Below are 57,671 nucleotides of genomic sequence, written 5' to 3'. Positions count from 1 at the left end.
TACCAAACTTGATTAGTGCAATTATATTATTAATTGTTGCATGGCTTATCGCAGTCATAGTTAAAACAGTTATTGTGAAAGGTTTAAGTGCACTTGGTGTAGAAAAATGGCTAGAGAAAAAGGGGTTAACTGAATCAGGAAGTGGTAAATCAGAGTCTGAAGGATTAATTCAGACATTTGGTAAATTAGCTTACTTCATTATATTCTTGTTATTCTTACCATCAGTGTTTGATGCATTAAACATGACATCTGTATCAACACCTATTAAGAACATGATGGGCAGTGTATTAGACTTCTTACCTAGAATTATTGTTGCGATTGTAATATTAGTAATAGGTTTATTTATCGCAAAAGTATTAGGTACATTAGTTAAAAACTTACTAACTAATTTAAATGTTAGTAAATACAACCACTATGTAAACTTTGGTGAGAACAAAGAAAGTATTGATATTCCTTCAGCTGCAGGCTGGGTGATTTCAGCAATTATTGGATTATTCTTCGTTGTTGAATCATTAAATACAGTTAATTTAGAAGTATTAAATACAATTGGTGAAGCAATTATCGGTTACTTACCATTAGTAATTTCAGCAGCAATCATTTTACTAATTGGTTTTGTTGGTGGTAACTTATTATCTAAATTAATTAAGAAATCAACAGGTAACACATTCGTTTCAGAAATTGTTAAGTATTTAGTAATCATCGTTTCAGTATTTATGACTTTAGATCAATTAAACTTTGCTCAAAGTATTGTTAATGTAGCATTCTTACTTATTTTAGGTGCAGTAGCAGTAGCATTTGCTATCTCATTCGGTATCGGTGGTAAGTCATTTGCAGAAAAAACATTATCAAAAATTGAACGTAAAGCTGAATCAAAAGATAAATAATTAGCGTACAAAGTTAATATGTAAAATGATAAGAGGCTGAGACAATTAATTTGTCTCAGCCTCTATGTCTGGGTAGGACGATGAAAATAAAGTTTTTTGAAAAAATGAGATGAGTTGTAGATTAATAGAGTAGTTAATCTAAGAAATTGGGTATGTTGTAGATTAAATGAGTAGTTAATCTAAGAGATTGAGTATGTTGTAGATTAATTCGATAGTTAATCTAAGAAATCCTCTAAATTAACATTAACACAATACAATAAGAGAGCTTGGGACACAAAAGTCTCAACCTCTCTCATATTGTAATGTCTATTTATGTCTATCAACTAAGTGACAAATCTATATTGTAACGATACCCATTAGTATTGCTATAAATAGCAACAGGATTGAGAAACCCCAAACCCAGAAGAATGCGTATTTAATATATTTACCCATACTTATTTCAGCAAGTCCAACGGCTAACCATACGGCTGGTGCGAATGGACTTACGAATGTTCCAATTACGTTACCAATCATTAATGAGAATGCAGTTGATTGTGATGGAACTCCGAATTGACTTGCTGTTGATTCTACTATAGGTAAAATCGCAAAGTAATAAGCATCTGTACTTGTTAATAAGTCTAATGGTACACCTAGCACACCAATTATAATGTGTAAGTACGGTCCAACGACTGTTGGAAGTACAGCGATTAATGATAAGGCGATTGAATCTAACATGCCTGTTTCATTTAATATTCCTAAGAATACACCTGCAGCTAATATTACTGCTGCCATCATCAATGCGTTAGGTGCGTGTGCACGAATTCTTTCCATTTGTTCATCTACATTATGGAAGTTCAATGGTAATGCAATAGCCACACCAAGCATAAATGCAAATTCAGGTGGAACGATATCTAGTAACATCATAGTAACGATGATAACTGTAAGTATTAAGTTTAACCAAAGTATGTAAGTATGTTTAGTCGCTTCACCTTTAACTGAAGCATTTTCTTCTTGGTCTTTTTCATAGTTTGCAATAATTTTATCCATATCAACTTTTATGTTTTCTTCATCAGGAAATTCTTTTGAAATACGTTTTTTCTCACGTAATCCTAGATAAATTGAGAATAATATTGCTAGTACGATACCAATTAGTTGTAGTGGAATGACTTGATACCATAAATCATTAATATTATCGACTTTTAATACGGAAGCAGTTCTTGCCATTGGTCCGCCCCAAGGTACCATATTAATAATAGCGGCACTCAATGCCAATAGAAGAACTAATAAATAAGGACTCATTTTTAAAGCTCTATATAATGGTAATAAAGCAGGAATAGCTAATAAAAATGTTGTAGCACCAGCACCATCTAATTGTGCACATGTACCAATAATTGTCGTTACAATGGCAACGATGATGATATTTCCTCGAGTTAGTTTGATCATACCTCTAACGAATGGTCTAAATAAACCACTGTCTGAGATAATACCAAAGTAAATAATAGCAAAAATAAACATGATTGCTACGTTGAAAACTTGATCAATACCGGAATCTACGTATTTACGTATGTCTCCAAAACCATGGCCAATCACTAATGCTCCAATGACAGGTATTAAAATCATACCTACAACTGGACTAATCTTTTTCATAATTAACATTGCAACGATTGAAATAATAATAACTAATCCAACTATCGTCAGCAGTGTATTTGGTTCTTCCATATACATCCCCCTTGTAATATAGCGCTTACATATAACGTAATTTAAAAAGTTTTCTAAATCACATTTAAGTGAAATAGAAAACTTAATACATATTATATCATTTGAGATAATAAAAGAATATAATAATTCTTAAATTTACAGAATATTTTAACAATCAATTTCGAATCCTAAATCTTGTATCATATCGTAGTCTAATTGATTAGGTTGACCACCGGTAATTAAGTAATCACCCACAAAAATAGAGTTTGCGACCATGAGAGATAAAGATTGAAGACTTCTTAAATTAACTTCACGACCACCAGCGATTCGAATTTCTTTAGTAGGGTTAATCAATCTGAACATACACAAAATTCTAATGCATTTCATAGGTGTTAAGTCATCCATACTTCCGAATTTCGTTCCTTTAATAGGATGTAAAAAATTCATAGGGATACTATCGGCGTCTAAGTCATTAAGTGTAAAAGCCATATCAATAATATCTTCATCAGATTCACCCATACCACAAATTACACCAGAACAAGGTGAAATGTTTTTGTCTTTCATTATATTTATCGTATTTACACGATCATCAAAACTATGCGTTGTTACGACTTCATCATGATAGTTAGCACTTGTATTAATATTATGGTTATAACGATCCACACCACAATTTTTTAGAGATTCAGCTTGTTCTTCATTAGTTAAACCAAGACAAGCACAAATTTTTAACTGAGGATGGTTTCTTTTAATTTCTTCTACAGAACTTGTAATATGAGATATTTCTTTATCACTAGGTCCACGACCACTCATCACAATGCAATATGTACCTATTTTATTGTCAGAAGCAACTTTAGCACCATCAACAATTTGGTTTTCTGGAATAAGCGCATAACGTTGAGACTTCTGTTTAACATCTCTTGATTGCCCACAATAACCACAGTCTTCAGGACAAATACCACTTTTAGCATTTAAAATCATATTTAATTTTACCTTCTTACCATAATAATGGTGACGCACTTTATAAGCCTCATTCACAAGTGTTAAAGTATCGATTTCAGGATCTTGATATATATTTAACGCCTCATTAAAAGTTAAGAACTGTCCATTTATTATATTTGTACCTAAATTCATTATGTTGTCCCCCTTTATGATTATTAATAGAATACTAATAATTACCACTATTGTAAACCATATTTTAAATTAGGTTTACAATAGTGGTATAAATTACAAATAATGGTAAAAGTGGTGTATAATACTATATGTTGAAAGTAGGTAAGATACTATGAATAAATTGATGAAAAATCGCGAGTTGTTAGTTTTAATATTTGTGTTTTTAATTGTAGGGCTTGGTATAGGTTTAAGTGCAATATTTACATTCGAGAAAGCATTATATTTTATCGTTCCTATATTTATAGCGTTTGCTATATTTTTTAGTTGGCTAAGAGGACAAGAGGAAGCAAAGAATCTTAAATATTTCATGATATTTAAGATAAGTGAATTGAGCATCATTTCATTGATTTCTTTAATATATTTAACTCGTAGTGAACAAGTTAAAAGTAAATATGTGATAGTTATTATCTTGATATGGTCCGTTATAGGACTTATATCAGATTATATTGAAAAAAGATATTTTCTCAAAAAGAAAAATACTGAGAACGAATAACCTTTCTACCATCACCACGTTTTACTTGAGTTAGTAGTCCATACTATGAAGTAGTTATTATGATAAAAAGCATTTGCCTCTTATGGCAAATGCTTTTTTGTATATAGTCATTAATATTTAGTTTTCAAGTTTTCTTTTTCTGCATCTGTTATAAATGCGTGGTCTATGGCTTTAATATTTAGCTGTTTAATTTCATCTGTTGATATTAAATTATGATTATATAATAGGGTATATTCATAATTTAAATTGGTGCTTGAAACGGTTCTATTATCTGTATTGATATTAAATGGAATGTTCTGTTCTATAAGTTTTCTTATGTTGAGTTCATCCAATGTCTGTATGGCTTTTGTTTGTAAGTTACTTGTAGGACAGATTTCTAGTAATACATTGTGATTTTTAATATATTCTAGTGCGGTATTGTCACTCGTAGCAGCTACGCCATGACCGATTCTTCTAGCGCCGAGTTCAATTCCTTCTATTATATTATGTATACATCCGCATTCACCTGCATGCAATGTTAAATGATTTTCTGACTTTATAGTATGCTGAATGGCTTCTTGAATGGTATTAGTAGGGAATGCTTCTTCTGGGCCAGCGAAGTCATAACCGATAACATGACTATTGTCTTTATTTAGTTGATTAACTTCTGTAAAGAGATCAATATTTGTTTTATTTTCGTGATGCCTCATTCCACATACAAGCATGTTCACTTTGATTGGATAAAGAGACTCTGCTTTTGTTGCGCCAATATTAACGGAGTCTAGTATTTCTTTAACGCTTAGTCCTTTATCTGTATGGAATAATGGAGCAAATCTGATTTCTATATATTTAATGTTGTCGTTATGTGCTTGTTGAGCTACATCTATAACAGCTTTTTCAATACTATCTTTTGTTTGTAATACTTTTAAAATTGTATCGAAAGATTTTAAGTATTCATCAAGACTGTCACATGTTTGATCAACTTGAATATCTTCTATATTAATATGTATTTGCTGTTCTTGTGCTAATTGTTGGATAAGTTCTATGCTCACAGATCCATCTAGATGGCAGTGTAATTCAGTCTTGGGGATATTATTTATTGGAGTCATTGATAATTATCCTTTCTATTTTTATTTGTATTAATGTTTAATTGTAAACATAGTAGTATATTATAAACAAATTCAGATAAAACTGATAGTATTTAGAGAAATTGTGTAAATTTTGTGATTAAACTAATAAATTTATTTGTTATTTGATTAAGAATAGTTGGAATGTAGATATTAAAAATGCTATATTAATAAAATATTTAAAAAAATGTTTATTGAAAATTCAATATATACATATTAAGAAGGCGCAAAAATGAATAATAACTTAAAAAGAGAATTAACATCAAGACAAATGCAGATGATTGCTATTGGAGGAACAATTGGCGTAGGTTTATTTATGGGTGCTTCTAGTACAATTAAATGGACAGGCCCTTCAGTTCTACTTGCATATGCAATTGCAGGTGTATTTGTATTCCTCATTATGAGAGCCTTAGGTGAAATGGTCTATGTTTACCCAGATACTGGTTCTTTTGCTAAATTTGCTAATGATTACATACATCCTTCATTTTCATTTGTAACAGCTGGAAGTAGTATATTCAACTGGATTATTGTCGGTATGAGTGAAGTAATTGCAGTTGGGTCATATTTTAAATTTTGGTGGCCGAATTTACCAGAATGGATACCTGGTTTAGCTGTAGTTGTTATTTTACTATCAGCAAACTTAGTTTCTGTTAAATGGTTTGGAGAATTTGAATTTTGGTTTGCAGCTATAAAAGTCGTCACTATTATTTTAATGATTATTGCAGGATTAGGATTGATACTATTCGGTATCGGTAATAACTTTAATCCAATTGGAATTAGTCATTTATGGGATCATGGTGGGTTCTTTACCGGTGGAATAAGTGGTTTCTTCTTTGCATTATCTATCGTATTCGGATCATACATAGGAATCGAGTTAATTGGTATTACTGCAGGCGAAACGAAAGATCCTCAAAAAAATATCGTTAAAGCAATTAATGGTGTTGTTTGGAGAATATTAATATTCTATATCGGTTCAATCTTTATTATCGTAACAGTATATCCTTGGGACGAAGTGAATCATATTGGTTCACCATTCGTTGCGACATTTGCAAAAGTAGGTATTACTGCTGCAGCTACTATTATTAATTTCGTCGTAATTACAGCAGCAATGTCAGGTTGTAACTCGGGTATATTTAGTACAAGTCGTATGCTTTATACGTTATCAAAACAAAAACAAATATCCCAAATATTTTATAAGACAAATAAAAATGGTGTCCCACATATCGCAGTTATTGCTGTTTCAATAGGTATTTTCTTAGGTATTATACTAAATGTTGTCTTACCTTTAATATTAGGAAAAGATACTGACATATTCGTCTATGTATTCAGTGCAGGTGTCTTACCAGGCATGGTACCTTGGTTTGCAATATTAATTAGTCATATCAATTTTAGAAAAAGAGAACAAATCAAAGACCATCCCTTTAAAATGCCATTCGCACCAGTAAGTAATATTATAACGATTATCATGCTAATTGCCGTTGTCATTGGGATGTTATTTAATTCAGAAACAAGAGTTTCCGTGATTATTGGTATAATATTTATCTTTAGTATTAGTTTATACGCATTTATCAAAAAACCTTAATAAAATTATAAATAGGGGCAGAGACAAACTAATTGTCTCTGCCTTATTTTTATATTGTAAAATTTAATGTAATCAATCTTTAAAAGGTACTGGTAAGTCTTCGGGTTGTCTGAAGTCAGACAGAAAGGTGTCTGTATTTTAATAGAAAATAGCTAATGATTGTATATAATAACTACAAAATGTATAATAAAAATATAATATTCAATTTGAAAGGAGTGAGGTCTTAATGGAATGGCTCATAGGTTTATTAGGCGAGGATATTTTAATAAATTATGTTGCATTTAGCATATATTACTTTGTTCCATTATTATTGACACTCTTGTATGTTTACTTGCAAATGCAAGCAAGCATCAAGCTCCATAAAAATTGGATAGTAAGGTCTTCAACTGAAGTAGAGGATCAATACATTTTTGTATGGATTGTACCTATACTAAGGTGGAGAATACGTTGCTTATCCATGACCGTCGATGAAGAAGACGCTTGTCCAATATATTAATTCATATTTAATATATTGGAGGAGAAATTTTGAAAAAATTATATACAGTATTAGCATTTTTAGCAATAACACTACTATTAGGTGGTTGTGCACCTCAAGAAGGTGGCATGTTCCATTCAACATTTGTTGAACCATTTGTGTATCTTATTAAATACTTTGCTTCATTCTTTAACAATAGTTATGGCATAGGCATTATCATTGTTACTTTATGCGTAAGACTTATTGTAATGCCATTTATGTTGCGTTCTTTTAAAGGACAAAAGAAAATGCAATTTAAAATGAAACAGTTAAAGCCTGAAATTGATGAAATTAATAAGAAAATGAAAGCTGCTAAAGATGATCAAGAACGTACACAATATAGCCAAGAAATGTTAGCTTTATATAAAGATAATGATGTTAATCCATTAAAAATGGGATGCTTACCAATGCTTATTCAAACCCCAATTCTAATGGCATTGTATTTTGCAATATCACGAAACGAAGCATTCGCAAGTCATAGTTTTGCATGGTTTAATCTAGGTACACCAGACATATTTATGGCACTTATAGCAGGGGTATTATATTTATTACAAGCATATTTTTCTACAAAATATTTACCAGAAGAATCAAACGGACAAATGAAATATATCATGTATTTAAGTCCAATAATGATATTGATCATAAGTATGAATATGCCCGCAGCACTACCACTGTATTGGAGTGCGAGTGCGATCGTACTTATTATTCAACAATATATTTCTAACAAGTATTTTAATTATCATGAAGAAGAACTTAATACAGAAGTAAGTCATTAATTTAAAAAGACGCTCAGTCAATGAGCGTCTTTTTCTTTCGTGATTTTTACTCTTTATCCAAGATTATTCTAAAATGTACACCTTTTTTTGTAGGCATTATTTTGAATGATCCATTATGGAATGTTATGCAATCCATTATTATGGTACAGCCTATACCGTGTCCTTCTTTGTTATCTTTAGTTGAATAGTTTGAATATAGCATATTTTTTTCTGTTGATTTGCTTATTCCTTTACCGTCATCTTTGTAATCTATTATTAACCCGTTTGATTGATTGTAAATCGTAATTTGAATGTTAGGATTTTGTTTGTTGTGATCAATGCTATTGTCTATTAGGTTCATTATCATGCGTTCGAAGTATAGTTTATTCCCATAAAATTCTTTTTCTTGTAGATGATTTGTTACTTTAAGTTTTTCGTATTGTATGGTCATAATGAGTTGCTCTAATGTTTCTGATACGTTGAATGATTCTTTATGAATAGACATTTGATCTGTTTCTTCTTTAAAGTTCTTATTTAAACTGTCTATAAGCTTGGTCATATATGCTGCCTTATCAGATATTAATATGGCATATTTTTTTGTATCTATTGTTTCAGTTGATAGTAACCTTGAGTACCCATAAATTGATGTTAATGGAGACTTTAAATCGTGCGATATTTGATTTAGCCATTTTTCTCTATAATAGCTTATTTGATTTTGGTAAATTTTATCTTTTGTTAGTTGTAAATTAAGGGTTTCAACTGAATCATTGAGTTCTTTAAAAAGCTTTTTACTTCTTTTGTTATAGTGTTTAGAACTAGGTTTAAATAATTTTCCTTTAGAAAGATTTTCTATCCAATCAGTGTAAAAGAATAATGGTTTAGATAATCGTTTTGAGATAATAAATGCAAAAATAATAACTAAAATAAAATTGAATAATAGTAGAGAAAGATATGATATAGCTAAAAATAAAAAGCTTTTATTCTCGATTTCTGTAAATTCATTAGCAAGTACGAATTCTCTGTGATCTGGATTATTTATGAAAGATAATTGGTTATTCTTCTCTATATATTGATATTCATTGTAATTATTCATGTACATACTATTAATAAGTTTCTCTATATCAATATTGTCAGTGTTATTTAAGTGATGTGTATAATTTTTGGGATATATAATTGCTGCATTTAAATTTCTTTTATTAAAAGGAATTGTTTTAGTGTTATAAAGATTATCTATAAGTTTGTTTTTTATATTTTTATGTTGTTTAGGGTATAAAACATTTGCTTGATCATCAATAACATATAATTGAGCGTTTTCTTTTTTTAACTTTTCTTTTAAATCGTCACTTAAGATATATTCATTTTTTTCTTTAGAAATGGAGGAATCCATGTAAAAATCATCAACTTCACTTAAGCTCGTATAAGATATTTTAATAGCATTTGTGAAAAACAAACCAATACCAATGCTTGTTAATATTAAAGTGATAGATAAGAAAATGAATATATATTTCATAAACTTCCATGTAAAACGTTTGTTCATATTCTCAACCTCGATAAATGTAGCCTTTTCCTCGAACTGTCTGAATGAGTTGAGGGTTGTTGGCATCATCTTCTATTTTCTTTCGTAAAGTCCTTATGTGAACCATTAATGTATTATCATCTACGCTTATTGAATATCCCCAAACACGTTCGTAGATTTGGCTTTTAGTTAATACTTGATTCTTATTTTTTATAAAATAGGTTAGTAAATCATACTCTCTTGATGTTAAATTCACTTTGTCATTATTTATAATGACATCTGTCGTATCCAAGTTTACTTGTAGATTTTTATTATTATGTGTATTGTTGTTCTTAATATGTACACCAACTCTATAAGCAAGTTCTATAGGGTCAAATGGCTTTTTTATGTAATCTACAGCGCCGTTTTCAAAACCTTTATATACATCTAAATCTGTATCTTTAGCAGTTACAACGATTAGCTTTGTATCTTTGTTTTTAATATATTTAACAAGTTCATAGCCGTTCTCTGAGTTCAAATTTAAATCAAGAAGTACAATGTCAAAATAATTATTTTTCAGTAAAAGCTCAGCTTCTGATTTATTATTTGCTAAATATATATCGCCTAATTGTTTGTTTGATAAAGAAATTTTAATTAATGTTTGTATATCAAAATCATCTTCTATTATTAATATTTTTGCTGCCACTTTTAACACCTCGTTAAAGATAATTGTATATCCTCAGTCTGTCGATATCTACCTTAGTAAGCAAATTTAAGATAGATTTAAGGTACACGTAAGCTCAAATTTATTTTGGGTTGATATGATGATAAGTGAGGTGAAACAAAGATGAAAAGAATAGAAGTTGCGGATGCATTAAGAGGATTTAGTTTATTTGGAATATTTATGGCTAATTTATTAATATTTCAATTTGGATTAACAGGTCAATTATACATAGAACATTTTCATTTAAGTGGAGTGAACCAAGCTGTCTATCATTTTATTAAAATTATTTTTGAAGGTAGTTTTATGCCAATTTTTGCGATTTTATTTGGCTTTTCCTTAGATAAGCTTTATCAATCTATGAAAACAAAACAAATTAAAAGACCAAGATTGAAACTGTTTAGAAGGTCATTGTTTTTAATGATATTTGGTAGTTTGCATGCTTATTTCATATGGGAAGGTGACATCTTATTCGGTTACGGATTAACGATGCTATTAGTTATACCTTTTATATCTTTAGGAAATAGGTTTTTTAAGTGGATTACAATTTTAGGGTTTGTATTCACTATAGGTATGTCTGCTCTTTCATTATTTGATAGTTCAGAACCATTTTTAAATGATGGTGATAAAGCCAGTTACGTACATGAAGTTAAGACATTGTTTAGTGAAGGTAGTTACTGGGACATCCGTAATGCAGACGAACAAATTAAAGATCCTATGTTATTAGAATTAAAAAATGAATTAGGAGATGCAATGGGATGGATGTTCTTAATGATTATGATAGTAGAAGTTCCATTTTTCACATTGGGTATTTGTTTGTCGAGATACAAATGGTTTGAGAAAAATGTGAAAAAATCTCGACTTTCTAAAATGTTTATTTATCTCATTCCGATTTCAATAATAGGAAAATCTTCATACTTATGGTTATCAAATGAAAATATTTCTGCAAGTTTATTAAGTATATTTGGAATCCTGTTAGCAATTGGGCTAATATGTTTATTTAAATATTTTTACCAGACATATCAGGAAAATATGATATTCAGAGGATTTGAGAATCTTGGAAGAATGTCATTATCGATGTACATTATGCAAAGTGTTTTCGGAACGCTTGTGCTATATAGCTATGGATTAGGTTTGTTTGGAAAAGATGTGCTCATATTAACATGTCTAACTTTTGTTGTATTTTACATACTTCAAATGATCTTAGCATCATGGTATCAAAGGTATCTTAGATATGGACCTTTAGAATATATGTTAAGAATGTTTACACATTGGAAAATGAATGTAAGTAAAAGGAGATGAAATCACGATGATAGAAATGGCTAAAAAAATAATACGTATTTTAATATTTTTATTATCAGGGCTATTATTAACAAGATTCGTTATTCAACAACTTAACCAATTTACAGATATGCATTTAAGTTGGTTTTATTTAGACCAAATGCCATATAGTTTCGTTGTCGTTATTTCATTATTTTTCATATGCTTAGTTATAAATAGTACTTTTAGTAAAGAAGAGTAGGTGAATTATTATAAAAAAAAGACTGCCAACTTGGTCACTGACTTAGTTGGCAGTCTTTTTAATACTTTTTTATTCAGCTGGTTTTATTGATTTAACATTTTTAAAGCCGCTTTTCTTACTTGCTAAGTGTTCCATAATATCGTGCCAGTCTGTACCTGCTTCTTCAAATGTTTGTTGTAATAGTTCGTTTTGTGCTTTGTTTAAAGTATGAACGAGTTCACTGCCTTCTTTAGTTGGATACAGTTGTTTTACTCTTCTATCGTTATCTGAATCTACATATCTGATTAAACCTTTTTCTTTTAGTTTCTTGAGTGATGCGTGTGATGCTTGTTTTGAGATTTCTAATGTATCTAATAAATCTTTCATAGTGATACCTGGCATTTGATCTATAAAGAATAAGAATCTATGGTGCTGCCTGCTCATGCCGTGATTTTTTATAATATCATCAGCTGTATTTATAAATGTTTTGTATGCGAAGTAAAAAAGCATATGGTCATAATTATTTTTATTATCCATTGTGTCGACTCCTTTTCATCTATTATAAAGGATAGGATTAAAAAATTCATTTTTAGGTCAATGGAGTTGACTTAATTTATAAGTAAGCATATAATAATAATTGTTAAGGATATTATTAAACATTTGATAATGAATTTAGGTGTTATTTTTTTACGCTAATAGGTCAAGTCTATTGACCTAAATAACTGCTATATATAGAAAAGGGGACAAGGTTATGAAAAAACGTGTTGGGGAATATTTAATGGATGCATTAAGCACTGTTGGTGTTGAAAAGGTATTTGGGGTACCTGGAGATTTTAATTTAGCATTTTTAGATGACATTGTTAGCAGAGATGATATGGAGTGGATTGGTAATACTAACGAGTTAAATGCAAGTTATGCTGCTGACGGATATGCAAGAATGAATGGTATAAGTGCAATGGTTACGACATTTGGTGTTGGAGAATTAAGTGCAGTAAATGGGATTGCTGGATCTTATGCAGAACGCGTACCGGTTGTGGCTATTACTGGTGCACCAACGACAGTTGTTGAAGAAGCAGGAAAATATGTTCATCACTCATTAGGTGAAGGTAAGTTTGATAACTACCGAAAAATGTTCAAAGAAATTACTACTGCTCAAGGTTATATTACTGTTGAAAATGCTCAAACTGAAATACCAAGATTAATTAATGCAGCAATTGCTGAAAAAAGACCAGTTCATCTTCATTTACCAATTGATGTTGCACAGTCTGAAATAGATGTAGTAGAAGCATTTAAACCAGCTGAAGCAGTGAAACAAGATGTATCTAAATATATAGAAATGATCGAACAAAAATTAAAAACAGCTAAACAACCTGTCATCATTACAGGTCACGAAATTAATAGCTTTAAATTACACGATAAATTAGAACAATTTGTACAACAAACTGAAATACCAGTAGCTCAATTATCTTTAGGTAAAGGTGCTTTTAATGAAGAAAGTCCATATTATATGGGTATTTATGATGGGAGTATTGCTGAAGAAAACATTAGAAATTATGTAGATAACAGTGATGCGATTTTAAATATAGGTGCTAAATTAACAGACTCAGCGACAGCTGGATATTCATATGGCTTTGATATTGATGATGTTGTTATGATTAATCATCAAGACTTCAAATTGAATGATACTGTAGCATCAGAATTTACATTATCTAATCTTGTAAATGGCTTACTTAATATTGAATATAAGAACGATGCGAATTTCCCGGAAAATATTCGTGAGGAAAAAGGGCAATATACACCTAATAATGCACCATTAACACAAGAAACATATTTTAAAATGATGCAAGACTTTATCGGTCTAGACGACATCATATTAGCAGAACAAGGAACTTCATTCTTCGGTGCGTACGATTTGAATCTATATAAAGATAATACATTTATTGGCCAACCATTATGGGGTTCAATCGGGTTTACATTACCAGCAACAATAGGAACGCAAATGTCTAATTTATATAGAAGAAACATCTTATTAATTGGAGATGGTTCATTACAACTAACTGCACAAGATATTTCAACTATGATTAGAGAAGACCTTAAACCTGTTATTTTTGTAATTAATAACGACGGATATACAGTAGAACGTAAAATCCACGGCGAACACCAACCATATAACGATATTCAAATGTGGGATTACAAATTATTGCCAGTAGTGTTTGGTGGTAAAGATAAAGTAGCAATACATGACGTAGAAACATCTGCAGATTTGGAAAATGTATTTTTACAGATTAACAATGAACCAAATCAAATGCATTTCATCGAAGTAAAAATGACTGCTTCAGACGCACCAGAAAAGCTAGACGCAATCGGAAAAGCATTCTCAAAACAAAATAGTTAATACAAAACCCCCCCAAACCATGGAATGTGGATTAGGGGGTACTTTTATGTGAAGAGAATGGAGATGGCAGTATAGACGAGAAGAAGTGCCATTATAATATTAAATGCTAATTCATGTTCATTGATAAACTTTTTAAAGATTGAACCAAAGACACTCCAACTGAAAGAGGAAAGGAACCCGATCAGTGCTAAATATGTAATTAAGATAATTTGGACGGAGAAATGTTCAAAGTTCGGTGTTATAAATGCAGCAACAACACTTAATGCATAAATCACACCTTTGGGATTTATGAACTGTAACAACATACCAAATTTAATATTATTGTATCTGCTACTAAACGATTGAGCGTCAGTACCTTTGCTTGTTCCAATTTTGTATGCTAAATAAAGTAAATAAATTGCCCCGAAAATTTTCATATATAGTTGTACTTTTGGGAAGACGTGATATAAAGTATTACTAAAGAAATTTGAAACGAGAAGTAATAGAAAGAATCCTAGTGCAACACCAATACAAAATTTGATTGTACCTCGTAGACCAGTTTGTTTAGAATAATATAAAGACATAATGTTATTTGGTCCAGGCGTGAAGCTCGAAACTATAGCATAAATTGTCATAGATAAAAATGTCATATAAAACTCCCTTTCAAGTATAACTATTGAGTGTATTGTATCTTTAGATGGATGTATTGTAAATGCTCGATTGGGTAGCATATCATTTAGATGAAATAAAATGGTTAAATAGTACCGACGTAATAGATAGTGAAACTTTAGTATTTTAGTTTATCTTTTCCTGGGTATTCTCTATAATAATTGTAAAGAAATTCGGAGGTGCATCGATGAACAGGCAAACTTATTTATTAGCTATTAAAAATCGTATTATCCAGGACAGACTTGATGAAGAAACAAGAAATTATATTAAAGGTTTGGAGGGAGAAATTTTCATTAAACGTATTCTAGATGAATATCCTGATCTTCATTATTTATATGATTTTCACATAAGCCACAAAAACCGTGTTCAAATTGATTTTTTAATTGTAACGGACGATGCTATATGTCACTTTGAGGTTAAACATTATTCTGGAGATTATACTATTAAAGATGAACAGCTTATAAACAGATTTGGAAATATGTTTTATACCCCTTTTCAGCAATTACGGCGAGCCAATCATGAATTAAATTACTTAATATCCCACATGAATATTCACAAACCCTTGCATTCTTATCTTATTTTTACAAACCACAAATTCACTTTAAAAGGTACCATACCTAATCATTTCAATATCTTATTACCAACAGAATTACATAAACTTAAATATATACTCAAAAATAAAAATTCTTTAGAAAATGAAAATATCTTACATATGTTTCAACGAGAGCATAGCGACTTTTCACACATTTACAAGAATATTAAAAAAGTCCCAATGTCTTGTTTAAGACCAGGTTTGAAATGCCCGAAATGTAAGAGATTGAATACGATTGAAATAAAAGACCACAAGAAATACTTGAAATGTAGATTATGTGATTTCAAAGATATACGACAAAATGTTTATTTATTTAATTTGTTAGAACTCTATTTGTGTAAAGGGGAAGCATTTATTTTATCAGAAGCCCAAGAGTGGTGTGGAGCAGGGAATAGATATACTATAAGAAGAGTATGTGATAAGTATTTTAGTAGTACAAAAAAGAATCCAAAAAGATATTATAAAACCCAAAAAAATAGATAAGATAGTCATTGAACATTGCAAGATGAGTCTGACTAGCAACATTGAGACCCTGAACATTGCAAGATGAGTCTGACTAGCAACATTGAGACCCTGAACATTGCAAGATGAGCCAGACTAGCAACATTGGGGCTTCGAACATTGCAAGATGAGCCAGACTAGCAACATTGGGAGCTGAAGTCGAACATTAAAAACAGGGGCGCGCATGGCGTGCCCCTGTTTTTTCTTAAGGTATTATTGATTTATGGTCATGTTTATTTATGGATGAAAGATTACTTTGTCGTAATGTTGCTTTCTATTTACTAAGTTATAAAATGTTTCTGGTCCTTTTTCTAAATCGAGTCTATCTGAAATGATGGGATCTACATTGATTTCTCCAGTGGACATATAGTGTAATGTTGCTGTCCATTCTTCTCCTGGGAAGGGTGCGGATAGACCGTTCCATGATCCTATTACGTTTAGTTCGTTTCGTAATATTTTCTCAAAATGTTGTCGTTTAATTTCTATATCAGAATAAGGGATGCCTAATAATAAGACTTCTCCACCTTTAGTTGGTAAGGTTAATACTTGTCCTATTGTGAATGGAGATCCTGCTGATTCTACGGCAACATCTATTTTATCTGGTATAGCTGAGATAGCATCATCTAAGTTTTCTTCTTTTGAATTGATTGTATAATCTGCTCCTAGTTCTTTTGCAATGTCTAGTTTATGATTATCGATATCTATGGCTATGATTTTTGCAGCACCGAATATTTTCGCCCATTGTATAGCTAGTAAGCCTATACTACCACATCCCATAATTGCTACTGTTGCACCAGGTTTCATACGTGTACGATAGAATCCGTGTGCGACAACTGCAGACGGTTCAACCATTGCTGCAGTATCTAAATCTACATTATCTGGGAGTTTTAGTACATTACTAGCTGGCAATTTAACATACTCTGCGAAACAACCTGGTTCATATGAGCCTATTACATATAAATTTTCACATCTGGAATATTCGCCTTTTTCACAGTAATGACATTTATGACAGACGATAGCGGGACAACCTGTTACAGTATCTCCTATATTTAAGTCTGTGACATCATTGCCTAATTGTTCAACTACACCAGAAAATTCATGACCAAATGTCATACCTTCTTTATATGGTCCAAGCTTTTTATAGCGTGATGTATCTGACCCACATATGCCGGTTGCTTTAACTTTAATAATGACATCATCAGGTGATTCAAGTTCTGGCTTTGTTGTTTCTTCAAATCTTAAATCTTCAATATTGTATAAATTTAGGGCTTTCAATAATGATATCCTCCCCTCTATTCTTACTTGTTATGATGTTTGTTCTGAAGTGACTTTCTTTTTCTTGAAAAGTTTTGCTCCAAAATAACTTACAAAAACAGCACTATTACAAAATAATAAGTTATCCATATAGAATCCTGTAATACCTCTCATCGGTCCAAGCATAAAATCTAACATGTGTTCTACCATAATCAACATTCTCCTTTTTTATCTATAAAAGATAATTTATTTATTCGATAGGGCGTAGTAATACTTTGATCCCTTCGCCACCTTTAATGTGGTTGTAACCTTCATCCCACTCTGTAATATCAAGTTCAGCTGTAACAAGTGCTTCTGCATCAACTTGACCTGTACTCATGAGTTGTAACGATGGTTCCCAATCGGCAGGTTTCTGACTTCTACTACCGACAACTCTAATTTCTTTTTGAACGATTTTTTCTAAATCAAAAGGAATTTCAGCATCCTTAAAAATACCTACTTGAACATATCGTCCTTTTTTACGTAATAAATCAAGTCCTTGTTTGGCTGCGGGTACTGCACCTGAACATTCTAATACAACGTCTGCACCATAGTTATTCGTTATGTTGTTTACATATTCTTTTAAATCTGTATGTTGAATGTTTACTACATGATCTAAATTAAGTTCTTCAGCTTTATTTAAACGTGCTTTATCATTATCTAATCCAGTAATAACAACTTTACCGCCTTTACTTTTAACCACTTGTGCTACAAGTAATCCGATTGGTCCAGGACCCATGACTACAACAGTATCACCTTGATTTATATCAATTTTTGATACTGCATGGTGTGCACATGCTAAAGGTTCAGTCATAGAAGCAGCTTTATAAGATACGTTATCTGGTAATTTATGAACACTTGCAGCTCTTGCAACAAGATATTGAGTAAATCCACCATTTTGTTGCGTACCTAAACCTTTTCGATGATTGCATAAGTTATAATCACCTGTTTGACAATATTCACATTCTCCACAAATGTAATAAGTAGTTTCAGAAGTAACGCGATCACCAATTTCGAAATCTTGAACATTTTCTCCAACAGTCACGATTTCACCTGAGAACTCATGGCCAAGCGTTACTGGAAAGTTAACATTATAGTGTCCTTCATAAGTGTGAACATCAGTACCACAAATACCTGCGTAATGAACTTTTATTTTCACTTCGTTTTCTTCTGGTTCTGGAATTTCTCTATCTAACACTTCTAAGTTGCCAAATCCTGGTGCTGTTTTTACTAATGCTTTCATGTAATGTCATCCCCTTAATGTTAGTTGAACAAATCAAAGAACTTGAAGATAATATAGTTTAAGATGTTACCACCTTGGTCAAGACTTGAGATTTGTGATGATCCTGATGGCATTTTAACGTTTGTACCGTCAGCCATACTTGTGAAAATAGGTGCTACATCAGTTGCAATGTATAGTGAGATAGCAATCATAATTGTACCGACAATAACAGAGTGAATGATGTTACCACGTGCTGCTCCTACTATGAATGCTACGATAAATGGAATAGTTGCTAAGTCACCAAAAGGTAATACTTGGTTACCTGGTAAAATAACTGCTAATAACACTGTGATTGGAACTAAGATTAATGCTGTTGAAATAACTGCAGGGTGTCCTAAAGCTACAGCAGCATCTAAACCAATGTAAATTTCGCGGTCTCCGAAACGTTTGTTTAACCAAGTACGTGCTGATTCAGATACAGGCATTAAACCTTCCATAAGAATCTTAACCATACGAGGCATTAATACCATAACTGCCGCCATAGACATACCTAAGTTGATAACATCTCCAGCATTGTATCCAGCTAATAAACCGATAGCTAAACCAAGTACAAGACCTACGAAGATAGATTCACCAAAAGCACCAAATCTTTTTTGAATAGTGTCTGGATCAGCGTTTAATTTGTTGATACCAGGGATTTTTTGAAGTCCTTTAACTAAGAAAATACCAGGTACATAAGAAATCGTACTACCAGTTGCAATTGATACGCCTGGTAAATCATAGAATTTGCTCATCATTGGAGCAGTCCAGTCAGCTACTTTTAAGCAGACGATTTGGAATAATGCAGCAGCAACTAGTGACTGCCAAATGCTACCAGATATTGCATAAACCATAGCACCACAGAATGTATAGTGCCAGAAGTTCCAAATATCAACGTTCATCGTTCTAGTCGTCTTAGTTAACAACATAATGACATTAATTACTATACCTAATGGAATAATAAATGCTGCTATAACAGAAGCCCATGCAATTGAAGAAGTTGCTGGCCAACCTACATCAATCACGTTTAAGCTAACCCCTAAGTTTTTAACCATTGCTTGTGCAGCAGGTCCTAAGTTGTTAACAAGTAAATCAATTACTAAGAAAATACCTACGAAGGCAACACCAATCGTTAAACCAGATCTAAATGCTGCACCGACTTTTTGTCTGAAGAATAATCCTAATAGGAATATGACAATCGGTAAAATAACCGTTGCACCTAAATCAAGAAAAGCTTGAATAAAATTTACGAAACCATTCATTCTCTACACCATCCTCTTTTTTAAAAGAATGAGGGTGAAATATCATGATTCTTATTTCAACCTCATGCTAGATTTTAAATTTAGTTGTTTTAACTTTGTAATACTTCTAGAATTTCTTTTTTCGTATCTTCAATTCCGATACCAGTTAAGAAGTTACGAGCATTAATTACTGGGAAATCGTATTGTTTTTGAGTCATTGCTGTTGTAACTAATAAATCAGCTGTATCAACATAAGGACCGACTTCAGTGATTTTAATTTGTTTTATATCTAATTTAATGTTGTGTTCTTTAGCCATTTCCTCGATTGCGTTATTTACCACTGTTGATGTTGCGATTCCTGCTCCACATGCTACTAATACTTGTTTCATAATAATTTCCCCCTAATTTGAGTCGATATAAGAATCAACTCTTCCATTTAATTTTTTATGCTTCACTTAGTTCTTTGTCTATTGCATCTACAATTGATTGTTTATCTTTTGCATTAGCAATGAACGATAGTAATTGATCATTTTGGAAAATGCCCATTAATTTTTGCAATAATGAAAGTTGAGCATCTTCTTTATCCATTGCTAACATGAAAATTAATTTAACATCTGTTGTTTCTTCCAGCTCTCCCATAATGACAAATGGAACTGTTTCTTTTAGAACTGCAATACCTATTGATTTTGATTCGACATGTTGTATATCGGTATGCGGGATTGCAACGGAACAATATACAGTTGGTAAACCAGTTGCAAATGATTTTTCTCTTTCAATAACAGCGTCTTTGTAAGTATCTTTGACATAACCGTTTTGGCGCATGACCTCTGATAACTTACTCAATGCTTCCACATTTGTCGTTGCCTCTAAATCAAGAATGACGTTTGAGACATCGATTTTTAAATCTTGCATTTTATGCAACCCCTTTGATTTAATCTATTTTTGAAAAATGTTGAATAATTTCTAATATATCTTTTTTTGAATCTGCCTTAACAATTTGTTGAATTGCATCATTATCTTGAGACATATCTCTCAATTGGAGTAGTGGTCTCAAATGCTTAAATTTGTCTGTTGCAGCTATCACTACAAAAATTTGAACTTTGAATCCAGTACTTAACTCAAGCGGTTCTTCCAATACCAACATACTCATTGATGTTCTATGAACGACTTGGTCTCCTTCTGCATGAGGGATTGCGATGTTTTGGTTGATAACCATATAAGTATCATCGAAAGCTTTATGCATTTTATCTATATATTGAGAATCAATATATTTCATTTTCACAAGCGGTTCGGCTGTTAAGCGAATGGCTTCTTCGATGTCAACAACACTATGAACAAAACGTATATGATTCGTTGGTAACAGATCTTGTAAATTCAAAGTACTATTGATTGATAATGTTGATGCCTTCACAGAGGAATAAGCATACGTATCTTCAAATTGTTCTTTAACTTTTTTGGAAAGTTCAGATTCATTATGAACTGTTGCATGCTCTCTGATAATTGACAGCATTTTTTCTACTTGTATATCAGTTTCTATTGTGTTGTTTAATTGTCCAAACACATGCTGACGTAATTCGTGTTTTTCTTGAGCAGTTAATATTGTTTTAGTGATGTATAATCGTTTATTCGTCATGATATGCATTGGAGAAAATACAATGTCAAAATCTAACTCATATTGATTAAAATCACGTAACGACAAAGCATCTAGAAATATAAATTCTGGAAATACACTACGTAATTCTTGTAGCATCAGCTGTGAAATGGAAGTACCTTGTGTGCAAACTACCACTGCTTTTACTTTTTGTTCGATTTCTTCGTCTTGTCTTCTTAAACTGCCTCCAATTAAAATGGTTAAATAAGCAATTTCATTTTCTGGCAATGAGTGACCGAAAAACTTTTCTAAAGGTTTAGATGATAGTTTTACGAGATGAAAGAGTTCTTTATAATCTTCTTTCAATGAATTTTCTAAACCATCTATATCAGACAATTCATATCTAATACGATAAAAAGCTGGTTCCATATGAAGCATCAGTTGATTCATTAAAGATTCTCTATCAGTAAAATTAATAAAAGTAATTTTTTCAAATTGTTCAATCATTTCTTCGAGTGCCTTATTTAACTCTGGAATATGTTGAACATCACTGATATCTGACCATTGAACACTTGTTGCGAGTAGTTGCAATGTTATAAATAATTTCTCTTGTCTTGGAATATCTGAATATGTTGATGTCAGTATTTCTGTTGCTTGATATTCTTTTGTATCAGATAAGTCATCATAACCAATAGAAAATGATGAAACGATTTTGTCGTGCTTGATTCTTCGTAAAATTAAGTAAAGTTTATATGGTAATGTTCGAGTACTTTGATCAATAAATTTTCTATCTAAATATTGTTCGATTTTTGAAATTTGGATATTAATTAAATCAATTTTATCTTCTTCAACCTTTAAACCATTTACAATATCAGACTGAGAAATTTGCAATGTGAATGCTTTATCGACTAGCCTCATAAGAAGGCGACGTATTTCAAACTCATCACCAACTAAGTAGTAACCATTTGTACGACTATACTGAAGATTAACTTCATAAGGTTTGAGAAGTTCTTTCAACTTTTTAATATCATTCAAAATAGTATTTTTACTAACTTCTAAATCTATTGAAAAGTGATTTAATGAAAGTCCTTCTTCTTCACTAAACAACATCAACAAAATGAGATGCGCGCGTTGGTAAGAAGTGTATACCTGCTCATTTTCTTGATAGGTGGATTCGTTTGGAACATTTAGAAATTCTTTAATTCTGTCATCAACGATAAAATAACCTTGGCTAGTTCGTTCGATTTCCGGATAATCTTGTTCTTTAAACCAGTCATTTAACTTTTGAATCCTATATCCTAGTTGTCTGCGAGAAATGTTAAACATTGATTCTAAGTCTTTACCTTTAATTTTGGGGTTTTTAATCATTTCTGAAATGATATTAAAGTTTTCCTTCTGTATTTTGAATCCCTCCTTTGTTGTTAAATATAACTTAACACAGCACATCAAAGAGTTGTACAAACGTTAATCACAAATGTTATATAAATAGTTGTACACCGTTGTGATTAACAGTTGAGAATCCCTAATGTACTGCTCTTTTGTAAATGTTTTATTTTGAACACATACTATTAATAGTGCGGGTAGACTTCCCTGGATTTTTTGAGAAAAGTATAAGTTAAAGCTTGATAATGACGTTGCGTCATCAAGTACAATTGAGATAAGAAAAATGAAACAGGAGGAATTAATATGAATAAAACAACTGGAGAAGTAGCAAGTTTATGTAACGTTACAGTTAGAACCGTTCAATATTATGATAAAAAAGGAGTTATTAGCCCTAGTAATACTTCAGAAAACAATCGAAGACTTTATACTGAAGAGGACATCAATCAATTAAGACTAGTACTAACGTTGAAAGATATGAACTTTTCATTAAAAGAAATAAAAGAACTATTGAATTCAAACCATTCAATCAATACATTGAATATCTTATTAAGCGAGAAACTATTAGATCTCCAAAACGGAATACAACAGCAGTCAGAACAAGTAGAACAAATTAAATTTATAAGAGAGAATATAAGTAAAGAAAGTGAATATCCAGTATCAAACGTACTTAATTTAAAAAACAAATCAAAAAAGCATCAAGAAATGAAAACATTCAGAAGAAACTTTATGGGCATATCATTAATAGTAGGTGCATTTCAATATAGTAGTATTATCACATCAATTAAGAAGAAAAAGTGGCAACCCATAATTACCGTATATCCATTTATTTTTATATATGCAGCAATAGCAACAAAGAAATACTATTCAGTAGTAAGTTACTTATGCCCAAATTGTCAACAAGAGTTCAAACCACTGTTCTCAGAATGGTTTAAGTCCAATCACACTTACCAAACAAGAAAATTAGAATGCCCACATTGTGGCGTTGAGAGTTACTGCATAGAAACACATGTTTAATAGGAAAAGAGTAGAAAGTGTTGTTTATAAAGGGGTACGTTATGAACAAAAGTTGGTAAAATTGCTGAAAAGAGGTGTGTTAAAAGCAAGTTTCAGTGAAATTGCTGAAAAGAGATGCGTTAAAAGCAGTTCTAGGTAAAATTGCTGATAAGAGGTGTGTTAAAAGCAAGTTTCAGTGAAATTGCTGATAAGAGGTGTGTTAAAAGCAAGTTTCAGTGAAATTGCTGATAAGAGATGCGTTAAAAGCAGTTCTAGGTAAAATTGCTGATAAGAGGTGTGTTAAAAGCAGTTCTAAGTAAAATTGCTGATAAGAGGTGTGTGTTAAAAGCAGTTCTAAGTAAAATTGCTGATATGGATATCTTTACAAGATGAGAGGCTAAGACAAATTAATTTGTCTTAGCCTCTTAACATTCTATAAAATTAGATTTGTATATTACTAACTTCTTCATATATTAAAGTATTACTTTTATTGAGGTATTACGCCAAGTTCCATATGAACGAGATAACCATCTTCATCAAATGATGCAAGATAGTATTGGTTTAATGTTCCATATTTTAAATATTGGTCACCTTTTTCTACTATCATTGTTGGTTCATGTGCTTTTTTAAATTCTTCTTTTGTTACAACACCTGATTTGACATCAAACATGATTGTTCCGACTTTACCGTTTTGATCTTTCATTATTTTTGTATCGTATACTTCTGTGGATTTTCCTCCAGTACCTGTTTTGGCGTCAGCATCTGTTTGATAGCCATTAATTGTAACATTGTCCGCATATAAAGCTTCAACAAAATTATAATCTAATACAAAGTTAGGATTATTGTATGTGTATCCATCGTAGTTATACCATGGTGTAGTTTCTGACTCTGATTGAGCTGCAATTGCATCGTCTGTATTTCCGACAGCTGTTACACCAAATAATAATCCTGTCGATAGGGCAGTTGTACCTATGAATTGATATACTTTTTTCATCGTCTTCACTCCCTTTTATTGATATAACATCTCTATTGGCTGGGTGTCAGAAAATAACTTGTAATATTACGATACCCTTAATGAACTACATAAACCAAAAAATAAAATGATTGAACATAAATGCCCATATTCACACAAGTCGAGAGAAGTGTAACTATAGATATCCATGTTCACACAAGTCGAGAGAAGTGTAACTATAGATATCCATATTCACACAAGTCGAGAGAAGTGTAACTATAGATGCCCATATTCACACAAGTTGAAAGAAGTGTAACTATAGATATCCATATTCACACAAGTCGAAAGAAGTGTAACTACGGTCATCTATTTACACACAAATTTGCAGAGTATTGTATGATAGACCCCGTCAATTCAAGTGTTTTGTGTATTTATTCACAATAAAATATATGCCGATTTTTTAAATTTTATATTGTAAGCGTTTCCTAATTATGCTATATTCGACTTACTAATAATTAAAGTCATCATATGACCGCATGAATATAAAGGGAAATTAATTAAGAAAGTTGGATATTTATGAATGAAAAAAGAACTAATATAAGATGGTATTTTGCTATAGCATTCTTCATCATAGGGATTATTGCATATATGGACCGTTCAAACATCTCTATTATTGCTGGGCCGATGATGGAAGATTTAAATATGAACAAAACTCAATTCGGGTTCTTAGCATCCTTCTTCTCACTAGGTTATGCTTTAATGCAAGTACCTTCAGGAATTCTTGCTGAGAAATTTGGACCTAAGAAAATGTTAACAATCGCTTTACTATGGTGGAGTGCATTTACGATTTTAACTGGTGTTGTTAAAAATCACGGTTTACTATACTTTGTACGTTTCTTATTTGGTATTGGTGAAGCACCAATGTACCCATCAAATGCTGTGTTTAATAGTTATTGGTTTAACAAAAATGAAAAAGGCCGTGCTTCTTCAGCACTATTAGCCGGATCATATTTTGGACCAGTTATTGCACCAATCGTTACAATCGCTATTATGACTTCATTCGGTTGGGAAGCAGTGTTCTATATCTTTGGTTTTATAGGTATAATTATTGCGATTTTATGGGCAATTATCGCTAAAGACTTACCTGAACAACATAAAATGGTAAACGAAGCTGAGAAGAAATTTATTATGCAAACGCGTGATGTAGTGGATACTGAAAAAACATCTGCACCATGGAAAATCTTCTTTAGTCGTTTTAGCTTTTATGCTATTGCAGCACAATACTTTGTAGTACAGTTCGTAATTACATTATTCTTAATTTGGTTACCTACATATATACACGAAGAGTATCATGTTGATTTTGAAAAAATGGGCTTCATTGCTGGTGCTCCATGGTTAGCAATGTTTGTACTGATTATGTTAGGTGGAACAATTTCAGATAAAATTTTATCAAGCGGTAAATCTAAGTTTGCTGCACGTGGTATTATCGCAATCACTGGATTCGTCGTATTCTGTATTTCATTATACTTTGCCTTAGCTACTGATAACTTATACTTGAATATCTTCTGGTTATCACTTTGTCTTGGTGGAGTAGGTTTATCAATGGGAATGAGTTGGGCAACAGCTACAGACTTAGGTCGTAACTTTGCCGGTACTGTTTCTGGTTGGATGAACTTATGGGGTAATATAGGTGCGCTATTAAGTCCGATTTTAGCTGGTTTCTTAGCAGACAAAATTGGTTGGACATGGACATTACAATTAATGATGGTTCCTGTAGTATTCGCAATTATCATGTGGTTCTTTATTAAACCTGATAATCCGTTAGTTAAAGATAAAACTGTATAAAACAAAAAATCTATTGCCATAAAAGTGGCAATAGATTTTTTTTTATTATTCTTTATTTAAACTTACTTTAATATCTGCAGGTCCAGCTAGTAATGGTTTTACATTGCTAAAGAAGCTTAAGAAATGTTCACTATTATTATGTGATTCAATTGCTTCTTGGTTCTCCCAAATTTCATACATTAAATAAGTATTTTCTTTTTCTGTAGACTTAAAGTGTTCGTAACCGATATTTCCTTCTTCGTTTCTTGATGATTCAACTAAATTTTTTATTAATGATTCATATTGTTCAACAGATTGTGATTGAACTTCGAATTTAGCATTTATAATAATCATAATATGACCTCTTTCTCTATCAATTTTATTTACTATAATGCATCATGACAGAATAGAATAGAAAAGTAAATTTTAAAAGCTTAGCATTTATATATTTTTATTCCGGCTTTAACATGGTGTATTCTATAGTTTTATTGAAATATCGAATTAAAGGAAAAACAAATTATTTGAGTCTCTTATTAATCAAGTCTAATATCTATTTATATAAAGGAAATAAATTGAAAAATTTTTAGTTATAAATTAGGAGGAAAATCATGAAAAATGAACAAATAGTATTAGCTAAAAGAACAGAAGGTATTCCTCAAGATGATGTATTTCGCTATGAAGAGATCGACGTTAGAGAACCAAATAGCGACGAAGTATTATTAAAAACGATCTATGTATCCGTTGATCCTTATATGAGAGGTAGAATGAACGATTCAAAAAGTTACACGCAGTCATATGAATTAGATAAACCTTTTAACGGGCATATCGTAGCTGAAGTAGTTCAATCTAACTCAAGTGAACTACAAAAAGGAGACGTTGTTACGGGTGTATTGCCTTGGCAAAAATTTATAACCATTAACCAAAAATACGTAACTAAAATAGCTTCTAATGAAGTACCGTTTTACTTATATTTAAGTGTACTCGGTATGCCAGGAATGACAGCTTATCAAGGATTGTTGAAAATTGGTAAACCACAAGAAGGAGAAACTGTAGTTGTTTCAGCAGCTTCAGGAGCAGTAGGGTCAGTAGTTGGACAAATTGCTAAACTTAAAGGTGCTCATGTTGTTGGTATAGCAGGCGGCTCCGAGAAAGTTAATTATTTAACTGAGACGTTAGGTTTCGATGAAGGTGTAGATTATAAAAAAGACGATTTTGCTGAAAAACTTGAAAAAGCAGTACCAAATGGAATAGATGTATATTTTGAAAATGTAGGTGGAGAACTTTCAGACGAAGTATTTAAACACCTTAATAAATTTGCACGAATTCCAGTTTGTGGCGCAATATCTTCATATAATCTTAAAGGTGAGGACATTGGACCTCGCATACAACAAACACTTATAAAAAACCAAGCACTTATGCAAGGTTTTATAGTTGCTCAATTTAATGAAGACGTTAAAGAAGCTAGTGAACAATTAGCACAATGGGTACAAGAAGGTAAAATAAAATCAGAAGTAACAATAGATGAAGGATTTGACCAAATACCAAATGCATTCCGTAAATTATTTACAGGAGATAATTTTGGTAAGCAAGTCATTAAAGTATCAGAATAATATAGTAAATAAAAAGCATGCCCAATCCAAAATTATTAATAGTGGATATGGCGTGCTTTTTATTTTTCTTCTCTTCTTTCTCTTTTAAATTCATCTTGTGTATTCATGCTATGAGAGAGATAATATTACTTAAAAGAGAAAACGAGGTGCGTAAATTGTCAGCTAGTAAAGCGTATAAACAACTAATATTAGGTATGCTATCACTTTTTATTGTTATGGCGATTGGACGTTTTTCTTATACGCCCATTTTACCTTTCATGCAAAAAGCAACGCATTTAAGCAATCAAGACGCTGGATTATTAGCTACAATCAACTATTTAGGTTACTTGATTGGTGCGATGATTCCTACATTCTTAATTATGAGAAGCAAGGTCATTGATTTAAAAATATATTTATTAATCAACATTATTTCTGTATTACTTATGGGCTTTACGCATGACTTTATTACATGGAATGTTCTGAGATTTGTAGCTGGTATTACGAGCGGTACTGTATTTGTACTTGCTTCTAATGTCGTATTAGAAGGTTTAAATAAAGGCGGTAAGTCTCATTTATCTGGATTTTTATACAGTGGAGTTGGAATTGGAATATTCACGAGTAGTATTTTTGTTCAATTATATACAGATAGCGAGACATGGTCATCTACTTGGATCATATTAGGTGTAGCTTCTTTATTAATGGGTTCAATTGTTATTTTCTTAATGAAAGATATAAAGGAACCTTTAAATTTGAAGCAAAAGAAATTAAATATTGAGACTGATAAAAATGAAACATATACAAAATGGTTTATGGTGTTCTTTTCAATTGCTTATTTACTAGAAGGAGCGGGGTATATCGTTACAGGTACTTTCTTAGTCGCTATTGTTGAATCTATACCAAATCTAAAAGAATATGCTGCATTAAGTTGGATGTTTGTTGGTTTAACAGCAATACCTTCGTGTGTATTATGGTCCGTTTTAGGGAATAAGATAGGATATATTAAAGCGATTTATCTTGCATTTATGCTTCAATTTATAGGCGTTATATTGCCAGTGTTTTCACATACTACAATAAGCTTAATTATAAGTTCATGTTTATTTGGAGGAACTTTCTTAGGGTTAACGACTTTATTTATGTCACGAGGACAAATAATGAGTGCAATATCTGGTAAAAATTTAGTAGCACTATTAACATTTTTCTATAGCCTCGGACAAGTTATTGCACCATATTTTGCAGGAATATTAATTGGAGATACTAATAATTATAATGGTGCACTTATTTTTGCATCATCACTATTAGTGTTAGCGATTATTGCTATATTTTTAAGTCAAAGACAACGTCAACAAACATAAACGAAAGAAGGATAAAACATGAAAAAAGAAAAAGTATATGCAATGCCAGTTTCAAGTGTATATCCACATTACGTTACTAAAGCAGAGAAAAAAGGAAAAACAAAAGAAGATGTAGATGAAATCATCCTTTGGTTAACAGGTTATAGCCAGCAAGAATTAGAAGAAATTTTAGAAAATAAAACCGACTTTGAAACATTTTTCAAAGAAGCACCAAACAAAAATCCAAATAGAAAACTTATCAAAGGCGTTATTTGTGGAATAAGAGTAGAGGAAATCGAAGAACCACTAATGCAAGAAATTAGATATTTAGACAAACTAATTGATGAACTTGCAAGAGGAAAGAAAAAAGAGAATATATTTAGAAAAGAAAAGTAAGAATCGTGGGACTATTTATAACTTTATTTGCAAAATAACTACAAAACCGATATGTTGTAACTGAATGAAAATTAAATAAAAAAATATTAAACCACTGGAAGTGCCTTTTGAAAGGCTGAGATTAAAGTGAAACTTTGAAATTCCTTGAACCTGATCCAGTTTATACTGGCGTAGGAAAGTGGCATATCTATAATTAGAGTATAAGTAGACGCTATTTTCTTAATGAAAATAGCGTTTTTTTATATAAGGAGGATATAAATGAAATTTACAGATAGAATATTTAAAAGAGTTGAACCAATTTGGAAGTCTTATATGGATCATCCTTTTATTCAAGGATTAGGAGATGGGTCACTTGATGAAGAAAAGTTTAAACATTGGTTAAAGCAAGATTATGTATATTTGATTGAATATGCAAGGCTATTTTCTATTGGTGCAGCTAAATCTCCAGATTTACAGATGATGACAACTTACGCCGATTTAGCTTATGATACTTTGCATACAGAAATGGATTTGCATCGTAGCTATGCTAAACAATTTGGGATTACAGAAAAGGAACTTGAACAAACAGAACCAGCTCAAACTACATTAGCATATACAAGTTATATGTTGAATTTAGCACAACAAGGTGGAATCGAGAATGTTATTGCCGCAATACTAACGTGTACATGGAGTTATAGTTATATAGGTTTGAAATTAGCAGAAATTGAAGGTTCAAAAGACCATCCACTATATGGAGAATGGATTAAAATGTATGCATCACAAGAATTCAGTTCATCTAAAGAAGACTGCATTCAATTAATGAATAACGTAGCTGAAGGAAAGACAGAAGAAGAATTACAACGTTTAGAAGATATTGTTGTAAAGACAAGTTACTATGAATACATGTTCTGGGAAATGGCAGAGAAACTAGAGACATGGCCAGTACCAGTAAAATAAAACTAGCGCGTTAGAACACAAAAATTAATATATATAAAAGAGGCAGGGACAAATTAATTGTCCCTGCCTCTTATCATTGTATTGGCAGTAGATGACTGGATTGAAAATGCGCTTATATCAAGCTTCTTCAATCCTAGTCATCCTTGCCGGGGTGGGACTACGAAATCTTTTTTTATAAAATTAGATTTCTGTCCCACTCCCTTTTTTGTTACTTTCCTTCATATGCTTTTATTAAAGTATCTACATCAAACTTCTTCATTTTCAAAAACGCTTCGGTTAGGCGTTTGATTTGTTCTGGTGTGCCTTCTTTTGCCATTTTATCCATTATTTTAGGTACGATTTGCCAAGAAACTCCGAATTGGTCTTTAACCCAGCCGCATTGTTCTGATTGTGGTACAGCGGACAATTTATCCCAATAATAATCGATTTCTTCTTGGTCATCTAAGTTCAGCATCAGTGAAATACCTTCATTTAAGTTGAAATCATGTTTGTGTGCACTATCTAATGCAACAAAATATTGATTTTCTAGTTTGAATTCTGCGTGAGCTAATGTGTCTGGTTTATCTGGTTCCATACCTTCTGGATAGTAATACTTACTAGTGTCACCACTATCTTTAAATACGCTTGTATAATAATTGATCGCTTCTTCAGCGCGACCTACATTATCATTAATAAACATAAATGACGGTCTGATACGGTCATCAAATTCTTGATCGGTAATTAGTAGTTGCCATGATACTTCAAATTGATCTTCTAACCAACCGTATTTTTCACTAAAGTCGTATTTTTCTAACTCCATCATTACTTTACCGTTTTCTGCTAGTGCAGACCATACTTTATCTAATAAGTCTGCTTCTGATTGTTTAAATAATACAGTAAATGAAATAGAAGGGTTTTTCACAAAGTAAGGACCAGCATTAATTGCCATAAATCTATAACCAAAAATATTAAAAATAAACTGTTTGGAATCTCCTGATGGTGTGTCAGTAAAAGTTACATCTGTTACAACTTCTGATTCTGGAAAGACTTTCATATAAAAATCGACTGCTTCTTGGGCTTCTTTATCGAACCATAAGTGCGGGACTATTCTTTGATTATTCATCAATTCATCTCCTCGACAGTTTACCTTTATAATACCCAATCAGTAGAAAATAAACATTTATTTAATTAATAGTTTATTAACTTGATTACCATCACTATTGAAATTCTTTTCGTCTAGCCAATCTTCATACTGTTTTTTAATATTTGGCCACTCTTTATCTGTAATAGAGAACCAGTCTGTATCTCTAGTTCTACCTTTATATACTAATGCTTGTCTAAATGTACCTTCATATGTAAATCCTAATCGAAGTGCTGCTCGTTTAGAAGGTTCATTTAAGCTATCGCATTTCCATTCATAACGTCTATATTCTAAAGTTTCAAATACATATTTAGCAAGTAAATACTGTACTTCAGTAGCAATACGCGTTCTTTTTAAAAGTGATGAATAATGTATATGACCCACTTCAATTGATGAAGCTTTAGTATTAATTCGTAAAAGTGATAATATGCCTAAAGCTTTACCAGTTGCTTTGTCTATTATCGCAAAGAAATAAGGATCTTGAGACTCAATTCGAGTATTCATTAATGCATTGAATTCATCACTATCGTGAATCGGTTCATTCGGTAAGTATGTCCAATTTGCATCATTTTCTTTCGCACATAACAGTGTGAATAGATCATCGACATGACTTGAATTTAAATGTTCTAATTTACTATACTTACCTTCAATTGTATTAATACTAGGATTTTTAGGATTCTGGAAAGATTTGACCTCGTCACCAATAGGTTGATTGAAGCTATTATATCTCATATAAGAAAACCTCCTTTATTGTATGGTATCACAAAATAAAGGAGGTGAAATATTTAATAAATAGTATATTTTTTCGGAATCTTATTTACACATAAAAAAACTAAATGAACAATAATTAAGCTAGATAAAGTATCAGAGAAAAAGTGAGCATTTAAATAAATTCTTGAACACATCATAGAAATAATTACAATTACAGAAATAACCTTTACAATGCCTTTGTTGTATAAAGCGAGCAATACAAATATAGCTACAAATAATATTAATGTGTGCATACTTGGAAAGCTATAACCATCAATTAAATCAGACGGTCTTGGTCTTTGGACGATATATTTTAATAATGTTCCTATAATTATTGAAGTTACAGAAAAAATTAAATAAAGTAAGACTTTCTTCTTGTTGAGAATGGATAAACCTAAAAGTAAGACAGCGATTAAGATAACTGTATGTAAAGGTGAAAATATAAAAGAAAAAATAGATAAATAATTGTGTAATCTAAAGTCTACAGCCATGTTTTGTATAAAATGACTTACAGAACTATCTAGTAGAGATATGTATCCAGTAAGAATAGATACGATGATTAACAGTAAAATAATTGAATAGGCTATTATGAGTTTTGAATTTTTCTTCATGGTGATATAAGTTCCTTTGTATTTTATTTTTTAACTTTATTCAATTTTAAATAAAAAAACAATTTTAAACAATAAGACTTTAGGACTACCTAAAAAATATTTAATAAGTTACAGAAAAATGTTATCATCGAGAGTACGAAATAAAAAATATAGGAGCTTAACTATGAAACTAACAAGAAGAGGCAAGATAACAATATTTATTGCTGCTATTATCATAATAGCTGGAATATTCTTAATAACTAAGGTTGTTAACTTAAATAATAAAGTATATCAACCGATAAATAAGCAAGATACAAAAAATGTTAAGGAAAAAATTAAACATAACAAACCAATATCAATCGCAATATTTGGAGTGGATTCTAATAAAGAAAGAGAATCTGAGAATATTGGAGAAAGAACGGATTCAATCATGTTGGCTTCTATCAATCCCAAAACGAAAAAAACACAATTAGTTAGTATACCGAGAGATATGGCTGTTAATATACCTGGATATTCAAATCATGATAAAATCGCTCATGCTTATGCGTATGGTGGATCAAAAACAGCAGTTCAAACGCTGAAGAAAGAATTTAATATCCCTATTGATGGTTATATTACAGTTGATATGGATGGTTTTAAAAAAACAATCGACGCACTAGATGGAGTTTCTGTTAAAAGTAATAATTCATTTAAATTTAATGGAACGACTTTTAAAGCAGGTGAAAAAGTTAAGTTATCTGGAGACGAAGCATTAGATTTTGTGCGTAGCCGAAAAGAAGCAGGTGCTGGTGATGATGAGGGTAGACAAGAGCGACAAAGAATAGTAATAGAAGCGACTAGTAAAAAATTAAAAAACAATTTAAATGTTAACAACTTCAATAAATTAATGAATGTGGCTCAAGATAACATCACAACGAGTTTTAATCTAAATGACACAAGGAAATTAATTTCAGAATATAAGGATGCAACAGAACATTTTGAGAAAATATCTATAGATGGTGTGAACCAATTAGAGAATGACGGAATATGGTATTTTGAAGCGGACGATGTAGCTAAACAAGAAATCATTAAATCTTATAATAACAAGCTTGAAAGTTAAGATAATATATAATTTTCAAGTTATGTTATAGTTTAAACAAGTTTTTCAAAATACCTTATACGAGAAGAGGTAAAAATATGCGTTCAGTTAACGAGGACAAAGTTATTTCTAACATCAATCAATTAGGTCATAACTATGGATTAATAGTATTGGCTAAATTAAGCAATGTAGAGAGAGAAGAGAGAGACTTATTCTCAGAACTTGAAAGTTATGATCAGCAAAAGATTAAACAATCACTCGAATTATTAGTTGAAAATGAATTTCTACAAGTTAGAATAGAAGAAATTATGCCACCGAATATATATTATTCGATTTCAGAAAAAGGAGAACAATTAATACCATTTATAAAACAGCTTGAACAGATGAAATGATAGAAGATATTTCTCTCATTTCGCATAATTGAGCTCGTTATCATATTCATTTACACTATTAAATAGGAGGGATAGTCATGAATAAAGATTGGCAATCACAATTACCTATAGATAATATCCAAGAAATGAAACCAGTTAGTGGTGGAGATGTAAATGAAGCATATAAAATAGAAACGACAAATGGACCATATTTTTTGCTTGTTCAACATGATAGAAGTGATGACTTTTATGCAGCTGAAATTGCCGGCTTAGAAGCGTTTGAAGCGGCTGATGTAACTGCTCCTGTTGTTAAAGGTCATGGACAAATTAATGGAGATGCTTATTTATTGTTAAGTTATCTCGAAGAAGGTCATTCTGGAAATCAAAGAGAACTAGGAAAGCTTGTGGCGAAGTTACACAGTCATCATGAGCCACATGGTAAATTTGGATTCCATTTGCCTTATCATGGAAGTGATATTACTTTTGAAAATGGTTGGAAAGATACGTGGATTAATATATTTGTAGAACAAAGGTTAGACCAATTGAGAGATGAAATTGTGAATAGAGGATTATGGTCTAAAGAAGAACTTTCATTATTTGAAAAAGTGCGTGAAAAGATAATCAAAACTTTAGAAAATCATAATAGTAAACCTTCATTATTACATGGAGATTTATGGGCAGGTAATTACATGTTCTTATCTAATGGAGAACCTGCACTATTCGACCCTTCACCTTTATATGGTGATAGAGAATTTGACCTTGGAGCTACAAAAGTGTTCGGAGGATTTACGAATGAATTTTATGATGCATACAACGAAGCTTTACCGTTAAGCAAAGGTTCAGATGATAGAATTAAATTTTATGAACTTTATTTATTAATGGTACATTTAGTGAAATTTGGTTCTATGTATGCAGGAAGCGTGAACAGAACAATGACAGAGATTATACAATAAAATATACTTGGAAATACAAGAGTGATATTTTAGCGAAAGAGTTAAAATATCACTTTTTTTGTAGAAAATAGATGATATTTATGAATAAATTACAATATTATGAACATAATTCATTTAAAATAATAAAATTCAGAAAACGCTTTCTAGTAACGCTTTATTTTCTGACACTTTATAGTATAATTGTCCCATGAAGTTTGACGCATTTAAAATTTGATGAATTGAAACAAGGAGTGACACGAAATAATGGAAGACAATCATTTAAAAAGAGGTCTTAGTTCTCGTCAAGTACAGATGATCGCACTTGGTGGTACTATTGGTGTTGGTTTATTCATGGGTGCATCAAGTACGATTAAATGGACTGGGCCATCTGCAATATTTGCTTATTTAGTAGCAGGTCTGTTCTTATATTTAGTAATGAGAGCAATGGGAGAATTAGTTTACTTATATCCAACGACTGGTTCATTTGCTAACTATGCAAGTGATTATTTACATCCAGTTGCAGGTTATGTAACCGCATGGAGTAATATATTCCAATGGATAGTAGTAGGGATGAGTGAAGTTATAGCCGTTGGACAATATATGCAATATTGGTGGCCAGAATTACCAACTTGGGTACCGGGAGTCATAGTTGTAGTTACATTGGCAGCAGCAAATTTAACTTCAGTTAAAGCATTCGGTGAATTTGAATTCTGGTTTGCTATGATAAAAGTAGTGACAATTATTTTAATGATTATTGCAGGTTTCGGTTTAATATTCTTTGGGCTAGGAAATGGCGGAAATGCTATAGGCTTAGGCAATTTAACTGAACACGGAGGATTCTTCCCTAATGGTATTATAGGCTTCTTCTTTGCTTTATCAATGGTTGTTGGTTCCTATCAAGGTGTAGAGTTAATAGGTATTACAGCAGGTGAAACTAAAGATCCACAGAAAAATATTAAAAACGCTGTAAACGGTGTTATATGGCGTATATTAATCTTTTACATAGGTGCAATATTTGTTATTGTAACTGTTTATCCTTGGGATCAATTAGGTAATGTAGGTAGTCCATTCGTTGCAACATTTGCAAAAGTTGGTATTACAATAGCAGCAGGATTAATTAACTTTGTTGTAATTACAGCTGCAATGTCTGGTTGTAACTCAGGAATCTTTAGTTCAAGTCGTATGGTATATACGTTAGCTCAAAAAGGACAAATGCCACGTATATTTACGAAAGTAATGAAAACAGGCGTTCCATTCTTTGCAGTGTTAGCCATTTCAATTGGTATTTTTGTAGGTGTTATCTTAAATATTGTACTACCATTAGTAATAGATGGTTCTGAAAATATATTCGTGTATGTATACAGTGCATCTATTTTACCAGGTATGGTACCTTGGTTTATGATTTTACTAAGTCACATACAATTTAGAAAAAAACATCCAGAAGAAATTAAAAATCATCCATTCAAGATGCCATTCGCACCATATACAAACTATATAACATTAGGATTCTTTATTTTAGTATTAATCGGTATGTTGTTTAACGCAGAAACAAGAGTATCGGTAATTATCGGTATAGTATTCCTATCAGCAATGACACTTATTTATTTCTTAAGAGGTTATCATAGAATAGATAAAGGTGAATATTAATAAAATAATATCGAGAGTGCGACAGAAGTCCTAACTCAAAATAAATAAGCATATCACTTAACTGAACTTTTCAGTTTTACAGTGATATGCTTGTTTTTTTATTTTACGATTTTGTAAAGTGCATGCTTGCCTAGGGGTATGGCTCGAGCCTGTAGTCTCTCACGCATACTATTCCCTCAGGCGTCAGCACTTACAAAATCGTTATAAATATACAGTTTTATATAATCTTACGATTTTGTACGTGCATGCTTGCCTAGGGGTATGGCTCGAGCCTGTAGTCTCTCACTCATACTATTCCCTCAGGCGTCAGCACTACAAAATCGTTGAAAATATACAGTTTTATATAACCTTACGATTTTGTACGTGCATGCTTGCCTAGGGGTATGGTTCGAGCCTGTAGTCTCTCACGCATACTATTCCCTCAGGCGTCAGCACTACAAAATCGTTATAAATGTCTGTAAGAAGGGTGCTAAGGGACAAAATTCTGAGAAATGTCCGTAAGAGGTGTTGTTAGGGACATAATTCCGAGAAATGTCCGTAAGAGGTGTCGTTAGGGACAAAATTCTGAGAAATGTCCGTAAGATGTGGTGTTAGAGACATAATTCAGAGAAATGTCCGTAAGATGTGTTGTTAAGGAGCATAATTCGTAATTCTGCCAGTAAGCACAATCTCAATATTCACTTGTATATTATTCTCTATCTCGCTTGATGTATGTCTTTTACGAATTCTACAAATTTTTCTCTAAATTGTTTATTATTTGCATGCATACAGACTTCAACTTTACCTTCTTTATTAAATTCTGTGTATGTACATCCGGCTGCTTGTCCTTCTGTTATAACGGAAACGTCAGCTCGCTCTGTTGTGAACATTTCTGGATAAAGTAAATAAAATAATGTACATAAATCATGTATGATATGTTCGTGTTTTTCACCTGAATTTACATCATTATAGACTTCTAACATGTCAGTTATTAAGTTGCCAAAGTCTCCTTGTTTTTTGATTGTTTGTATATCATCATGGTTAATCTTAGTTTCTCTTGTTACATCAAGACCACACATAACGATAGGGATATCTTGATTAAATACGATTTGAGCTGCGTGTGGGTCTACATATATATTGAATTCAGCTAATGGTGTTGCATTTCCTCCGACTGCAGCTCCACCCATTAAAACAATTTGTTTAATATTGCTTTTAGTTTCTGGGAAGAGTGAAAATAATAATGCAATATTAGTTAAAGGACCAATAGGAACTAAAGTTATAGGTTCTTCAGAATTCATAATCGTTTCTTTCATTGCTATGACGGCATGATCTTCTAAAATATTTGTTTGAGATGAAGTCTTAAATTGCACATTACCAATTCCATTATGTCCATGAACATGTTCAGCAGTAGCAAGCTTATTGATGAGTGGTGTATCGACACCTTTTGCTACAGGTATATCTTTTTTAAAGTAATTTACAATATCTAATGCATTTTGTGTAGTATGTTCAATTCCAACATTACCGCCTACTGAAGTAATGAGTTTCACATCTAAATCTTTACTATGTATGGCAGCAGAAATTGCAATGATGTCATCTATACCAGGATCTGTATCTATAATAATAGGAATAGCCAATTTACTCACTCCTTAAAATATATTTATATTATTTAGTATAACAAACATTATTTATTATTAATGTTTGTAGATATTCTACGCTAGTAATCCCTACAATAATGTTTATATTTATTAGGAGACGGAGGGTAGTATGACCGTATTCTAAATATAAAAATTGTGAAAATGGGTATAACCTAAGTAAGAGTTGGTTTAATAAGGTAGCAACTTCTGGTTGCTGTGGGAAGCAAAAAATAGTTTCGGGACTTTTTGTATGATTAGTTCTATAGTGTAGAAAAGGGGTGAATAATCATGAATATTGGATCGAAAATTAAAGAAGAACGTGAGCTTAATGGATGGTCACAAGATGAATTGGCTGCTAAATTACATGTAACAAGACAAAGTGTTTCTAAATGGGAACTTGGTAAGGTGTATCCTGGCATAGACATTCTTGTTCAAATGAGTGATATATTCGATTTATCTTTAGATGAGTTAATAAAAGGAGATAAAAAGTTAAAGAAAACGATTATTGAAACTTACAGAGAAACACCTCAACAAGATATTAATTATAATAGACCAAGGAATGGTTGGGAGTTCTTTTCAAAATTTTGGTGGCTCGTTTTTCCATTTGGAGGAATTATTATAGGGATCATTAATGCACTTGTACATTAAATCGAAAGGTGATTGTTATGAATAAATATTTATATATAGCACATGGTTACAATGCTAATAGTCAAAAGCATTGGTTTAAGTGGTTGACTCAACATGTTCCTAGTGTTGATAGTAAGATTTTAGATTTTCCTAATTCTTCAAATCCTATATTGAGTGATTGGACGGATAGGTTAAAGGCAGAGGTGGATTTAACTTCTGGTGAAAATGTGATTGTTGCGCATAGTTTAGGTGTTGTGACGGTGCTGAATTATCTTTCGAAGTATGATGGTAAGTTGAACATTAAAGGTCTTGTATTGGTTGCAGGATTTTATGAAGAAATCCCGGAATTAAGCAAACTCGATGATTATATTCAGCATACTAATATAGATTTTGAAAAACTTAAAGAAAGAGTACCCAATATTATAAGTATTATTGCGACAAACGATCGCGTAGTTCCATATAAACTCAGTGAAAATTTAGCGAAAAAGTTAAATTCTGAATTTGTAACCATTGAACACGATGGACACTTTTGTGATAGGGATGGTTATACTTCATTTCCGGAAGTTGCAAGTTATGTAAATAGAATATTAAATCAATAAAAAAACGCCCTCGGCTATTGCCGAGGGCGTTGGATTAGTTTGTTGAATAAAATTTTAGTACTGCTTAATTAATTATGCAGTTACCCATTGTGAAGGGCCTGCAGTGTTGTATAATTTAACAGCTGCTGCATCTTGTACATGTTCAGGAGCTTCTGTAGGTGATACACCTTTGTATTCTGCTGGAGCTACTGAATCCCAAGTAGTTTGTAGGAATTGGTATTTACCAGCTGCACCTGATGATGGGTTAACAGCTTTTAAGTCGCCGCCTGATTCACGTTGAGCGATAGCTTTTAAGTGATCATTAACGTTTACACTTGAACCTTCAGAAGCTGAAGATGATTTAGTTTCTTGAGCTGGCGCTTGTTGTGTTTGTTGTTGAGCTGGGGCTTGAGTTTCTTGTTTTGGCGCTTCTACTTGTTTTGGCGCTTCTTGAGTTGCTTGTTCGCTAGCAGTGTTGTTTGCTGCTGGAGCTGGAGTTTGTTCAGCTACGTTTTGTTCAGCAACTGGTTGTTGTTGAGCTACTGGAGCTTGAGTGCTTTCAGTGTCAGCTGCATTAGTTGCATGATATTCCCAAGTAAAGTTGTATCCATCTGATTCAAAGTTATATTCGAATCCATCTAATGTGAAATTAATGTCATATGCGCCTTCTTGGACAGCATGTTCATTAAGTTCTGGTGAATTTGATTGAGCTAATTGAGCTAATTGCTCTTTATTTACGCCTTGTTCAGATGCATCTGCTACTTGTGAAGATGCTACTCCTGTTGCTCCGATTGCTACTGCTAATGATGAAGTTAAAATTGCTTTTTTCATAATTGTAAAACCCTCCGAATAATTTTTTATTTATTAGTATCTTAATTTAAGATGATGATTTCTTTGTTAGTTAAAAATTCTCCCCTGAAAATTGGGACAAGACAACAATAACATAAATAAAGGCTTTGTAAATTACAGTCAAATAACAAAAGATTACAATGTGCAAGAAATATTGTAATAAAGAATTACAGTTGAGATATTTTGTAATATTACACTTAAATTTACCAATTGTATGCAATTGTATGAAAAAGTCCGGAAAATAGATGTTACGTACGGAATACTTTCATGACAGTTTTGAACTTCGATATTAAGAGAGACATTCAACATTGGAAAAGTGCTTTTAGTATCGATGAAAGAAGTATAAAAATTTTCTGAAGTTATAAAGATTCAGTAAATCCTATGAGTTTAATAAGATTATTGTAGCTTTTAAGTAATATTATAAAAGACTGCATAGTTAGTGCGAGTAAGTTTAAATAGATTTATATCATCAGAAGACTGAATTATCAGTATTATTACTACTTATAGAATGAAAAACGTTTGACGTAACATTTTTGAAATCTTTGTAATGTTATTGTAATATATAAGTGTACAATTATACTAAAAGGGAGTGGTGGAAATGAATAAAGTGGCAAAGTTAACAATTGCAACAGGAATTTCAATCGGAACAATGTTTGGAGTAGTAAATATCCCTAGTCAAGATGGTAATGATGTCGAAGCTGCAACAACACCTTACTATAAGTATCAAGGTAATACAGGTCATGATGGTAGCTTTATCTTAGATTCAACTTTCATCAGTGCATTAGTGTACAAGAACGTAACAATGAATGGTCATAGAATTGTTCAACCTCAATCAAATGATGGAGAAACTTTTAAAAATATGAATTCTTATGATCAAACGTTTTATTTTGGTAATAACCACAACGATAATTATGCTGCTAGTGTCAAGTTTCCAGTGAAACAGAAACATATATCTAAATCACAAATTATGAATGCTTATGGAAATGATTATACTATAGAAGAAACTAGTAACGGAAAAAATTATAGATTCATTGTAGAGGGGAATCTTATTATATTTACAATAGTAGATAATTACGTCACAAATGTTAATATCGGCGAAGATTTAGAATAATGAATCGCATTGTAAAATAACAATACTAGTAATATAATAAAGATAACTTTGATGAACGGAGGTGTTTCAGATGTTTCTTTTAGCTCATAGTTGCAGATTCTTTGTAATCGTACGCAACAAATTTGCGAATGTTTCTCCAAAATTGGTGAAGTATGTCTTTTTTGAAGAAAAATATAGCTATAAGGAATGTCTGACACCAGCTTCCTTGTAGCACGATTTTGGAGGAAGCAATATGAATATTATAAATATGTCTAAATTATCTAAGTCTTATACAGGTGATGTTATATTTGAAGATATTAAATATGATTTGAATGAAGGGGACTGTGTAGGTCTAGTTGGAAGAAATGGTGAAGGTAAAAGTACATTATTAAAATTGATGGCTGGTATAGAATCGCCTACAGAAGGGCAAATAAGCTGGCAGAAGAATATATCAATTGGATATTTGAATCAATTACCAAACTATGAAGATGGCAAACTAGTATATGAATGTTTAACTGAAGTATTTGAAGAAGTTAATAACATTTCACAGAAAATGCAGTTAATCGAAGCTGAGATGGCTAATGAAACTGACAAAATTGAACTATTATTAAAGAAGTATGGGCAATTACAAGAATTGTTCGAACAACTAGGTGGATATGAAATAGATGCTCAAATAAGACGAGTAAGTCACGGATTAAAAATAAATCATTTATTAAATCATACGTGGGAGAAACTCTCTGGAGGAGAAAGAACGAAAGTAGGGTTAGCTCAAATACTATTACAACAACCTAAATTGTTATTATTAGATGAACCTACCAATCATTTAGACATTTCATCTATTGATTGGTTAGCAGATTTTATTAAGCAATATTCAGGCGCAGTTGTCATAGTTTCTCATGATAGATACTTTTTAGATGACACTGTTAATCAAATATTAGAAATTGATCAAGGTCAATTGCATGTATACCATGGTAATTATAGTTATTTTGTTAAAGAAAAAGAAGTAAGAATTATAAATGAATTTGAAGCATATCAAACACAACAAAAGAAAATTAAGAAAATGGAAGACTCGATTAAGCAATTAAGATTATGGGCAAGCCAAGCAAATCCACCAAATGCAGCTTTATTTAAACGGGCAAAAAGTATGGAAAAAGCATTGGATAGAATAAAGAAATTAGATAAGCCTATACTAGAACATAAAAGAATGAACGTGAATTTAGCAGAAGGACAACGTGTTTCTAACGATGTAATAGAATTAGAAAGTGTTTCTAAGATGTACGAAGATATATTGTTTGAAAAAATTGATTTACTCATTAGAAGAAAAGAACATGTATCTATAATAGGAGATAATGGAACAGGAAAGAGTACATTATTAAAAATGATGATTAATCAAATAGAACCAGATGAAGGAATAGTTAAAAGAGCGTCTAATTTAAGAATAGGTTATTTATCACAACACACTTTTGAAAATATTGATAACCAATCAGTTATCGAAACATTTAGAGATGTAGCTCATGTAACAGAAGGTCAAGCTAGACATATACTTGCACAATTTATGTTTTATGGAGAAGATGTATTTAATAAAATCAGTAGTCTAAGTGGTGGAGAAAAAATGAGATTACGTTGGGCACAAATTGTGAATCAAGATTTTAACGTGCTAGTATTAGACGAACCAACAAACCATTTAGATATAGATGCAAAAGAAACAATAGAAGACGCATTGTTAGATTATAATGGTACAATCATCGCAGTTTCACATGATAGATACTTCTTGAATAAGCTATTTGATATAACATATTTATTAAAAGATAAAAAATTAACTAAATTTGAAGGAAACTATGATTACGTTAAAGAAAAATTAAGAGAAAAAGAAGAATTTGAAGTATAAACTTCGATCTTAATATTGGTCTGATTAGAATCGCACGAAGACTGAGGAGATATCGTGCGATTCAGGCTAAATCCAGGCAAAACGCACGAAGACTTTCGAGATATCGTGCGATTCAGACTAAATCCGTTAAAAACGCACGAAGACTTTCGAGATATCGTGCGATTCGAGTCAAATCCAGGAAAAACGCACGAAGACTTCAAAGATATCGTGCGATTCAGGTGAAATCCGAGCAAAACGCACGAAGACTGTTGAGATATCGTGCGATTCGAGTCAAATCCGAGCAAAACGCACGATATCTCTTTAACATGAAACATAATTTATTACTGATAACATTGAGCCCATCCAAAATGAAGTTTTTGGATGGGCGCTTTTTTATGCTTAATTTTGATTTATATTTGATAACTGGTTAATAGCAATATTTAGTATGACATCTTCATTTAGCTCTTTTGGTGTCCAAGGTACATAATAATTTACAGATATTCCGTTTTTAGCCATACTTTTACCTGTATCTATCCGTCCATCTTTTGAATGTGGAACACTTAATATGAAATTATCATTTAAGTTTATAATCATAACATTACTATAATCATTCATTCCTCTAGTTGGTCTTCCAATGACTTCGATATTAGTAAATCTTTGAACAATTTCTACAAAACTTTCTCCAGAACTGCCACATTCAAAGTCGCACAATACTTTTACATTAGGAAGAGCATTATTAATACCTTTAATAACTTTAGTTTCTTGTTCATAGTTTATATTTACTAATCCTTTATCGTAATTGTCTTTAAATAATTTTGAAAATGTTTTATATTCATCAATTTCTTTAGAATCTGAAATTTGATTAATAATTTCTGATAGTACTTCTAATCTCTCGTCACAATATGCTTTTGTAAACCTATGATAATAGGGGAATTCATTTTTAATTGTAATATCATTGTTTATAAGTAAGGGTAATAATTCAAAAAAAGCTAAATCAGAACCGCCTCTATTTCCTCGAACATCAATAATTATTTGATTAGCATTCAGAATTAAGTTTTTGTTTTGTTTGATTAACCTAGATATTTTAGTATGATCTAAAAAGTCACTAAATCTAATATAAAGATAAGTTTTTCTCTCTTCAATTTGGTATGATTGGTCAAAAAAATTAGGGTTATCTTTTTGTAGTATAGAAATAATTTGATTACCAGTTGTAACATATTCATATTTTTTTAAAACATCTGTCCAATCCATTCTTTCTGGATTACTCGACTTCAACAAATCTTTATCTTTATTTAATACTTCTTCAACAGTGGATTTACCAAGCATCTTTATTAAAGTGCCTGTAGGTAAATTCTGATTTTTAGAATCTATAATATATAGATGATTTTCAAATAATTGGACTCTAATATTGGGATGAAGGCTCTTAGTATTATGGATTTTTAAATGTGGATCTTGAAATTTATTTAAGTATTTTGTCATATGGAAATAAAATTCATTACTATTTTTATAGCGGGTATATTTTGGGAAATTATCAATAAGTGATTTTTTGTCTTGATACCCAGCATATTCATTTATTAATTGATGTTTAATTGTGTCAATTTCATTTGTATACAAATAAAGCGCCTCATTTTTTTATAATTTTTAAACTCTGCTACAATGTTAGTTTATTATGTTCAATTTGTTTAAAACTTTTCAATTCATCAATATCCTAGTGTGCAAAGGTTGTACGTACTTTTCGATGGTATTTGTTTTCTATATTTCTACATATCTATTCAAATGTTTGGCTGTTACTGATTCTTCTATTTCTAATAAGCCTTTTGGTTCGCCACTATATAATATTTTACCTCCGTTCATGCCTGCTCCGGGTCCTACGTCGATTATCCAGTCTGCATGTGTCATCATAGTCAAGTTATGTTCTATTAATATGACGGTGTTGCCTTGTTGGATGAGTTGTTCGAAACATGATAATAATGTTGGTATGTCATCTTCATGCAGTCCTGTTGTTGGTTCGTCGAATATGAATATTTGGTTTGAAGCGGATTGATCTAAATATCTGCTCAGTTTAACGCGTTGTATTTCTCCGCCTGATAATGTATCTAGTGATTGTCCTAAAGTCATATAATGTAGGCCGGTTGATTCTAAATGTTTAAGACGTGTGTATACTTTATTGTTATTTTTAAATATGTTCATTCCTTCTTCAACTGTTAGTGCTAATACATCTGCTATTGAATAACCGTTTACTTTGGCTTCTAATACTTCTGGTTTATATCTGGTCCCTTTACACACTTCGCAAACTTGTGAAAAGTCAGGCATAAATGCAAGTTCTGTTTTGATAACGCCTTTACCATGACATTCTGGACAGGCACCTTCTGAGTTGTAGCTAAACATACTTTTCTTTAGTCCTGTTTCTTTGCTGAAGAATTCTCTTACTTCATCAAAGAGATCCATATAAGTTAGTAAGTTTGAACGATTTGAAGCATGTACAGGTTTTTGGTCAATGAAAGTAGTCTCTTTCTGAGATTTAAGTCCTGCTTTTAATAATGTACTTTTTCCGGAACCTGCTACACCTGTAATAACAGATAAAATATTTTTAGGCATATCCACGGACACGTTTACTAAGTTGTTTTCTGCTATATTTTTTAAATTGATGTAGCTCTGTGCTTTTCTAGGTAATGTTTTTAATTTGTGTTGTCGTTTTAAAGCTTTACCAGTAGAAGTATCAGATTGTAACAACTCATGATAAGTACCTGTGAATGTAATTTCACCACCATGTTTGCCTGCACCGGGTCCAATGTCTATAACGTAGTCTGCAATACGAATAACGTCAGGGTCATGTTCTACGACGAGTACTGTATTGCCTTTATCTCTTATAGATTTCATAATGTCATTTATTTTTTCAATATCTTCAGGGTGTAAGCCAACACTAGGCTCATCAATAATATAGACGAGGTCAGATAGTGGACTATTTAAGTGACGTATTAATTTAATGCGTTGAGATTCTCCTCCTGATAGAGAAGGTGTCTTACGGTCCAATGTTAAATAATTTAATCCAACATAAGATAAAGCTTCTAACTGCTCTAATAATGGTTTAATAATATATGCAGCTTTTTTGTCTTTAAGTTTATTTAGAAATTCAATCGCATCATCTATTGAAAGAGCTGTAAAATCAGTAATGCTTAGTCCATTTATTTTACAACTTAAAATTTTATCGTTTAGTCTTTTACCATGACATTTTGGACATTTATGGGAAGTGACAACTCTATTTACGTCTTCTAGAAAACGTTTCTTTTCGAAATTATCATTCAATAGAAATGAGCGTCTAAAACGATGAAGCAAACCTTCGAATTTAGCAGTTTTTGGCCAATTTTCTGGAGGACTTTTAAGTTTTTTGGGTTTTGTATAAAGGAATGTGTCCATTTCTTCTTTAGTAAAGTCTTTAAGCTTCTTGTCATTATCAAATAAACCACTATATAAATAACGTTTGCCACGCCAGCTATCTGGTCTAAATGATGGGAACTTTATCGCATCTTCATTTAAAGATTTATCATAATCTAACAACTCGTTTAAGTCGATATCTTCAACATAACCGAGTCCTTGGCAACGTTCGCACATGCCACTTGGATTATTAAATGAAAATACGCTCGAATATCCAACAAAAGGCTCACCCACTCTTGACCATAAAAGTCTAACTGAAGCGTAAATGTCAGATATTGTTCCTACAGTTGAACGTGAATTTCCACCCAATCTTTTTTGATTTATAATCATGGCAACTGGTAGATGTTCTATTCTATCAACATCCGGCTTTTCATAAGATGTCAGTTGATTTTGTACATAGCTTGAATAAGTTTCATTTAATAAACGTTCAGATTCAGCTGCTAAAGTACTAAAAACGAGTGATGATTTTCCCGAACCAGATCTTCCAGTGAAGACTGTTAATTGATGTTTCGGGATATCTATATTAATATTTTTTAAATTATTCTGGTTTGCTCCGTGTACACGTATGTATGACATGTTCATTCACCTCATTATGAGTTTACCCAAATATCATTCATTGCTAAACAGTATCCACCTTAAATATCAGAATTCATGTACAATAGAATTAAAAGAAGGTAAAATGAAAACGATTACACAAGTAGAGGAGCATGTTTATGTGGATTGATATTACACAACCATTAACAAATGATATAGCAAATTGGCCAGGAGATGAGCCTTTCCGTTTTGAATTATCTGCAACTAAAGAAGAAACAGGGTCTGTAAATATTGGTTGTATTTCAATGAGCACGCATATAGGGACACATATGGACGCACCATTTCATTTTGATAATGATGGAATAAAGATTCATGAGATTGATGTGAATAGACTAATTGGAGAAGCTACTTTAGTAGAAGTAATTGGAGAAGCGCTTATTACGCGAGAGATACTAGAAGGTTTCGATATTAAAGGGACAATAATTATGATTAAAACAAAGTCTCAAGCTCATGCTGATGTGTTTCCGGATACAGTTCCAGTCCTAACTGAAGAAGCAATCGCTTATTTGTCATCAATTGGTATAAAAGTATTTGGAATTGATGTACCTTCAGTAGATGACATAGATTCTAAAACTTTAGATAATCATCATGCGTTTAATCGCTATGATATTATCAATATTGAAAATTTATTATTAGAAGATGTTACACAAGGATATTATGATTTTATAGGGTTACCATTGAATATCGTTGGTGCAGACGGTTCACCAATAAGAGCAACTATAGCAAAAAAGGGGGAATAATAATGAGCCATTATCAAGATGAATCAATTAAAGGGGAAAGTGTTAAAACGGATTTTACAGAAGATATGACATATAGTGAGTACTTAGGTTTAGATAAAATATTATCAGCACAACACACCTTAACAGATGCACACGATGAGAAATTATTTATTATTGTACATCAAGTTTCAGAACTATGGATGAACTTGATTATTCATGAAATTAATTCAGCTTGTGAAGATATAAAACTAGATCAATATAAACAAGCTTTTAAAAAATTAGCAAGAGTAGGTAATATTCAAAAACAACTCATTCAAGTATGGGAAGTATTATCGACGATGACACCAAGTGACTATTTGAAATTCAGAGAAGATTTAGGAAACTCTTCTGGATTCCAATCTTTTCAAAATAGAATGATTGAATATAGCCTAGGTTATAAAACAACACACGCGTTGAAAATATATGAAAAAGACCCAAATATTTATAATCAATTAAAAAATCAACTTGAAAGACCAAGTATATACGATGAAACAATCAAAGCAGTGAATAGAGCAGGATTCGATATTGATAAAGATGTGTTAAACAGAGAAGTAACAAAGAATTACGAACGCAATGATTCAGTCAAAGAAGCATTTAAAGAAATTTATTTAAATTCAGAAGATTACTTTGAACTATATGAATTACTAGAAAAATTAACAGACGTTGAAGATAGATATAGTCAATGGCGATTTAGACATATGAAGACTGTACAAAGAATTATAGGATTTAAAATAGGGACAGGCGGAAGTTCAGGCGTTAACTATTTGAAACGTGTCATTGATCAAGCATTCTTCCCAGAATTGTGGGAACTTAGAACAGAATTATAGTGCATATGTGATGATAGGGTTTGATAAAAAATTGAAAGAGCTTGGGACGTAAATGTTCTAAGCTCTTTTCGTTGTGTGGTGTTAATTTTGAGCATGTCTTAGATTAACTGTTGAATTAATCTACAACATAGCCGAACTCTTAGATTAACTGCTGAATTAATCTACAACTCAGGCAAACTCTTAGATTAACTGCTGAATTAATCTACAACTCAGCTCATTTTTCAAAAAATCCTTATTTTAGTTGTATTAACAATAGCTAACAGTATATTCATTAATATAACAATGACACTTTATATAATATTTTTCAACTTTCGTATGGTAAAATATTTGTTGGTATAAAATCGAATAAAAATTATAGGAATGATGGGTGTAAATATGTTGAATTTATTTGTTTTACTATTAGAACGTGTAGGTCTCATTATCCTTGTAGCGTATATATTAATGAATACATCGTACTTTAAAAATATGATGGGTGAGCGTGAAAAATGGTATGTAAAATGGCGTTTAATTATAGTATTCTCTTCATTTGCACTACTGTCTAACTTTACTGGTGTTGCTATTCATAATGGAGAAATTGTATCAAGTATGATTTATTTACATCTTGGTCCAGAAGTATCACTTGCCAATACCCGTGTATTAACTATTGGTGTTTCGGGTCTTATTGGTGGACCTTTTGTAGGTGTATTTGTAGGTGTACTATCGGGAATATTTAGAGTTTATATAGGTGGTGCAGATGCTTATACTTATTTAATATCATCTATTGTTATTGGTTTGGTTGCAGGCTATTTTGGTACATATGCAATGAAATCTAAAGGCTATTTATCAGTTACACAAAGCGCTATAGTAGGTGCTTCAACAGAAGTGATACAAATGATTTGTATATTAATATTCTCTTCTCAAAAGGCTGATGCATGGGAACTTGTACAACTTATAGCACTACCAATGATTATTATAAATGGTTTAGGTACGGCAATATTTATGTCTATAATCATTTCAACTGTTAAACAAGAAGAGCAAATGAGGGCTATTCAAACGCATGATGTTTTGAAATTAGTTAATCACACTTTGCCTTATTTTAAAGAAGGGTTAACAGAATCTTCTGCTCATCAAGCTGCTAAAATTATAAAAGATTTAATGAAGGTATCAGCAGTGGCAATTACTAATAAAACGCATATATTAGCGCATGTTGGTGTCGCAAGTGATCATCATACACCTGACAAAACTATTATTACAGATTTATCTAAAGAGGTAATTGAAACAGGGGATCAAAAAGAAGTTTATACAAGTAAAGATATAGGGTGTCAACATCCTAATTGTCCATTAGAAGCGGCTATTGTCATACCATTATATGTGCATGATGATATTGTAGGTACTTTGAAGTTATATTTTACAGATTATCATGATTTAACATTTGTGGAGAAACGACTTGCAGAAGGTTTGGCTAAAATATTCTCTAGCCAGTTAGAATTAGGTGCTGTAGAAGTGCAAAGACAATTACTTCAAGACGCTGAAATTAAGTCATTACAAGCGCAAGTGAATCCACATTTCTTCTTTAATGCAATGAACACAATTTCGGCACTTATCCGAATAGATCATGAAAAAGCGCGTCAATTATTGTTACAACTGAGTCACTTCTTCCGATCTAATTTACAAGGTGCTAGAAACAATATGATTACGATAGAAAAAGAGCTTGAACAAGTGCGCGCGTATATTGCTTTAGAACAAGCAAGATATCCTGATCACTTTGTTATTGAATATGATATACCTGACCAAAACCATTCATCACTTGTCCCACCGTTTGTCATTCAAATATTAGTCGAAAATGCTATTAAACATGCATTTACAAATAGAAAAGATGATAATCGAATTTGGGTATCTGTTCTCAATCAAAATCAATCGATTAAATTATCAGTAAAAGACAATGGACAAGGTATTCCGGAAGATAAGAAAGACATCATAGGAAAGGCTATTGTAGAATCTCAATTGGGAACAGGTAGTGCGCTTGAAAATTTAAATAAAAGATTAATGGGATTGTGTGGCCACTCGGCAGAATTACAAATAGAAACGAGCAATAAAGGTACAGAAGTAAGTACTGAAATACCGCATAAATATAGAGAAGAGGGTATGTAATGCAAGCACTTATCGTTGACGATGAACCATTGGCACGTAACGAACTAAAATATTTACTCAATCAAATTGGTTCTTTTAGTCAAATTGAAGAAGCAGAAAATATCGAAGAAACTTTAGAGCAATTGTTATCTCACGAATTTGATGTCATTTTCTTAGATATTAATTTAATGGAAGAAAGTGGCTTAGATTTGGCAAAGAAAATCAACAAAATGAAACATGTTCCTCATATTATATTTGCAACTGCTCATGACACGTATGCAGTTCAAGCGTTTGAGTTAGAAGCTACAGACTATATTTTGAAACCATTTGAAAAATCAAGAATTGAACAAGCAATTAAAAAAATTACAAATGTGGAAAGCCATCATACAATTGAGACAAAACAAGTGAATCAAGATGAAGTGTTACCGATTGAAATAGAAGATCGTATTTATGTATTAAATATAAATGACATCGTTGCGATTTCGGTTAACCAAGGTGTTACGACTATAAATACAGTAGAAACTGAATATGAAACAAGCGAACCACTCAGCTTTTATGAGAAAAAGCTTAACGATACAAAGTTTTTACGTATTCATCGCGCAAGTATCATCAATAAAAAGCATATCCAATCTGTTGAACACTGGTTCAATTCTACGTATCAAGTAACATTGACAGGTAATATCAAATTACAGGTAAGTCGTTCTTATATGAAAACGTTTAAATCAGAAATAGGGTTAGTGTAATTTTCACAGTAACTATTTAGTAACTTAGACTTCAAATATTGCATTTCGCCATGAAAACGCTTTAATTCATTATTTTCATATTAAGATAACCTTAAGAGATTAATTCGGGAGGTTGTCAGAATGAAAAAAGTAAATAACTTCTTTCAGCAAGTATTAACGATATCCATAATATTATTGATATCACATATAATAGAAAGCTTTATGCCAATTCCAATGCCAGCATCAGTAATTGGGTTAGTATTAATGTTTGTCGCATTAACGACAGGTATTGTTAAATTAGAGCAAGTAGAAGCGGTTGGAACAGCATTAACAAATAATATTGGATTCCTTTTCGTACCAGCAGGTATTTCAGTTATTAACTCATTAGGCGTATTGAGTACAAGTCCTATTCTCATCATATTATTGATTATTATATCAACAATTTTATTACTCGTTTGTACAGGAATATTTTCACAAATGATTATTAAACCAAGTGAAAAAACATCTAAAAGTGTCAAAGATATTAAACATAAACGTGTGGCAGGTGATTACGCATGATGGAACATTTAGGAGTCAATACACCATATTTCGGTATCGGATTATCAGTTGCAGTATTCTTAATCGGTACATATTTATTTAAACGATCAAATGGATTTTTCTTATTTGCACCATTATTTTTCAGTATGGTAGTTGGTATCGTATTTTTAAAAGCTACAGGTATACCATATGAAAACTATAAAATCGGTGGAGATATTATTAACTTCTTCTTAGAACCAGCGACAATATGTTTCGCAATTCCTTTGTATAAAAAACGCGAAGTCTTGAAGAAACATTGGCACCATATTATGGGAGGAATTGCAGTAGGAACAGTAGCTGCATTAGTCATTATTTATATAGTAGCAAAAGCATTCCAATTTGGTGATGATATCATCGCATCTATGTTACCTCAAGCAGCTACAACAGCAATTGCGTTACCAGTTTCAGAAGGTATATCAGGTATTAAAGAGTTAACATCATTAGCTGTTATATTAAATGCAGTAATTATCATGGCATTAGGGAATAAGCTATTAAAATTATTTAACATAACGAACCCTATAGCAAGAGGATTAGCATTAGGAACAAGTGGACACACATTAGGCGTTGCAGCAGCAAAAGAGCTTGGTGAAGTAGAAGAATCAATGGCAAGTATTTCACTTGTTCTAGTAGGAATAGTAGTAGTCGCAGTCGTACCATTCTTTGTGATGTTCTTGTTATAAAGAGATATGTAGCTATGAAAGTAGACTTGATTACAAAAATGAGAGCTTGAGACAATTATGTCTCAAGCTCTTTCATTATGTGGTGTTAATTTTGTGATGTCTTAGATTAACTGCTGAATTAATCTACAACTTGGTCGATCTCTTAGATTAACTGTCTAATTAATCTACAACTTGGTCGATCTCTTAGATTAACTGTTGAATTAATCTACAACTTAGCTCATTTTAAAAAAATCCTTATTTTCGTCGTCCAATCAGGAGTAGAGGGTGAGACAATTAATTGTCTCACCCTCTGTGTTTTTATTTATCGACTAATATCCACTTAGACAATACAAATGTTATTGGTATTGTAATGACAAGTCCTATGAATGGCGCGAAAGTTTCGTTCAAATGTAGCCATTGTACAAATATATACAACAATAATGTTTGTAAACCCATATTCACAACTTGCGTGATAGGGAACTGAATGAATTTTTTAAATGTTGGTTGTACATGGTATACAAAATAACAATTTAGATAAAACGATATGATAAAGCTTATAATAAATCCTGATATATGGCTTATTAAATAGTTAATATCTAATACTTTTAACAATAATAAGTATACCCAGTAATAATTGATTGTGTTAATACCGCCTACGATAATGAAACGAAAGATTTCTCCATATTTCTTGTACATGATGTTGCTCCTTTATAAAACCTTGATTCATTATACGACAAGTCCACGCTTGTTACTATATTGTTCGTATAAATGCTCTTGTGCAATTTCTTTTAAGATTTTAACGACTTTATAAACTTCTTCATATGATGTGTATAAAGCAATAGGTGCTAAGCGTATAACATTTGGTTCTCTAAAGTCAGGTATAACGCCTTTATCTTTAAGTGCCAAACTGATACGATAGGCTTCATCATGAACTAAACAAACATGACCACCACGTTTAAAATCATCACGTAAATTACCAACAGAATAGCCGTAATCTGATAATGCTTCATCAATAAGATACATCAAATATGCTGTGATATGTACTGATTTATTTCTTATTGCATGCATACCTATTTCATTAAAAATATTGAGCACGCCTTCAAGTGGTGCCATTGAAAGAATATTAGGTGTTCCTACCTGCCAGCCTGATGCATCTGGTTGATGTTCAAACGTATGATTAAGTTGGAATTGTGTTTCATCTTTGTTTCCAAACCATCCAGCAGTACCAGGATTTTTATTGAAGTGTTTTTTATTAATATATAAACCAGCAGTTGAACCTGGACCTCCTGATAAATATTTATAAGTACACCATACTGCAAAGTCAGCATCAATTAGAGTTAAATCCATTTCAATTGCGCCGATAGCATGACATAAATCCCATCCGATTATAATGTCACGTTCTTTAGCAGCCATCGTTAATTTTTCCATATCTAGTACTTGTGCAGAACGATAAAGCACGGTAGGTAATAGAATGAGTGCAACATCATCTGTCATAGCATCGATAATTGCATCTTCATCAATAAACATACCATCAGAGCTTGTCACGACTTTAACAGTATCTTCAGGATCTAATCCTTTTTGACGAACTTGACTATCGACAGCATAACGGTCAGTAGGGAAGTTTAAATCATCTACTAATATTTTATATTTCTTGTCAGTTGGTTCGTAAAATGTACTTAAAGCTTGGTGAATATTAGAAGTTGTACTACCAACAATAACGACTTCTTCTGGATTAGCCCCGATTAGAGGTGCCATTTTTGAAGCGATTTGTTTAGAATAATGATAGTATTTACTATCTTCAACGTTCCAAATTTTAATACCTTCCTTTTTCCAAACTTCAAGCGCATTCAGTAGCGCTGCCTCAGCATCTTTAGAAGCAAGACCTAACGAATTACCATCCATATAAATTTCATTAGGCTGTATGTAAAAACGATCACGAACATGATGCAGAACATCTGCTTTATCTAAAGCATGAGCAAACTCTTTTGTTGTATTAAATGCAGTATCCATATGTTTCATCCCCTTAAAAATAATGAATAGTTCTTTAAATATAATTGTATACTTTCATAAGCAAAGTAACAAAGAAAATGTTGATGAATATTTTGAAAGTGATGTAGGGAGTGGAGTTTGGAAGTCTCTCATTTCCTCATTAAAAGTGTATACAAAAAACTGCCAACAAAGTTTAAGCTTTGTCGACAGAATTATTTATAGTCGTTTTATTAGAAAGTTTTTCCTAAAGCTTTAGCGCGTTCGATACTGTCAGCTTTAATTTCTTCTGCTTTTTCTGGGTTAGCATTATGTCCTTCAACGATTAATCCATCGAAGTCAGTTATGCCATAGAAACTCATCATTTGTCCGATGTAACGGTGACCCATTTCTAATTCAGCTGCTGGTCCTTCGCTATAATATCCGCCACGTGCTTGGATATGTAGCGCTTTTTTATCTGGTAATAAACCAACTGGACCTTCAGCAGTATATTTGAATGTTTTACCTGCTACTGATACTGAGTCTAAATATGCTTTCATTACTGGTGGGAATGAGAAGTTCCAGAATGGTGTAACGAATACATATTTATCTGCATTTACAAATTGCTCACTTAATTCATTAAGGCGACGTACTTTACCTTGTTCGCCTTCAGAAAGTGCATCAAAGCCTGCTCCGGATTGTAGTTTACCCCAACCAGCAAATACATCTGCATCAATTTGTGGAATATATGAATTGTATAAATCAATATGAACTACTTCATCGTTAGGATTTGTAGTTTTATAACTTTCGATAAAAGCTTTAGCTGTTGCCATTGAAAAAGAAACAGTTTCATCATGTGGATGAGCTGTAATGAATAATACTTGTGACATAATATATTTCCCTTCTATTTATAAAAATTAAACTAACTATAATTATTATACTTATATTGTTTTATAAATCAATAGAAATACTCTTTTTAAATTAGCGACTTTTATACTTTACAGAGGATGTTACATTTTTAGAGATAAAAGTATAAAAATACAGAATACAGTGCATGATAATTATAAGATGATATTTTTAGTGGTAGGATATATTTAGAATAATACATATTATGAAAGGATGATGGCACTTGAGTAAGAAGTTATATCTTATGCGACATGGACAAACATTATTTAATGAAAAGAAAAAGATACAAGGGGCATCAGATTCACCTTTGACAAAGCTTGGAATAGAACAGGCACTAATGGCAAAAGCATATTTTGATGAAGCCAATGTTCAGTTTCAATCATTATATTCATCTACACAAGAAAGAGCTTGTGATACATTAGAATTAATATGCCCTGAGAAATCATATGTTAGATTAAAAGGACTAAAAGAATGGAACTTTGGCTTGTTTGAAGCGGAGAGTGAATTATTGAATCCACCACATAAACCTGGTGAAACATCATATGGAGACTACTTCGTTGATTATGGTGGAGAATCAAGTGTAGATGTTCAAAATAGAATGAATGAAACATTAACAGAAATCATGAAAAATGACGAAGCAGATACGATGTTAGCAGTTAGTCACGGTGGAGCTATATTTATGTTCTTACAGTTGTGTTTACCATTTGAGCAAGTGAAAGAAGTTAAATTTACGAATTGTTGTATATTAGAATTTGAATATGAAGATGCTAAATTCAAATTCATACAAGCTATCAATCCAACAGAAGATGAGTAAAGTGAAATTTAAAAAATATATAGTGTGAGACAGACATCTATTTCAATAAAATGATAAGAGGCAGTGACAATCAATTTGTCCCTGCCTCATTTTGTAATGTAATTCGATAGAAACGCACGAAGACTGTAGAGATATCGTGCGATTCGGCTCAAATCGGGTTAAAACGCACGAAGACTCAGAAGATATCGTGCGATTCGGTCTAAATCCGGGCAAAACGCACGAAGACTCAGAAGATATCGTGCGATTCGGTCTAAATCCGGGCAAAACGCACGAAGACTTAGTCAAGTCCATAATTTTGTGTAATATCTTTAGATGTAATCAACCTTTGGTTTTTCTAGGGTATTAACAAAATATATCTGCTTGGTTTTTA

At 31.8% G+C, this 57,671-nt stretch carries 56 protein-coding genes and 1 riboswitch (1 of these 57 running past the window's edge); of the genes, 30 read left to right on the top strand and 26 right to left on the bottom strand.

The window, feature by feature from the left end; translation table 11 throughout:
- A protein-coding gene (locus LQ609_RS08035) for a mechanosensitive ion channel (RefSeq protein WP_078357886.1) crosses the window boundary here: on the top strand, positions 1-884 show its 3' portion. Its footprint begins 55 nt before the window's first position; the window shows 884 of its 939 coding nt (coding positions 56-939); its start codon lies beyond the left edge, outside the window; its stop codon occupies positions 882-884.
- A gap of 336 nt (positions 885-1,220) precedes the next feature.
- On the opposite strand, the gene LQ609_RS08030 is transcribed toward LQ609_RS08035, so the two are convergent.
- Positions 1,221-2,582 carry a CitMHS family transporter gene (locus LQ609_RS08030; RefSeq protein WP_218702936.1) on the bottom strand — a complete coding sequence of 454 codons (1,362 nt, stop codon included), beginning with the start codon at positions 2,580-2,582 and terminating at the stop codon, positions 1,221-1,223.
- 147 nt (positions 2,583-2,729) lie between these two features.
- Entirely contained in the window at positions 2,730-3,692 is a 963-nt protein-coding gene (gene bioB / locus LQ609_RS08025; RefSeq protein ID WP_239734560.1) for a biotin synthase BioB, read from the bottom strand.
- 151 nt (positions 3,693-3,843) lie between these two features.
- Here bioB and LQ609_RS08020 point away from each other — a divergent pair, with 151 nt between their 5' ends.
- Positions 3,844-4,224, top strand: a complete 381-nt coding sequence (locus tag LQ609_RS08020) for a hypothetical protein (RefSeq protein ID WP_208143516.1) — start codon at positions 3,844-3,846, stop codon at positions 4,222-4,224.
- A gap of 110 nt (positions 4,225-4,334) precedes the next feature.
- Here the strand turns inward: LQ609_RS08020 and add are convergent, their stop codons facing one another.
- Positions 4,335-5,312, bottom strand: coding sequence for an adenosine deaminase (gene add / locus LQ609_RS08015; protein WP_239734559.1), 978 nt, complete (start codon positions 5,310-5,312; stop codon positions 4,335-4,337).
- Between the two features lie 250 nt (positions 5,313-5,562).
- On the opposite strand from add, the gene LQ609_RS08010 reads away from it, so the two are divergent.
- The 3 genes from LQ609_RS08010 (at position 5,563) to yidC (ending at position 8,202) form a co-directional block, all read left to right on the top strand.
- A complete protein-coding gene (locus tag LQ609_RS08010) occupies positions 5,563-6,912 on the top strand; it encodes an amino acid permease (RefSeq protein WP_239734558.1) in 1,350 nt (449 codons plus the stop codon).
- A gap of 226 nt (positions 6,913-7,138) precedes the next feature.
- Complete coding sequence (locus LQ609_RS08005) at positions 7,139-7,408, top strand: hypothetical protein (RefSeq protein WP_218702939.1); 270 nt, start codon at positions 7,139-7,141, stop codon at positions 7,406-7,408.
- Between the two features lie 29 nt (positions 7,409-7,437).
- Positions 7,438-8,202 carry a membrane protein insertase YidC gene (gene yidC, locus LQ609_RS08000; protein WP_208143518.1) on the top strand — a complete coding sequence of 255 codons (765 nt, stop codon included), beginning with the start codon at positions 7,438-7,440 and terminating at the stop codon, positions 8,200-8,202.
- 46 nt (positions 8,203-8,248) lie between these two features.
- Here the strand turns inward: yidC and LQ609_RS07995 are convergent, their stop codons facing one another.
- Both LQ609_RS07995 and LQ609_RS07990 read right to left on the bottom strand, forming a co-directional pair.
- Positions 8,249-9,718: a HAMP domain-containing sensor histidine kinase gene (locus LQ609_RS07995; RefSeq protein WP_208143519.1), complete on the bottom strand. Its 1,470-nt coding sequence runs from the start codon at positions 9,716-9,718 to the stop codon at positions 8,249-8,251.
- Positions 9,719-9,722: 4 nt separating this feature from the next.
- On the bottom strand, positions 9,723-10,382 hold the full coding sequence (locus LQ609_RS07990) for a response regulator transcription factor (RefSeq protein ID WP_239734557.1): 660 nt from the start codon (positions 10,380-10,382) through the stop codon (positions 9,723-9,725).
- Between the two features lie 141 nt (positions 10,383-10,523).
- On the opposite strand from LQ609_RS07990, the gene LQ609_RS07985 reads away from it, so the two are divergent.
- The gene (locus LQ609_RS07985; protein ID WP_239734556.1) at positions 10,524-11,699 is read left to right on the top strand and encodes a DUF418 domain-containing protein; all 1,176 of its coding nucleotides are present in this window, start codon (positions 10,524-10,526) and stop codon (positions 11,697-11,699) included.
- A 16-nt stretch (positions 11,700-11,715) separates the two neighbouring features.
- On the top strand, positions 11,716-11,919 hold the full coding sequence (locus LQ609_RS07980) for a hypothetical protein (protein ID WP_239734555.1): 204 nt from the start codon (positions 11,716-11,718) through the stop codon (positions 11,917-11,919).
- Between the two features lie 69 nt (positions 11,920-11,988).
- Here LQ609_RS07980 and LQ609_RS07975 read toward each other — a convergent pair whose 3' ends face one another.
- Positions 11,989-12,435 (bottom strand): MarR family winged helix-turn-helix transcriptional regulator, encoded by a 447-nt coding sequence (locus LQ609_RS07975; protein ID WP_239734554.1) that lies wholly within the window; start codon positions 12,433-12,435, stop codon positions 11,989-11,991.
- Positions 12,436-12,649: 214 nt separating this feature from the next.
- Between LQ609_RS07975 and LQ609_RS07970 the strand changes: the two genes are divergently transcribed.
- On the top strand, positions 12,650-14,293 hold the full coding sequence (locus tag LQ609_RS07970) for an alpha-keto acid decarboxylase family protein (RefSeq protein WP_107509785.1): 1,644 nt from the start codon (positions 12,650-12,652) through the stop codon (positions 14,291-14,293).
- Between the two features lie 44 nt (positions 14,294-14,337).
- Here the strand turns inward: LQ609_RS07970 and LQ609_RS07965 are convergent, their stop codons facing one another.
- Positions 14,338-14,922 carry a LysE family translocator gene (locus LQ609_RS07965; protein WP_078357878.1) on the bottom strand — a complete coding sequence of 195 codons (585 nt, stop codon included), beginning with the start codon at positions 14,920-14,922 and terminating at the stop codon, positions 14,338-14,340.
- A gap of 206 nt (positions 14,923-15,128) precedes the next feature.
- On the opposite strand from LQ609_RS07965, the gene LQ609_RS07960 reads away from it, so the two are divergent.
- Complete coding sequence (locus LQ609_RS07960; RefSeq protein WP_239734553.1) at positions 15,129-16,016, top strand: nuclease-related domain-containing protein; 888 nt, start codon at positions 15,129-15,131, stop codon at positions 16,014-16,016.
- Between the two features lie 255 nt (positions 16,017-16,271).
- Here the strand turns inward: LQ609_RS07960 and LQ609_RS07955 are convergent, their stop codons facing one another.
- From LQ609_RS07955 to LQ609_RS07925, 7 genes are all read right to left on the bottom strand, one after another.
- Positions 16,272-17,309 carry a galactitol-1-phosphate 5-dehydrogenase gene (locus LQ609_RS07955; protein WP_078357876.1) on the bottom strand — a complete coding sequence of 346 codons (1,038 nt, stop codon included), beginning with the start codon at positions 17,307-17,309 and terminating at the stop codon, positions 16,272-16,274.
- 30 nt (positions 17,310-17,339) lie between these two features.
- Positions 17,340-17,498 carry a hypothetical protein gene (locus LQ609_RS07950; RefSeq protein ID WP_088369002.1) on the bottom strand — a complete coding sequence of 53 codons (159 nt, stop codon included), beginning with the start codon at positions 17,496-17,498 and terminating at the stop codon, positions 17,340-17,342.
- Positions 17,499-17,538: 40 nt separating this feature from the next.
- A complete protein-coding gene (locus tag LQ609_RS07945) occupies positions 17,539-18,570 on the bottom strand; it encodes a zinc-binding dehydrogenase (RefSeq protein WP_107509788.1) in 1,032 nt (343 codons plus the stop codon).
- A 20-nt stretch (positions 18,571-18,590) separates the two neighbouring features.
- Positions 18,591-19,850 (bottom strand): PTS galactitol transporter subunit IIC, encoded by a 1,260-nt coding sequence (locus LQ609_RS07940; protein WP_078357874.1) that lies wholly within the window; start codon positions 19,848-19,850, stop codon positions 18,591-18,593.
- 89 nt (positions 19,851-19,939) lie between these two features.
- Positions 19,940-20,218, bottom strand: coding sequence for a PTS sugar transporter subunit IIB (locus tag LQ609_RS07935; protein WP_078357873.1), 279 nt, complete (start codon positions 20,216-20,218; stop codon positions 19,940-19,942).
- A 55-nt stretch (positions 20,219-20,273) separates the two neighbouring features.
- Positions 20,274-20,741, bottom strand: coding sequence for a PTS sugar transporter subunit IIA (locus LQ609_RS07930; protein ID WP_078357872.1), 468 nt, complete (start codon positions 20,739-20,741; stop codon positions 20,274-20,276).
- Positions 20,742-20,760: 19 nt separating this feature from the next.
- Positions 20,761-22,788 (bottom strand): BglG family transcription antiterminator, encoded by a 2,028-nt coding sequence (locus tag LQ609_RS07925; RefSeq protein ID WP_078357871.1) that lies wholly within the window; start codon positions 22,786-22,788, stop codon positions 20,761-20,763.
- Between the two features lie 318 nt (positions 22,789-23,106).
- Between LQ609_RS07925 and LQ609_RS07920 the strand changes: the two genes are divergently transcribed.
- Complete coding sequence (locus LQ609_RS07920) at positions 23,107-23,817, top strand: MerR family transcriptional regulator (protein WP_208143526.1); 711 nt, start codon at positions 23,107-23,109, stop codon at positions 23,815-23,817.
- 466 nt (positions 23,818-24,283) lie between these two features.
- Here LQ609_RS07920 and isaB (LQ609_RS07915) read toward each other — a convergent pair whose 3' ends face one another.
- A complete protein-coding gene (isaB, locus tag LQ609_RS07915; RefSeq protein WP_208143527.1) occupies positions 24,284-24,790 on the bottom strand; it encodes an immunodominant staphylococcal antigen IsaB family protein in 507 nt (168 codons plus the stop codon).
- 534 nt (positions 24,791-25,324) lie between these two features.
- Here isaB (LQ609_RS07915) and LQ609_RS07910 point away from each other — a divergent pair.
- A complete protein-coding gene (locus LQ609_RS07910; protein ID WP_078357868.1) occupies positions 25,325-26,593 on the top strand; it encodes a pyruvate MFS transporter in 1,269 nt (422 codons plus the stop codon).
- Between the two features lie 45 nt (positions 26,594-26,638).
- Here LQ609_RS07910 and LQ609_RS07905 read toward each other — a convergent pair whose 3' ends face one another.
- Positions 26,639-26,926, bottom strand: a complete 288-nt coding sequence (locus LQ609_RS07905; RefSeq protein ID WP_078357867.1) for a putative quinol monooxygenase — start codon at positions 26,924-26,926, stop codon at positions 26,639-26,641.
- A 254-nt stretch (positions 26,927-27,180) separates the two neighbouring features.
- On the opposite strand from LQ609_RS07905, the gene LQ609_RS07900 reads away from it, so the two are divergent.
- The 4 genes from LQ609_RS07900 (at position 27,181) to tenA (ending at position 30,824) form a co-directional block, all read left to right on the top strand.
- Entirely contained in the window at positions 27,181-28,182 is a 1,002-nt protein-coding gene (locus LQ609_RS07900) for an NADP-dependent oxidoreductase (RefSeq protein WP_208143528.1), read from the top strand.
- 155 nt (positions 28,183-28,337) lie between these two features.
- Positions 28,338-29,513: a YbfB/YjiJ family MFS transporter gene (locus LQ609_RS07895; protein WP_239700440.1), complete on the top strand. Its 1,176-nt coding sequence runs from the start codon at positions 28,338-28,340 to the stop codon at positions 29,511-29,513.
- An 18-nt stretch (positions 29,514-29,531) separates the two neighbouring features.
- Positions 29,532-29,888, top strand: coding sequence for a DUF2200 domain-containing protein (locus LQ609_RS07890; RefSeq protein WP_078357864.1), 357 nt, complete (start codon positions 29,532-29,534; stop codon positions 29,886-29,888).
- Positions 29,889-29,974: 86 nt separating this feature from the next.
- A riboswitch (TPP riboswitch) is annotated at positions 29,975-30,082 on the top strand.
- Positions 30,083-30,146: 64 nt separating this feature from the next.
- A complete protein-coding gene (tenA, locus tag LQ609_RS07885) occupies positions 30,147-30,824 on the top strand; it encodes a thiaminase II (RefSeq protein WP_239734552.1) in 678 nt (225 codons plus the stop codon).
- A 208-nt stretch (positions 30,825-31,032) separates the two neighbouring features.
- On the opposite strand, the gene LQ609_RS07880 is transcribed toward tenA, so the two are convergent.
- The 3 genes from LQ609_RS07880 to LQ609_RS07870 are packed head-to-tail and all read right to left on the bottom strand — an operon-like array spanning position 31,033 to position 33,305.
- Positions 31,033-31,926 (bottom strand): VOC family protein, encoded by an 894-nt coding sequence (locus LQ609_RS07880; RefSeq protein ID WP_239734551.1) that lies wholly within the window; start codon positions 31,924-31,926, stop codon positions 31,033-31,035.
- Between the two features lie 57 nt (positions 31,927-31,983).
- Positions 31,984-32,676 (bottom strand): GNAT family N-acetyltransferase, encoded by a 693-nt coding sequence (locus LQ609_RS07875; protein WP_239734550.1) that lies wholly within the window; start codon positions 32,674-32,676, stop codon positions 31,984-31,986.
- 53 nt (positions 32,677-32,729) lie between these two features.
- Positions 32,730-33,305, bottom strand: coding sequence for a phosphatase PAP2 family protein (locus tag LQ609_RS07870; RefSeq protein WP_239734549.1), 576 nt, complete (start codon positions 33,303-33,305; stop codon positions 32,730-32,732).
- Between the two features lie 163 nt (positions 33,306-33,468).
- Here LQ609_RS07870 and LQ609_RS07865 point away from each other — a divergent pair, with 163 nt between their 5' ends.
- From LQ609_RS07865 to LQ609_RS07850, 4 genes are all read left to right on the top strand, one after another.
- The gene (locus LQ609_RS07865; protein ID WP_239734548.1) at positions 33,469-34,383 is read left to right on the top strand and encodes an LCP family protein; all 915 of its coding nucleotides are present in this window, start codon (positions 33,469-33,471) and stop codon (positions 34,381-34,383) included.
- A 77-nt stretch (positions 34,384-34,460) separates the two neighbouring features.
- On the top strand, positions 34,461-34,754 hold the full coding sequence (locus tag LQ609_RS07860) for a winged helix-turn-helix transcriptional regulator (RefSeq protein WP_115337077.1): 294 nt from the start codon (positions 34,461-34,463) through the stop codon (positions 34,752-34,754).
- Between the two features lie 77 nt (positions 34,755-34,831).
- Entirely contained in the window at positions 34,832-35,686 is an 855-nt protein-coding gene (locus tag LQ609_RS07855; protein ID WP_239734547.1) for a fructosamine kinase family protein, read from the top strand.
- A gap of 243 nt (positions 35,687-35,929) precedes the next feature.
- The gene (locus LQ609_RS07850) at positions 35,930-37,312 is read left to right on the top strand and encodes an amino acid permease (RefSeq protein ID WP_078357855.1); all 1,383 of its coding nucleotides are present in this window, start codon (positions 35,930-35,932) and stop codon (positions 37,310-37,312) included.
- Between the two features lie 695 nt (positions 37,313-38,007).
- On the opposite strand, the gene LQ609_RS07845 is transcribed toward LQ609_RS07850, so the two are convergent.
- Complete coding sequence (locus LQ609_RS07845; RefSeq protein WP_239734546.1) at positions 38,008-38,925, bottom strand: nucleoside hydrolase; 918 nt, start codon at positions 38,923-38,925, stop codon at positions 38,008-38,010.
- Positions 38,926-39,213: 288 nt separating this feature from the next.
- Between LQ609_RS07845 and LQ609_RS07840 the strand changes: the two genes are divergently transcribed.
- The gene (locus LQ609_RS07840) at positions 39,214-39,573 is read left to right on the top strand and encodes a helix-turn-helix domain-containing protein (protein ID WP_208143537.1); all 360 of its coding nucleotides are present in this window, start codon (positions 39,214-39,216) and stop codon (positions 39,571-39,573) included.
- 17 nt (positions 39,574-39,590) lie between these two features.
- A complete protein-coding gene (locus LQ609_RS07835; RefSeq protein ID WP_078357852.1) occupies positions 39,591-40,151 on the top strand; it encodes an RBBP9/YdeN family alpha/beta hydrolase in 561 nt (186 codons plus the stop codon).
- A gap of 72 nt (positions 40,152-40,223) precedes the next feature.
- Here the strand turns inward: LQ609_RS07835 and LQ609_RS07830 are convergent, their stop codons facing one another.
- Positions 40,224-40,961, bottom strand: coding sequence for a transglycosylase family protein (locus tag LQ609_RS07830; protein ID WP_078357851.1), 738 nt, complete (start codon positions 40,959-40,961; stop codon positions 40,224-40,226).
- A gap of 616 nt (positions 40,962-41,577) precedes the next feature.
- Here LQ609_RS07830 and isaB (LQ609_RS07825) point away from each other — a divergent pair.
- The gene (isaB, locus tag LQ609_RS07825) at positions 41,578-42,090 is read left to right on the top strand and encodes an immunodominant staphylococcal antigen IsaB family protein (RefSeq protein WP_208143539.1); all 513 of its coding nucleotides are present in this window, start codon (positions 41,578-41,580) and stop codon (positions 42,088-42,090) included.
- Between the two features lie 232 nt (positions 42,091-42,322).
- The gene (gene abc-f, locus LQ609_RS07820) at positions 42,323-43,957 is read left to right on the top strand and encodes a ribosomal protection-like ABC-F family protein (protein WP_239734545.1); all 1,635 of its coding nucleotides are present in this window, start codon (positions 42,323-42,325) and stop codon (positions 43,955-43,957) included.
- A 378-nt stretch (positions 43,958-44,335) separates the two neighbouring features.
- Here the strand turns inward: abc-f and LQ609_RS07815 are convergent, their stop codons facing one another.
- Both LQ609_RS07815 and LQ609_RS07810 read right to left on the bottom strand, forming a co-directional pair.
- A complete protein-coding gene (locus LQ609_RS07815) occupies positions 44,336-45,550 on the bottom strand; it encodes a S41 family peptidase (protein WP_239734544.1) in 1,215 nt (404 codons plus the stop codon).
- A 138-nt stretch (positions 45,551-45,688) separates the two neighbouring features.
- Entirely contained in the window at positions 45,689-47,947 is a 2,259-nt protein-coding gene (locus tag LQ609_RS07810) for an ATP-binding cassette domain-containing protein (protein WP_239734543.1), read from the bottom strand.
- A gap of 137 nt (positions 47,948-48,084) precedes the next feature.
- Here LQ609_RS07810 and LQ609_RS07805 point away from each other — a divergent pair, with 137 nt between their 5' ends.
- The 6 genes from LQ609_RS07805 to lrgB all read left to right on the top strand — a co-directional run bounded on the left by LQ609_RS07805 (position 48,085) and on the right by lrgB (position 53,637).
- A complete protein-coding gene (locus LQ609_RS07805) occupies positions 48,085-48,705 on the top strand; it encodes a cyclase family protein (protein WP_078357847.1) in 621 nt (206 codons plus the stop codon).
- Positions 48,706-48,707: 2 nt separating this feature from the next.
- Complete coding sequence (gene kynA / locus LQ609_RS07800) at positions 48,708-49,550, top strand: tryptophan 2,3-dioxygenase (protein WP_078357846.1); 843 nt, start codon at positions 48,708-48,710, stop codon at positions 49,548-49,550.
- Positions 49,551-49,925: 375 nt separating this feature from the next.
- On the top strand, positions 49,926-51,680 hold the full coding sequence (locus tag LQ609_RS07795; RefSeq protein WP_239734575.1) for a sensor histidine kinase: 1,755 nt from the start codon (positions 49,926-49,928) through the stop codon (positions 51,678-51,680).
- Complete coding sequence (locus LQ609_RS07790) at positions 51,680-52,402, top strand: response regulator transcription factor LytR (protein ID WP_239734542.1); 723 nt, start codon at positions 51,680-51,682, stop codon at positions 52,400-52,402. The genes LQ609_RS07795 and LQ609_RS07790 overlap by 1 nt, the downstream gene beginning before the upstream one ends.
- Positions 52,403-52,522: 120 nt before the next feature.
- The gene (gene lrgA, locus LQ609_RS07785) at positions 52,523-52,939 is read left to right on the top strand and encodes an antiholin-like murein hydrolase modulator LrgA (RefSeq protein ID WP_115337089.1); all 417 of its coding nucleotides are present in this window, start codon (positions 52,523-52,525) and stop codon (positions 52,937-52,939) included.
- Positions 52,936-53,637, top strand: coding sequence for an antiholin-like protein LrgB (gene lrgB / locus LQ609_RS07780; RefSeq protein ID WP_078357842.1), 702 nt, complete (start codon positions 52,936-52,938; stop codon positions 53,635-53,637). The genes lrgA and lrgB overlap by 4 nt, the downstream gene beginning before the upstream one ends.
- Positions 53,638-53,934: 297 nt before the next feature.
- Here the strand turns inward: lrgB and LQ609_RS07775 are convergent, their stop codons facing one another.
- From LQ609_RS07775 to LQ609_RS07765, 3 genes are all read right to left on the bottom strand, one after another.
- On the bottom strand, positions 53,935-54,312 hold the full coding sequence (locus tag LQ609_RS07775; RefSeq protein WP_078357841.1) for a GtrA family protein: 378 nt from the start codon (positions 54,310-54,312) through the stop codon (positions 53,935-53,937).
- 30 nt (positions 54,313-54,342) lie between these two features.
- The gene (gene kynU, locus LQ609_RS07770; RefSeq protein WP_208143545.1) at positions 54,343-55,626 is read right to left on the bottom strand and encodes a kynureninase; all 1,284 of its coding nucleotides are present in this window, start codon (positions 55,624-55,626) and stop codon (positions 54,343-54,345) included.
- Between the two features lie 209 nt (positions 55,627-55,835).
- Positions 55,836-56,471, bottom strand: a complete 636-nt coding sequence (locus tag LQ609_RS07765) for an FMN-dependent NADH-azoreductase (RefSeq protein WP_078358558.1) — start codon at positions 56,469-56,471, stop codon at positions 55,836-55,838.
- Between the two features lie 239 nt (positions 56,472-56,710).
- Here LQ609_RS07765 and LQ609_RS07760 point away from each other — a divergent pair, with 239 nt between their 5' ends.
- Positions 56,711-57,301 (top strand): histidine phosphatase family protein, encoded by a 591-nt coding sequence (locus LQ609_RS07760; RefSeq protein ID WP_239734541.1) that lies wholly within the window; start codon positions 56,711-56,713, stop codon positions 57,299-57,301.
- Positions 57,302-57,671: the final 370 nt, after the last annotated feature.

The organism is Mammaliicoccus sp. G-M28 (assembly GCF_022386595.1).
Lineage (GTDB): Bacteria > Bacillota > Bacilli > Staphylococcales > Staphylococcaceae > Mammaliicoccus > Mammaliicoccus fleurettii.
This window is presented reverse-complemented; position numbering and strand designations above follow the sequence as displayed.

What these genes read in the sequence shown, in the direction of transcription:
- LQ609_RS08030 (WP_218702936.1), bottom strand. Translation starts at nt 2,582, where the DNA reads ATGGAAGAACCAAATACACTGCTGACGATAGTTGGATTAGTTATTATT.
- bioB (WP_239734560.1), bottom strand. Translation starts at nt 3,692, where the DNA reads ATGAATTTAGGTACAAATATAATAAATGGACAGTTCTTAACTTTTAAT.
- LQ609_RS08020 (WP_208143516.1), top strand. Translation starts at nt 3,844, where the DNA reads ATGAATAAATTGATGAAAAATCGCGAGTTGTTAGTTTTAATATTTGTG.
- add (WP_239734559.1), bottom strand. Translation starts at nt 5,312, where the DNA reads ATGACTCCAATAAATAATATCCCCAAGACTGAATTACACTGCCATCTA.
- LQ609_RS08010 (WP_239734558.1), top strand. Translation starts at nt 5,563, where the DNA reads ATGAATAATAACTTAAAAAGAGAATTAACATCAAGACAAATGCAGATG.
- LQ609_RS08005 (WP_218702939.1), top strand. Translation starts at nt 7,139, where the DNA reads ATGGAATGGCTCATAGGTTTATTAGGCGAGGATATTTTAATAAATTAT.
- LQ609_RS07995 (WP_208143519.1), bottom strand. Translation starts at nt 9,718, where the DNA reads ATGAACAAACGTTTTACATGGAAGTTTATGAAATATATATTCATTTTC.
- LQ609_RS07985 (WP_239734556.1), top strand. Translation starts at nt 10,524, where the DNA reads ATGAAAAGAATAGAAGTTGCGGATGCATTAAGAGGATTTAGTTTATTT.
- LQ609_RS07980 (WP_239734555.1), top strand. Translation starts at nt 11,716, where the DNA reads ATGGCTAAAAAAATAATACGTATTTTAATATTTTTATTATCAGGGCTA.
- LQ609_RS07975 (WP_239734554.1), bottom strand. Translation starts at nt 12,435, where the DNA reads ATGGATAATAAAAATAATTATGACCATATGCTTTTTTACTTCGCATAC.
- LQ609_RS07970 (WP_107509785.1), top strand. Translation starts at nt 12,650, where the DNA reads ATGAAAAAACGTGTTGGGGAATATTTAATGGATGCATTAAGCACTGTT.
- LQ609_RS07965 (WP_078357878.1), bottom strand. Translation starts at nt 14,922, where the DNA reads ATGACATTTTTATCTATGACAATTTATGCTATAGTTTCGAGCTTCACG.
- LQ609_RS07960 (WP_239734553.1), top strand. Translation starts at nt 15,129, where the DNA reads ATGAACAGGCAAACTTATTTATTAGCTATTAAAAATCGTATTATCCAG.
- LQ609_RS07950 (WP_088369002.1), bottom strand. Translation starts at nt 17,498, where the DNA reads ATGGTAGAACACATGTTAGATTTTATGCTTGGACCGATGAGAGGTATT.
- LQ609_RS07945 (WP_107509788.1), bottom strand. Translation starts at nt 18,570, where the DNA reads ATGAAAGCATTAGTAAAAACAGCACCAGGATTTGGCAACTTAGAAGTG.
- LQ609_RS07940 (WP_078357874.1), bottom strand. Translation starts at nt 19,850, where the DNA reads ATGAATGGTTTCGTAAATTTTATTCAAGCTTTTCTTGATTTAGGTGCA.
- LQ609_RS07935 (WP_078357873.1), bottom strand. Translation starts at nt 20,218, where the DNA reads ATGAAACAAGTATTAGTAGCATGTGGAGCAGGAATCGCAACATCAACA.
- LQ609_RS07930 (WP_078357872.1), bottom strand. Translation starts at nt 20,741, where the DNA reads ATGCAAGATTTAAAAATCGATGTCTCAAACGTCATTCTTGATTTAGAG.
- LQ609_RS07925 (WP_078357871.1), bottom strand. Translation starts at nt 22,788, where the DNA reads ATGATTAAAAACCCCAAAATTAAAGGTAAAGACTTAGAATCAATGTTT.
- LQ609_RS07920 (WP_208143526.1), top strand. Translation starts at nt 23,107, where the DNA reads ATGAATAAAACAACTGGAGAAGTAGCAAGTTTATGTAACGTTACAGTT.
- isaB (WP_208143527.1), bottom strand. Translation starts at nt 24,790, where the DNA reads ATGAAAAAAGTATATCAATTCATAGGTACAACTGCCCTATCGACAGGA.
- LQ609_RS07910 (WP_078357868.1), top strand. Translation starts at nt 25,325, where the DNA reads ATGAATGAAAAAAGAACTAATATAAGATGGTATTTTGCTATAGCATTC.
- LQ609_RS07905 (WP_078357867.1), bottom strand. Translation starts at nt 26,926, where the DNA reads ATGATTATTATAAATGCTAAATTCGAAGTTCAATCACAATCTGTTGAA.
- LQ609_RS07900 (WP_208143528.1), top strand. Translation starts at nt 27,181, where the DNA reads ATGAAAAATGAACAAATAGTATTAGCTAAAAGAACAGAAGGTATTCCT.
- LQ609_RS07890 (WP_078357864.1), top strand. Translation starts at nt 29,532, where the DNA reads ATGAAAAAAGAAAAAGTATATGCAATGCCAGTTTCAAGTGTATATCCA.
- tenA (WP_239734552.1), top strand. Translation starts at nt 30,147, where the DNA reads ATGAAATTTACAGATAGAATATTTAAAAGAGTTGAACCAATTTGGAAG.
- LQ609_RS07880 (WP_239734551.1), bottom strand. Translation starts at nt 31,926, where the DNA reads ATGAATAATCAAAGAATAGTCCCGCACTTATGGTTCGATAAAGAAGCC.
- LQ609_RS07875 (WP_239734550.1), bottom strand. Translation starts at nt 32,676, where the DNA reads ATGAGATATAATAGCTTCAATCAACCTATTGGTGACGAGGTCAAATCT.
- LQ609_RS07870 (WP_239734549.1), bottom strand. Translation starts at nt 33,305, where the DNA reads ATGAAGAAAAATTCAAAACTCATAATAGCCTATTCAATTATTTTACTG.
- LQ609_RS07865 (WP_239734548.1), top strand. Translation starts at nt 33,469, where the DNA reads ATGAAACTAACAAGAAGAGGCAAGATAACAATATTTATTGCTGCTATT.
- LQ609_RS07860 (WP_115337077.1), top strand. Translation starts at nt 34,461, where the DNA reads ATGCGTTCAGTTAACGAGGACAAAGTTATTTCTAACATCAATCAATTA.
- LQ609_RS07855 (WP_239734547.1), top strand. Translation starts at nt 34,832, where the DNA reads ATGAATAAAGATTGGCAATCACAATTACCTATAGATAATATCCAAGAA.
- LQ609_RS07850 (WP_078357855.1), top strand. Translation starts at nt 35,930, where the DNA reads ATGGAAGACAATCATTTAAAAAGAGGTCTTAGTTCTCGTCAAGTACAG.
- LQ609_RS07840 (WP_208143537.1), top strand. Translation starts at nt 39,214, where the DNA reads ATGAATATTGGATCGAAAATTAAAGAAGAACGTGAGCTTAATGGATGG.
- LQ609_RS07835 (WP_078357852.1), top strand. Translation starts at nt 39,591, where the DNA reads ATGAATAAATATTTATATATAGCACATGGTTACAATGCTAATAGTCAA.
- LQ609_RS07830 (WP_078357851.1), bottom strand. Translation starts at nt 40,961, where the DNA reads ATGAAAAAAGCAATTTTAACTTCATCATTAGCAGTAGCAATCGGAGCA.
- isaB (WP_208143539.1), top strand. Translation starts at nt 41,578, where the DNA reads ATGAATAAAGTGGCAAAGTTAACAATTGCAACAGGAATTTCAATCGGA.
- abc-f (WP_239734545.1), top strand. Translation starts at nt 42,323, where the DNA reads ATGAATATTATAAATATGTCTAAATTATCTAAGTCTTATACAGGTGAT.
- LQ609_RS07810 (WP_239734543.1), bottom strand. Translation starts at nt 47,947, where the DNA reads ATGTCATACATACGTGTACACGGAGCAAACCAGAATAATTTAAAAAAT.
- LQ609_RS07805 (WP_078357847.1), top strand. Translation starts at nt 48,085, where the DNA reads ATGTGGATTGATATTACACAACCATTAACAAATGATATAGCAAATTGG.
- kynA (WP_078357846.1), top strand. Translation starts at nt 48,708, where the DNA reads ATGAGCCATTATCAAGATGAATCAATTAAAGGGGAAAGTGTTAAAACG.
- LQ609_RS07795 (WP_239734575.1), top strand. Translation starts at nt 49,926, where the DNA reads ATGTTGAATTTATTTGTTTTACTATTAGAACGTGTAGGTCTCATTATC.
- LQ609_RS07790 (WP_239734542.1), top strand. Translation starts at nt 51,680, where the DNA reads ATGCAAGCACTTATCGTTGACGATGAACCATTGGCACGTAACGAACTA.
- lrgA (WP_115337089.1), top strand. Translation starts at nt 52,523, where the DNA reads ATGAAAAAAGTAAATAACTTCTTTCAGCAAGTATTAACGATATCCATA.
- lrgB (WP_078357842.1), top strand. Translation starts at nt 52,936, where the DNA reads ATGATGGAACATTTAGGAGTCAATACACCATATTTCGGTATCGGATTA.
- LQ609_RS07775 (WP_078357841.1), bottom strand. Translation starts at nt 54,312, where the DNA reads ATGTACAAGAAATATGGAGAAATCTTTCGTTTCATTATCGTAGGCGGT.
- kynU (WP_208143545.1), bottom strand. Translation starts at nt 55,626, where the DNA reads ATGGATACTGCATTTAATACAACAAAAGAGTTTGCTCATGCTTTAGAT.
- LQ609_RS07765 (WP_078358558.1), bottom strand. Translation starts at nt 56,471, where the DNA reads ATGTCACAAGTATTATTCATTACAGCTCATCCACATGATGAAACTGTT.